The organism is Streptomyces sp. NPDC079141, assembly GCF_040686775.1.
Lineage (GTDB): Bacteria > Actinomycetota > Actinomycetes > Streptomycetales > Streptomycetaceae > Streptomyces.
Window position 1 is genome coordinate 1 of sequence record NZ_JBFBLP010000010.1, and the last position, 57,314, is coordinate 57,314.

The 57,314-nt window shown below is 72.3% G+C and carries 48 protein-coding genes (1 of these 48 running past the window's edge); 23 read left to right on the forward strand and 25 right to left on the reverse strand.

The window, feature by feature from the left end; all coding sequences use genetic code 11:
* Nucleotides 1-218: 218 nt before the first annotated feature.
* The gene (locus tag AB0Q90_RS25395; protein ID WP_363160789.1) at nt 219-1,145 is read right to left on the reverse strand and encodes a LysR family transcriptional regulator; all 927 of its coding nucleotides are present in this window, start codon (nt 1,143-1,145) and stop codon (nt 219-221) included.
* A gap of 70 nt (nt 1,146-1,215) precedes the next feature.
* Between AB0Q90_RS25395 and AB0Q90_RS25400 the strand changes: the two genes are divergently transcribed.
* Nucleotides 1,216-2,361 (forward strand): TDT family transporter, encoded by a 1,146-nt coding sequence (locus tag AB0Q90_RS25400; RefSeq protein ID WP_363160790.1) that lies wholly within the window; start codon nt 1,216-1,218, stop codon nt 2,359-2,361.
* On the opposite strand, the gene AB0Q90_RS25405 is transcribed toward AB0Q90_RS25400, so the two are convergent.
* The 4 genes from AB0Q90_RS25405 to AB0Q90_RS25420 form a co-directional block, all read right to left on the reverse strand.
* Nucleotides 2,273-2,992: a helical backbone metal receptor gene (locus tag AB0Q90_RS25405; RefSeq protein ID WP_363160791.1), complete on the reverse strand. Its 720-nt coding sequence runs from the start codon at nt 2,990-2,992 to the stop codon at nt 2,273-2,275. The two genes, AB0Q90_RS25400 and AB0Q90_RS25405, sit on opposite strands and share 89 nt — an antisense overlap.
* The gene (locus tag AB0Q90_RS25410; RefSeq protein WP_363160792.1) at nt 2,992-3,558 is read right to left on the reverse strand and encodes an XRE family transcriptional regulator; all 567 of its coding nucleotides are present in this window, start codon (nt 3,556-3,558) and stop codon (nt 2,992-2,994) included. Before AB0Q90_RS25410 ends, AB0Q90_RS25405 begins: the two co-directional genes overlap by 1 nt.
* Nucleotides 3,559-3,901: 343 nt before the next feature.
* Entirely contained in the window at nt 3,902-6,514 is a 2,613-nt protein-coding gene (locus AB0Q90_RS25415) for an ABC transporter permease/substrate binding protein (RefSeq protein WP_363160793.1), read from the reverse strand.
* Nucleotides 6,507-7,559, reverse strand: coding sequence for a betaine/proline/choline family ABC transporter ATP-binding protein (locus AB0Q90_RS25420; RefSeq protein WP_363160794.1), 1,053 nt, complete (start codon nt 7,557-7,559; stop codon nt 6,507-6,509). The genes AB0Q90_RS25415 and AB0Q90_RS25420 overlap by 8 nt, the downstream gene beginning before the upstream one ends.
* 190 nt (nt 7,560-7,749) lie before the next feature.
* Here AB0Q90_RS25420 and AB0Q90_RS25425 point away from each other — a divergent pair, with 190 nt between their 5' ends.
* Nucleotides 7,750-8,679, forward strand: a complete 930-nt coding sequence (locus AB0Q90_RS25425) for a 5'-3' exonuclease (RefSeq protein ID WP_363160923.1) — start codon at nt 7,750-7,752, stop codon at nt 8,677-8,679.
* Nucleotides 8,680-8,843: 164 nt separating this feature from the next.
* On the forward strand, nt 8,844-9,686 hold the full coding sequence (locus AB0Q90_RS25430; RefSeq protein ID WP_363160795.1) for a siderophore-interacting protein: 843 nt from the start codon (nt 8,844-8,846) through the stop codon (nt 9,684-9,686).
* 79 nt (nt 9,687-9,765) lie between these two features.
* Here AB0Q90_RS25430 and AB0Q90_RS25435 read toward each other — a convergent pair whose 3' ends face one another.
* From AB0Q90_RS25435 to AB0Q90_RS25445, 3 genes are all read right to left on the reverse strand, one after another.
* On the reverse strand, nt 9,766-10,542 hold the full coding sequence (locus tag AB0Q90_RS25435) for an ABC transporter permease (protein WP_363160796.1): 777 nt from the start codon (nt 10,540-10,542) through the stop codon (nt 9,766-9,768).
* Nucleotides 10,539-11,549 carry an ATP-binding cassette domain-containing protein gene (locus tag AB0Q90_RS25440; protein WP_363160924.1) on the reverse strand — a complete coding sequence of 337 codons (1,011 nt, stop codon included), beginning with the start codon at nt 11,547-11,549 and terminating at the stop codon, nt 10,539-10,541. The genes AB0Q90_RS25435 and AB0Q90_RS25440 overlap by 4 nt, the downstream gene beginning before the upstream one ends.
* A gap of 164 nt (nt 11,550-11,713) precedes the next feature.
* Entirely contained in the window at nt 11,714-12,340 is a 627-nt protein-coding gene (locus tag AB0Q90_RS25445; RefSeq protein WP_363160797.1) for a PadR family transcriptional regulator, read from the reverse strand.
* A gap of 209 nt (nt 12,341-12,549) precedes the next feature.
* On the opposite strand from AB0Q90_RS25445, the gene AB0Q90_RS25450 reads away from it, so the two are divergent.
* Both AB0Q90_RS25450 and AB0Q90_RS25455 read left to right on the forward strand, forming a co-directional pair.
* Nucleotides 12,550-14,103 carry an amino acid permease gene (locus AB0Q90_RS25450; RefSeq protein ID WP_363160798.1) on the forward strand — a complete coding sequence of 518 codons (1,554 nt, stop codon included), beginning with the start codon at nt 12,550-12,552 and terminating at the stop codon, nt 14,101-14,103.
* 58 nt (nt 14,104-14,161) lie between these two features.
* Nucleotides 14,162-15,112 (forward strand): RluA family pseudouridine synthase, encoded by a 951-nt coding sequence (locus AB0Q90_RS25455; RefSeq protein WP_363160799.1) that lies wholly within the window; start codon nt 14,162-14,164, stop codon nt 15,110-15,112.
* Between the two features lie 9 nt (nt 15,113-15,121).
* On the opposite strand, the gene AB0Q90_RS25460 is transcribed toward AB0Q90_RS25455, so the two are convergent.
* From AB0Q90_RS25460 to AB0Q90_RS25485, 6 genes are all read right to left on the reverse strand, one after another.
* Nucleotides 15,122-16,606: a cytochrome P450 gene (locus tag AB0Q90_RS25460; protein WP_363160800.1), complete on the reverse strand. Its 1,485-nt coding sequence runs from the start codon at nt 16,604-16,606 to the stop codon at nt 15,122-15,124.
* Between the two features lie 53 nt (nt 16,607-16,659).
* A complete protein-coding gene (locus AB0Q90_RS25465) occupies nt 16,660-17,280 on the reverse strand; it encodes an ATP/GTP-binding protein (protein WP_363160801.1) in 621 nt (206 codons plus the stop codon).
* A complete protein-coding gene (locus AB0Q90_RS25470; protein ID WP_363160802.1) occupies nt 17,261-17,659 on the reverse strand; it encodes a DUF742 domain-containing protein in 399 nt (132 codons plus the stop codon). The genes AB0Q90_RS25465 and AB0Q90_RS25470 overlap by 20 nt, the downstream gene beginning before the upstream one ends.
* Nucleotides 17,656-18,063 (reverse strand): roadblock/LC7 domain-containing protein, encoded by a 408-nt coding sequence (locus AB0Q90_RS25475; RefSeq protein ID WP_363160803.1) that lies wholly within the window; start codon nt 18,061-18,063, stop codon nt 17,656-17,658. Before AB0Q90_RS25475 ends, AB0Q90_RS25470 begins: the two co-directional genes overlap by 4 nt.
* Nucleotides 18,060-19,676 carry an ATP-binding protein gene (locus tag AB0Q90_RS25480; protein WP_363160804.1) on the reverse strand — a complete coding sequence of 539 codons (1,617 nt, stop codon included), beginning with the start codon at nt 19,674-19,676 and terminating at the stop codon, nt 18,060-18,062. Before AB0Q90_RS25480 ends, AB0Q90_RS25475 begins: the two co-directional genes overlap by 4 nt.
* A 315-nt stretch (nt 19,677-19,991) precedes the next feature.
* Nucleotides 19,992-20,618 carry a helix-turn-helix domain-containing protein gene (locus AB0Q90_RS25485; RefSeq protein WP_363160805.1) on the reverse strand — a complete coding sequence of 209 codons (627 nt, stop codon included), beginning with the start codon at nt 20,616-20,618 and terminating at the stop codon, nt 19,992-19,994.
* Between the two features lie 221 nt (nt 20,619-20,839).
* Between AB0Q90_RS25485 and AB0Q90_RS25490 the strand changes: the two genes are divergently transcribed.
* From AB0Q90_RS25490 to AB0Q90_RS25515, 6 genes are all read left to right on the forward strand, one after another.
* A complete protein-coding gene (locus AB0Q90_RS25490) occupies nt 20,840-21,664 on the forward strand; it encodes an urea amidolyase associated protein UAAP1 (protein ID WP_363160806.1) in 825 nt (274 codons plus the stop codon).
* Nucleotides 21,661-22,260: an urea amidolyase associated protein UAAP2 gene (locus AB0Q90_RS25495; RefSeq protein ID WP_363160807.1), complete on the forward strand. Its 600-nt coding sequence runs from the start codon at nt 21,661-21,663 to the stop codon at nt 22,258-22,260. Before AB0Q90_RS25490 ends, AB0Q90_RS25495 begins: the two co-directional genes overlap by 4 nt.
* Nucleotides 22,257-25,763: a 5-oxoprolinase/urea amidolyase family protein gene (locus AB0Q90_RS25500; protein ID WP_363160808.1), complete on the forward strand. Its 3,507-nt coding sequence runs from the start codon at nt 22,257-22,259 to the stop codon at nt 25,761-25,763. Before AB0Q90_RS25495 ends, AB0Q90_RS25500 begins: the two co-directional genes overlap by 4 nt.
* Before the next feature lie 149 nt (nt 25,764-25,912).
* Nucleotides 25,913-27,595, forward strand: coding sequence for an allophanate hydrolase (gene atzF / locus AB0Q90_RS25505; protein WP_363160925.1), 1,683 nt, complete (start codon nt 25,913-25,915; stop codon nt 27,593-27,595).
* Nucleotides 27,596-27,675: 80 nt separating this feature from the next.
* Nucleotides 27,676-30,015: an MMPL family transporter gene (locus tag AB0Q90_RS25510; protein ID WP_363160809.1), complete on the forward strand. Its 2,340-nt coding sequence runs from the start codon at nt 27,676-27,678 to the stop codon at nt 30,013-30,015.
* 123 nt (nt 30,016-30,138) lie between these two features.
* On the forward strand, nt 30,139-30,747 hold the full coding sequence (locus AB0Q90_RS25515; RefSeq protein ID WP_363160810.1) for a response regulator transcription factor: 609 nt from the start codon (nt 30,139-30,141) through the stop codon (nt 30,745-30,747).
* Between the two features lie 10 nt (nt 30,748-30,757).
* On the opposite strand, the gene AB0Q90_RS25520 is transcribed toward AB0Q90_RS25515, so the two are convergent.
* Nucleotides 30,758-31,912, reverse strand: coding sequence for a histidine kinase (locus AB0Q90_RS25520; protein ID WP_363160811.1), 1,155 nt, complete (start codon nt 31,910-31,912; stop codon nt 30,758-30,760).
* A 197-nt stretch (nt 31,913-32,109) separates the two neighbouring features.
* Between AB0Q90_RS25520 and AB0Q90_RS25525 the strand changes: the two genes are divergently transcribed.
* Nucleotides 32,110-32,913, forward strand: coding sequence for an AfsR/SARP family transcriptional regulator (locus AB0Q90_RS25525; protein ID WP_363160812.1), 804 nt, complete (start codon nt 32,110-32,112; stop codon nt 32,911-32,913).
* Complete coding sequence (locus AB0Q90_RS25530; RefSeq protein ID WP_363160813.1) at nt 32,910-33,650, forward strand: alpha/beta fold hydrolase; 741 nt, start codon at nt 32,910-32,912, stop codon at nt 33,648-33,650. Before AB0Q90_RS25525 ends, AB0Q90_RS25530 begins: the two co-directional genes overlap by 4 nt.
* Before the next feature lie 169 nt (nt 33,651-33,819).
* Here AB0Q90_RS25530 and AB0Q90_RS25535 read toward each other — a convergent pair whose 3' ends face one another.
* Nucleotides 33,820-35,058: an FAD-dependent oxidoreductase gene (locus AB0Q90_RS25535; protein WP_363160814.1), complete on the reverse strand. Its 1,239-nt coding sequence runs from the start codon at nt 35,056-35,058 to the stop codon at nt 33,820-33,822.
* A gap of 117 nt (nt 35,059-35,175) precedes the next feature.
* On the opposite strand from AB0Q90_RS25535, the gene AB0Q90_RS25540 reads away from it, so the two are divergent.
* The 10 genes from AB0Q90_RS25540 to AB0Q90_RS25585 are packed head-to-tail and all read left to right on the forward strand — an operon-like array spanning nt 35,176 to nt 48,588.
* A complete protein-coding gene (locus AB0Q90_RS25540; RefSeq protein WP_363160815.1) occupies nt 35,176-36,990 on the forward strand; it encodes an HAD-IIIC family phosphatase in 1,815 nt (604 codons plus the stop codon).
* A complete protein-coding gene (locus tag AB0Q90_RS25545) occupies nt 36,987-38,732 on the forward strand; it encodes a fatty acyl-AMP ligase (protein ID WP_363160816.1) in 1,746 nt (581 codons plus the stop codon). Before AB0Q90_RS25540 ends, AB0Q90_RS25545 begins: the two co-directional genes overlap by 4 nt.
* Nucleotides 38,729-40,441 carry an acyl-CoA dehydrogenase family protein gene (locus AB0Q90_RS25550; RefSeq protein ID WP_363160817.1) on the forward strand — a complete coding sequence of 571 codons (1,713 nt, stop codon included), beginning with the start codon at nt 38,729-38,731 and terminating at the stop codon, nt 40,439-40,441. Before AB0Q90_RS25545 ends, AB0Q90_RS25550 begins: the two co-directional genes overlap by 4 nt.
* Nucleotides 40,438-42,072 carry an acyl-CoA dehydrogenase gene (locus AB0Q90_RS25555; protein WP_363160818.1) on the forward strand — a complete coding sequence of 545 codons (1,635 nt, stop codon included), beginning with the start codon at nt 40,438-40,440 and terminating at the stop codon, nt 42,070-42,072. Before AB0Q90_RS25550 ends, AB0Q90_RS25555 begins: the two co-directional genes overlap by 4 nt.
* A 17-nt stretch (nt 42,073-42,089) precedes the next feature.
* Nucleotides 42,090-42,356: an acyl carrier protein gene (locus tag AB0Q90_RS25560; RefSeq protein WP_363160819.1), complete on the forward strand. Its 267-nt coding sequence runs from the start codon at nt 42,090-42,092 to the stop codon at nt 42,354-42,356.
* Nucleotides 42,353-45,451, forward strand: coding sequence for a beta-ketoacyl synthase N-terminal-like domain-containing protein (locus AB0Q90_RS25565; RefSeq protein ID WP_363160820.1), 3,099 nt, complete (start codon nt 42,353-42,355; stop codon nt 45,449-45,451). The genes AB0Q90_RS25560 and AB0Q90_RS25565 overlap by 4 nt, the downstream gene beginning before the upstream one ends.
* On the forward strand, nt 45,448-46,473 hold the full coding sequence (locus AB0Q90_RS25570) for a 3-oxoacyl-ACP synthase III family protein (protein WP_363160821.1): 1,026 nt from the start codon (nt 45,448-45,450) through the stop codon (nt 46,471-46,473). The genes AB0Q90_RS25565 and AB0Q90_RS25570 overlap by 4 nt, the downstream gene beginning before the upstream one ends.
* A 20-nt stretch (nt 46,474-46,493) precedes the next feature.
* Nucleotides 46,494-46,739, forward strand: a complete 246-nt coding sequence (locus AB0Q90_RS25575; protein ID WP_363160822.1) for a phosphopantetheine-binding protein — start codon at nt 46,494-46,496, stop codon at nt 46,737-46,739.
* Complete coding sequence (locus AB0Q90_RS25580; RefSeq protein ID WP_363160823.1) at nt 46,736-47,566, forward strand: 2-oxo acid dehydrogenase subunit E2; 831 nt, start codon at nt 46,736-46,738, stop codon at nt 47,564-47,566. Before AB0Q90_RS25575 ends, AB0Q90_RS25580 begins: the two co-directional genes overlap by 4 nt.
* Complete coding sequence (locus tag AB0Q90_RS25585) at nt 47,554-48,588, forward strand: alpha/beta hydrolase (protein WP_363160825.1); 1,035 nt, start codon at nt 47,554-47,556, stop codon at nt 48,586-48,588. The genes AB0Q90_RS25580 and AB0Q90_RS25585 overlap by 13 nt, the downstream gene beginning before the upstream one ends.
* On the opposite strand, the gene AB0Q90_RS25590 is transcribed toward AB0Q90_RS25585, so the two are convergent.
* The 9 genes from AB0Q90_RS25590 to AB0Q90_RS25630 all read right to left on the reverse strand — a co-directional run.
* Complete coding sequence (locus AB0Q90_RS25590) at nt 48,482-49,279, reverse strand: AfsR/SARP family transcriptional regulator (RefSeq protein ID WP_363160826.1); 798 nt, start codon at nt 49,277-49,279, stop codon at nt 48,482-48,484. The two genes, AB0Q90_RS25585 and AB0Q90_RS25590, sit on opposite strands and share 107 nt — an antisense overlap.
* Nucleotides 49,280-49,448: 169 nt before the next feature.
* Complete coding sequence (locus AB0Q90_RS25595) at nt 49,449-52,301, reverse strand: DEAD/DEAH box helicase (protein WP_363160827.1); 2,853 nt, start codon at nt 52,299-52,301, stop codon at nt 49,449-49,451.
* Nucleotides 52,302-52,341: 40 nt separating this feature from the next.
* Nucleotides 52,342-53,232: a diacylglycerol kinase gene (locus tag AB0Q90_RS25600; RefSeq protein ID WP_363160828.1), complete on the reverse strand. Its 891-nt coding sequence runs from the start codon at nt 53,230-53,232 to the stop codon at nt 52,342-52,344.
* A 31-nt stretch (nt 53,233-53,263) separates the two neighbouring features.
* Nucleotides 53,264-54,211 (reverse strand): twin-arginine translocase subunit TatC, encoded by a 948-nt coding sequence (tatC, locus tag AB0Q90_RS25605; protein ID WP_363160829.1) that lies wholly within the window; start codon nt 54,209-54,211, stop codon nt 53,264-53,266.
* Nucleotides 54,212-54,258: 47 nt separating this feature from the next.
* Nucleotides 54,259-54,543, reverse strand: a complete 285-nt coding sequence (gene tatA / locus AB0Q90_RS25610) for a Sec-independent protein translocase subunit TatA (protein ID WP_363160830.1) — start codon at nt 54,541-54,543, stop codon at nt 54,259-54,261.
* A 262-nt stretch (nt 54,544-54,805) separates the two neighbouring features.
* On the reverse strand, nt 54,806-55,000 hold the full coding sequence (locus AB0Q90_RS25615) for a hypothetical protein (protein ID WP_363160831.1): 195 nt from the start codon (nt 54,998-55,000) through the stop codon (nt 54,806-54,808).
* 10 nt (nt 55,001-55,010) lie between these two features.
* A complete protein-coding gene (locus AB0Q90_RS25620) occupies nt 55,011-55,304 on the reverse strand; it encodes a hypothetical protein (RefSeq protein ID WP_363160832.1) in 294 nt (97 codons plus the stop codon).
* Nucleotides 55,305-55,428: 124 nt separating this feature from the next.
* Nucleotides 55,429-56,442 carry a WYL domain-containing protein gene (locus AB0Q90_RS25625; RefSeq protein ID WP_363160833.1) on the reverse strand — a complete coding sequence of 338 codons (1,014 nt, stop codon included), beginning with the start codon at nt 56,440-56,442 and terminating at the stop codon, nt 55,429-55,431.
* A 19-nt stretch (nt 56,443-56,461) separates the two neighbouring features.
* Nucleotides 56,462-57,314: the 3' portion of a WYL domain-containing protein gene (locus AB0Q90_RS25630; RefSeq protein WP_363160834.1), read on the reverse strand. The gene runs 101 nt beyond the window's last position; 853 of the gene's 954 nt are visible here — the last part of the coding sequence; its start codon lies off the right edge, out of view; it ends in the stop codon at nt 56,462-56,464.

Genomic DNA, 57,314 nt, shown 5'->3' on the forward strand with positions numbered 1-57,314 from the left:
AAGGGTTTTCGCCCCCGCCGCCCCTACCCGTCCCGTCCTCCAGGGGGCGCTGCCCCCTGGACCCCCGCTCCTCAAACGCCGGAGGGGCTGGATTTAGCCCGTCCGGCGTTTGAGGACGAGGCCGTTCAGGCCGAAGCGGGGGTCTGGGGGCGGCAGCCCCCAGGGGACGGGAATGGGTAGGGGCGGCGGGGGCGAAAACAACCCCCCGCACCCACCCGCTACTTCGCCCGCGTCAGCGACAGCAGGTCTCTCGCCGGGCCCACCGGGCGATGGCCCGTTGGCCAGACTGCTTTCAGGGCTCGGGCCAGGGAGATGTCTTCCACCGGGATGCTCACCAGGCGGCGCATGGAGAGCTCCTCGCGGACGGCCAGTTCGCTGAGGACCGCCGGGCCCGCGCCGCTCACCGCCGCCGCCTTCACCGCCGTAGTGGAGGAGAGCTCGATCAGGGGGCGGGCCAGTCCGCCCAGGGCCGTGTCCAGGACCTGGCGGGTGCCCGAGCCCTCCTCCCGGAGGATCAGCGGCGTCTCCGCCAGCTCCCGTGCCGCCAGCGGGCGACGACGGCGGGCCCAGGGATGGGCGGGTGCCGTCACCACGATCAGCCGGTCGTGGGCGACGACGACCGAGTCCAGCCCGGTCGGCACGGTCAGCCCCTCCACGAACCCCAGGTCCGCCTCGTCCGCCAGCAGCCGCTCCGCCACCGCGGCCGAGTTCCCCGCGAGCAGCGACACCGCCGTGTCCGGCCGCCCGGCGCGCAGCGCCAGCAGCCACCCGGGCAGCAGGTACTCCGCGATCGTCATGCTCGCCGCCACCCGCAGCCGCGAGTCCCGCCGGTCCCGCAACGCCTGCGCGCCCACGTCGAACGCCTCCGCCGCCTCCACGACCCGCCGCGCCCAGTCCGTCACCAGCGCCCCGGCGTCCGTCAGCCGCGAGCCCCGCGGCGAACGGTCCACGAGCGCCACGCCCAACTGCCGTTCCATCGACCGGATCCGGCTGCTGGCCGCGGGCTGCGTGATGCCCAGCTCACGCGCCGCCCCGCCGAGACTGCCCAGCCGCGCCACCGCCAGCAGCAGCTCCAGCGCGCCCAGGTCCGGCACCCGGTGCGCGAGCGAACCGGTCGGCCCCGCGTGATCCTCCATACTGCTCATAAACCCAGCTTATGTCCTCATAGAGACATGCTCCCTGGTGACGGCCCCGCCCCCGCGCGACCGTGGTCGCATGGTCACCGCCGCCCAGCCCCTCCCCCGTGCCACCGCCGTCCGTCACCTCGGACCGAACTGGTACGCCTCCGTCATGGGAACCGCCGTCGTCGCCACCGCGGGCGCGGCACTTCCCGGCAACCTCCCTCGGGCTCCCCTCGCCGCCGTCTGGGCTCTGTCCCTGACGCTGCTCGTCGTGCTCCTCTGCGCCCGCGCCCTGCACTGGGCCCACCATCGCGACCAGGCCCGCGCCCATCTGCTCGACCCCGCGATGGCTCCGTTCTACGGCTGTCTGTCCATGGCCCTGCTCGCCGTCGGCGGCGGTGCCGTCACCGTCGGACGGGACTGGATCGGCACCGAGGCCGCCGTGGCGCTGGACGTCGTGCTGTTCACCGCCGGTACGGCCGTGGGACTCGCCGCCGCCGTCGCCGTCCCGTATCTGATGGCCGTACGCCACCGGGTGGATCCCGCGCAGGCGACGCCCGTGTGGCTGCTGCCGCTCGTCGCGCCCATGGTGTCCGCCGCCCTCGGGCCGCTGCTCGTGCCGCATCTGCCGGCCGGGCAGGCCCAGGAGACGCTGCTGCTCGCCTGCTTCGCGATGTTCGGGCTGAGTCTGCTGGCGACCCTGCTGATGCTGCCGCTGGTCTTCGCCCGCCTGATCACCGCCGGACCGCTTCCGCTCGCGCTCACCCCGACCCTGTTCCTGGTGCTGGGGCCGCTCGGCCAGTCCACCACCGCCGTCGGCGCGTTCGCCGAGGTGGCCCCGGGTGTCGTACCGGCCCCGTACAGCCAGGGGTTCGACGTGCTGGCCGTGCTGTACGGCGTGCCGGTCATGGGGTTCGCGCTGCTGTGGTTCGGGCTGGCCACCGCCCATGTCGTGCGCGCCCGGCGGCAGGGCATGGGGTTCGCGATGACGTGGTGGGCGTTCACCTTCCCGGTCGGCACCTGTGTCACCGGCGCCGGGCAGCTGGCCCGCCACACCGGCCTCGCCGTCTACGACGGCCTCGCGATCGCCCTGTACGGCGTGCTCGTCGCCGCCTGGGTCACCGCCGCCGTGCACACCGCCCGCGGCGTGCTCAGCGGTGAGCTGCTCGCAGGGCCGCGCCCAGCACCCGTGGTGCCTCGGCCAGTGACGGCCCGTACCAGGTCAGGTGCCGTCCGCTGACCAGTGCGCAGGGCAGGCCGGGGAAGGCCTCGGGGCCGTCGTCGGGCGTGAAGCGGTAGGGCTCGTCCGGGAGGACGACGACGTCCGGGGCGGCTGCCCGCAGATCCTCCAGAGGGATGCGCGGATAGCGGTCCGGGTGCGCGGCGTGGACGTGGTCCACGCCCAGGCGGGCCAGCACGTCACCGGCGAAGGTGTCGCGGCCCAGCACCATCCAGGGGCGGCGCCAGATCGGGACGACGGCCGTCGTACGGCGTTCCGGCGGCGCCAGTGAGGACCAGGTCTCCTCCGCCTCGTCCAGCCAGCGCGGCCGTACCCGGACCCCGCACGCGGCCAGCACCCGCGCCAGCTCACCGAAGGCCTGCGGCACCTCGCGGATCTCCGTCACCAGCACCTCGACGCCGGCCGCCCGCAGCGCCGCGAGGTCGGGCGCGCGGTTCTCCTCCTCGTTGGCGATCACCAGGTCGGGGGCGAGTTCCACGATCCGCTCGACCTTGGGGTTCTTGGTGCCGCCCACCCGGGGCACGTCGAGGTCCGCCGGATGCGTGCACCAGTCCGTGGCGCCGGCCAGGACGCCGGGGGCGGAGACCGCGACGGCCTCCGTCAGGGACGGCACCAGGGAGACGACGCGCATCAGCGCGGCCGGTCCTGGACCGCCTCGATGTGCTCCGCAACGGCGACGACGACCACCCGGGTGTCGGGCACCGTGGCCCGCCAGCGGTGGCGCACCCCGCCGGTGAGGTACAGCGTGTCGCCGCGGCCGAGCCGGTAGGCGCGGCCCTCCGCCTCGATCTCCACGGCGCCGTCGGCGACGTACATCAACTGGTCGTTGCGGTACTGGAATTCACGGCCGGCCTCATGGCCTCCGGTGAACTCCGAGGCGTGCATCTGATGGTGACCGCGCACCAGGGAACGCGCCCGCGGTTCGGGGGTCGGCTCGATGCACTCGGCGCGTACGACATCGACGCTGCACGCCGGGTCGGCGGCGGCGAGCAGTTCGACGGCGGTGGTGCGCAGGGCGTCGGCGAGCTTCTCAAGGGAGCTTCTGCTGGGCCGGGCCCTGTCGTTCTCCACCTGGCTGAGGAAGGGCACCGACAGGCCGCTGCGCTCGGCCACGACGGCGAGGGTGAGCTCCAGTGCGCGGCGTCGCCGCCGCACGGCCGCGCCCACTCGAAGTGGCTGTTCTTTGTGGTCGCCCATCGCTCCGGCTCCCTCCTTCGCTCGTCGCCCGGTGACACATCTCCTGATGAGTTCTCTGCACCCTACGCATGTTCGGCAAACCGTTTCATGCGCCCGTCACATCGACGACACACGGCGGCGGGCAGGACCTCACAGTTCACGCCACCGCTGACCCCGGATCAGCCCGAGTCTGCCGTCCCCGGGTTCAATGCGCAGCCGGTTCCCGGTGTTCCCCGGGTGCCGGAAGCCCTGGTCGGGGCGGTGATGGGCGGCCGGCCACCCAGTTGGCCTGTTTTGTTCGGATACGCAGAAGGCGGGCGTCCGGCACCGTCAGGTGCGCCGGACGCCCGCCGGAACGGGGGTGCTACGCGGCGGGGGTCATCCGGTTCACCATGTCCGGGTGCTCCTCCAGCCAGGCGGCGACGGCCTCCTCCTCGTGCCCCTGGCCACGGTCCTTGATCTCCTGCTCAAGGGTGCCGAGCTCGTCCTCGCTCATTCTGAAGTTCTTGATCCACTTCGTGAGCTGCGGGTACTGCTCGGGGAACTCCTGGTTGGAGATCGTGCGGATGGTATTGCCCTCGCCGAAGAACTTCTGCGGGTCCTTCAGCTTGGTCAGCTCGTACTCGCTGTACGCCCAGTGCGGCGACCACAGCACGACGGCGATGGGCTCCTTCTTGGCGTAGGCCCGCTTGAGCTCGGCGAGCATGGCCGGGGTGGAGCCGTCGACGACCTCGTACTCGTCGTCGAGTCCGTACCCGGGCAGCACCTTGGTCTTGAGCAGGTTCATCTCGCCGGTGCCGGGCTCGATACCGACGATCTTCCCGTCGAAGGTGTCGGCCTTGCCCTTGAGGTCCTCCAGCGAGTCGATTCCCTTCACGTAGGAGGGCACGGCGACCTCCAGTGACGTCGGCTCGTACCAAGTACCCAGATCGTGGAGCTTGTCCTTGCTCTTGTCCCAGTAGTTCTGCTGGGCGTACGGCAGCCAGGCGTCGAAGTTGAGGTCCAGGTCGCCGGAGGCGAGGCCGGTGTAGACCGGGCCGACGTCCATCTGCTTGAGGTTCAGCCGGTAGCCGCGCCGCTCCAGGACGTTCTTCCACAGGTAGGTGACGGCGATGTCCTCGTCCCAGGGGAACCAGGCCACGTCCAGCGGCCGCTCGGCCTCGGCCGGGGTCCCGGTGTTCTGCACCGGGGCCAGCTCGTCGACGACACCGGGGTTGTCCTTCAGCCAGGCGCGCACGGCGTCCTGCTGCTTGCCCTTGCCGGCCTTGTTGATCTCCGACTCCAGGCCGGTGAGCTGCTCCTCGGTCATGGTGAAGTCCTTCAGCCACTGGCCGACGACCGGGTTCTCCTCGGCGAAGCCCTTGCGGGAGACGGTGTGCACCTCGTCGCCCGCGCCCCAGGCGCCCTTGGGGTCCTTGAGCTTCTTCAGCTTGTAGTCGCTGTACGCCCAGTGCGGCGACCAGAGCGTGACGACGATCGGCTCCTGCCGGTCGTAGGCGCGCTTGAGCTCGGCGAGCATGGCCGGGGTCGAGCTGTCGACGACCTTGTACTCCTTGTCCAGGCCGTACTCGCCGAGGACCTTGCTCTTGAGCAGGCTCATCATGCCGGCGCTGGACTCGATGCCGGTGATCTTCCCGTCGAACTGCGCGGCCTTGCCCTTGAGGTCGTCGAGGGAGTCGACGTCCTTCATGTAGGCGGGCACGCTCAGCTCAAGGGAGGTCGGGCCGTACCAGGAGCCCAGGTCGTCGAGGCGGTCCCCGTACTGCTTCCAGTACTGCTCGTGGGTCGTGGGCAGCCAGGCGTCCGTCTGGAAGTCGACGTCGCCCTGCGCGAGGGAGGTGTAGAGGGGGCCCGCGTCGAACTGCTTGGCCTCGACCTCGTAGCCGCGCTGCTCCAGGATCTCCTTCCAGAGGTAGGTGGAGGCGACGCCCTCGTCCCAGGGGATGTAGCCGATGCTGATCTTCTTGCCCTGGCCGACGTTCGTGCCGTCGGCCACCGGCTCGGCCTTGTCGCCGCCGCCGAAGATGCCCATGCCGCCCGCGACGAGCGCGAGGACGACGACGCCGACCACGGCGACGGAGGCCTTGGGGCGGTACGACCAGATGTTCAGGCCCCGGGCGGCGCGCAGCCGGGCGGCGGCGCGGCGGCCGAGCGGCGAGACCTGGGTGCCCAGCGCGCTGGTCATACGGTCCAGGTAGATCGCGAGGATCACGATGGCGATGCCGGCCTCGGCGCCGAGGCCGATGTTGAGCTGGCCGATGGCCTCGTTGACGTCGCCGCCCAGGCCGCCGGTGCCGACCATGCCGGCGATGGCCGCCATGGACAGGCCCAGCATGATGACCTGGTTGACGCCCGCCATGACGGTGGGCAGGGCCAGCGGGAGCTGGACGCGCAGCAGGGTGTCGCGCGGGGTGGTGCCGAAGGCCTCGGCGGCCTCGACCAGTTCCTCGTCGACCTGGCGGATGCCCAGCTCGGTCATGCGGACGCCCGGGGCGAGCGCGAAGACCAGGGTGGCGACGATGCCCGCGGCGGCGCCGCTGCCGAAGAAGAGGATGGCCGGGATGAGGTAGACCATCGCCGGCAGCGTCTGCATGAGGTCCAGGCCGGGCCGCACGATCGCGCTGACCCGGCTGGAGCGCGCCGCCCAGATGCCGACCGGCACCGAGATCACCAGCGCGATGACCGTGGCGACGAGGACCAGCGACAGGGTCACCATCGCGTCCTCCCACAGGTCGAGGGAGATCACGAAGGCGAAGCCCACGAAGGTGAGGGCTCCGGCGAGCGTGCCGCGCAGCCAGCAGGCGATCACGGCGAAGATGCCGGTGAGGAGGAGGGGCTCGGGGGCCTGGAGGACGGCGTCGACACCGTCGTAGGCGCCGCGGAAGACCTGCTCGAAGAAGTCGAACAGCCAGCCCATGTGGGTGGTGAGCCATTCGACCGCGTCGTTGACCCAGGAGCCGAACTCGATCCTAGGCATTGGCCGCCACCTCCCCGTCACCGAGGAAGCCGATCAGGCGCCTGTCGGGGACGACTCCGACGAGTTTGCGCTGGGCGTCGAGCACCGCCACGGGGTGCGTCAACCGGGCGCTGATCGCGCAGAGTTCGGCGAACGTCGTGTCGGGGGTCGCGGTCTCGCAGCCGCTCTCGCATCCGCAGTCGGCCTCGTCCCCGCGCACGTCCCGGTCCATGACGGAGGCCGCGGTCAGCACCCGGGAGCGGTCGACGTCCTGGGTGAAGGAGGCGACGTAGTCGTCGGCGGGGCGGACGAGGATGTCCTCCGCGGTGCCGATCTGGACGATGCGGCCGTCGCGCATGACGGCGATGCGGTCGCCCAGGCGCATGGCCTCGTTGAGGTCGTGGGTGATGAAGACGATCGTCTTCTTCAGCTTGGTCTGGAGTTCGAGGAGCTGGTCCTGCATGTCGCGGCGGATCAGCGGGTCCAGCGCGCTGAAGGACTCGTCCATCAGCAGCAGGTCGGCGTCGGTGGCGAGCGCGCGGGCGAGGCCGACGCGCTGCTGCATACCGCCGGACAGCTCGTCCGGCCAGGACTTCTCCCAGCCCTTGAGGCCGCACAGCTCCAGGGCCGTGGTGGCCCGCTCGATGCGCTCGGCCTTGGCCACGCCCTGCACCTCCAGGCCGTACGCCGCGTTCTCGACGACGCTGCGGTGCGGGAAGAGCGCGAAGTGCTGGAAGACCATGCTGATCTTCCTGGCGCGGACCTCGCGCAGGCCCCGGTCGCTGAGCGCGGTCAGGTCCTGGCCGTCGAAGCGGACCTGTCCGGCGGTGGGCTCCAGGAGCCCGTTGAGCATGCGCAGCAGCGTGGACTTGCCGGAGCCGGACAGGCCCATGACGACGAAGATCTGGCCCGGTTCCACGGTGAAGGAGGCGTCGATCACGGCGGCAGTGGTGCCGTCGGCGCGCAGCTCCTCCCGGTCGGCTCCGCCCCGGAGCCGCTCCACTGCCTCGTCTTCTCGTCTGCCGAACACCTTGTAGAGATGTTCGGCCTCTAGTCTCGCTGACACACGTACCTCTTGTTTCGGGGACAAGGAAAACGGAGCGAGCCGCGCAACAGTTGAATGCGCAAGCGACATCGCTCCGAGGCGCGCCTGCCCTTGTTCCCCGGGCACAAACGGACAAGTGGTCCAGCTCACAGCAAGTGCGCATGACGCAACCTGTTGCGGTGATACGCCCTTGTCAGTGGTGTACGGCATGATGCATGGCGTGACCGGACGACTGATGCTCCTCGACACCGCCTCGCTCTATTTCCGCGCCTATTTCGGCGTGCCGGAGTCCGTGAAGGCCCCCGACGGCACACCGGTGAACGCCGTGCGCGGGCTGCTGGAATTCATCGACCGCCTGGTGAAGGACCACCGCCCGGACGCGCTGGTGGCCTGCATGGACGCCGACTGGCGCCCGCAGTGGCGGGTGGACCTCATCCCCTCCTACAAGGCGCACCGGGTCGCCGAGGAGCACGAGGCCGGGCCGGACGAGGAGGAGGTGCCGGACACGCTCTCCCCGCAGGTGCCCGTCATCGAGGCCGTCCTCGACGCGCTCGGCATCGCACGGGTGGGGGTCGAGGGGTACGAGGCGGACGACGTGATCGGCACGTACACCGCGCGGGCCAAGGGCCCCGTGGACATCGTCACCGGGGACCGCGACCTGTACCAGCTGGTGGACGACGCGCGCGGGATCCGGGTGCTGTACCCGCTCAAGGGCGTGGGCACGCTCCAGCTCACCGACGAGGCGTGGCTGCGCGAGAAGTACGGCGTGGACGGCCGCGGGTACGCGGATCTGGCGCTGCTGCGCGGCGACCCCAGCGACGGCCTGCCGGGCGTGCCGGGCATCGGCGAGAAGACGGCCGCGAAGCTGCTGGCCGAGTTCGGCGACCTGGCGGGGATCATGGCCGCGGTGGACGATCCCAAGTCGAAGCTCACCCCCTCGCAGCGCAAGCGCCTGGACGAGTCGCGGCCCTATGTCGCCGTCGCGCCGACGGTCGTGCGGGTGGCCGCGGACGTCCCGGTCCCGGAGGTGGACACCGCCCTGCCGCGCGCCCCGCGCGATCCGGCGGCGGTGCGGGAGCTGGCGGAGCGCTGGGGTCTGGGCGGTTCGCTTCAGCGCCTGCTCACGACGTTGACCGTGTGAAATACGATTCCCGGTGGGAATGGTGTTCCCCATCGAGTGAATGAGGTTCGGTGGGCAGGGAATTCGTCCCTTAAATTCTCCTTCACGCACTTTGCCGGGGGAGGCAATTGGCAGGGGGAGGTGCTAACTTAGGTAAGCCTAAGCTTGGAGAGAGGGAGGCCGTCATGGCAGAACGCCCTGCCCGCAAGCCGCGGAAGCCGCATTCCGCGCAGGTCGTCCGTACCGAACGGCTGACCCCGCATATGCAGCGCGTGGTGCTCGGCGGTGACGGGCTCGCCGAATTCACGGCGGACACCTGCACCGATCACTATGTGAAGATCCTCTTTCCGGCCGAGGGTGCGACCTATCCCGAGCCCTTCGACATGGAGCGCATCCGCGAGGAGTTCCCGCGCGAGCAGTGGCCGGTGACCCGGACCTACACGGTGCGCGCCTGGGACCCCGAACACCGCGAGCTGACCGTGGACTTCGTGATCCACGGCGACGAGGGCCTGGCCGGCCCCTGGGCGCTGCGCGCCAAACCGGGCGAGACCGTGCGGTTCATGGGCCCCGGCGGCGCCTACGCCCCCGACCAGGCCGCCGACTGGCACCTCCTCGTCGGCGACGAGAGCGCCCTGCCCGCGATCGCCCGCTCCCTGGAGGCGCTGCCCGCCGGGGCCACCGTTCACGCCTTTGTGGAGGTGGCGGGGCCGGAGGAGGAGCAGAAGATCGACTCCGATGTGGACGTGGTCTGGCTGCACCGCGGCGACCGCCCCGTCGGCGAGGCCCTGACCGCCGCAGTCCGGGCGCTGGACTTCCCCGAGGGCCGGCTGCACGCGTTCGTGCACGGCGAGGCGGCCTTCGTGAAGGAGCTGCGCCGGATGCTGCGGGTCGAGCGCCAGATTCCGCGCGAGGACCTGTCGATCTCCGGCTACTGGCGCCTGGGCCACAACGAGGACGGCTGGCAGGCGTCGAAGCGGGAGTGGAACGCGCGCATCGAGGCGGAGCAGGAGGGCACGCCCGCCGCGTGAGGCGTACGGACGCCGAGGGGCCCGCGCTGCTCGGCGCGGGCCTGTCCGCCGTCCACGCGGCGGGCGTGCCCTCCGCCCCCTACACCGACCTCTGGTACGAGCGGAACGTCCGGATCGACAGCCACACCGCCGCCACTGCCAGCGCCAGCAGCCCGCCGCCGCGCAGCAGCACTCCTCCCCAGTCCGGGTCGTCGGAGAGCGCCGAACGGCCCGCGACCATCGCCCAGTCGAGCGGGTTGACGTCGGCGACGTGCCGCATCCAGCCGGGCATCTGCGCGGGCGCCATGAACGCGCTGGACAGGAACGTCAGCGGCAGCAGCAGGAAGGTGTTGATGCCGATGATCGACTCCCGCTCCCGCACTAGCATGCCGAGCGCGTTGGACAGCGCCCCGAAGACCGTGCCGAGCAGGACCGAGGCGACGACGAGGACGGTGACGCCGGCGATGCCGCCCGGGTAGTCGGCGCCGCCCAGCAGACCGAGCAGCACGATGATCACCGACTGGGCGGCGGTGACCAGGCCGTTGTGGACGACGTTGCCGTTCATCAGCGCGGCCCGGCTGACCGGGGTGGTCAGAAAGCGGTCCAGGGTGCCGCGCTGGATCTCGTCGAGGGTGCCCATCCCGGCCCACATGCTGGCGCCCAGCGCGCTCATCACCACCACGCCCGGGACGAGGTAGTCGAGGTAGGACGTCGTGCCGAAGCCGCCGAGCTCGACGACCTCCCGGAAGAGACTGCCGAACAGGAACAGCCAGATCACCGGCTGGATCAGGGTGATGATCGCGTACGCGGGCTGCCGTACGAACACCATGAGTTGACGCTGCGTCATGTACCAGGTCTGGGTGACGGCCGTGCTCATCGCGCACCTCCGGCGGAGACCAGCGTCGCGGCGGCGGTGTCGGCGTCCGTGTAACGGCGGCCCGCGTGGCGCAGATAGACGTCGTCGAGGGACGGGCGGGCGACGGTCGTGCTGGCGACGCCGACGCCGGCGCGGTCGAGCGCGGCCAGCAGGGCCGGGACCGCGGCGGACCCGTCGTCGACGCGGACGCTGATCCGGCGCCCGTCGACCAGCACCTCGTGCAGCCCGGACAGTGCGCCCAGGGAGCTCTGAAGGAGCGTACGGCCACTCTCGCCGACCGGTTCGCGCAGCTCCACGTGGACGGCGTCACCGCGGAGTTCGCCCTTGAGGGCGTCCGGGCTGCCCGCCACGACGACCCGGCCGCGGTCCACGATCGCGATGCGCTCGGCCAGCCGGTCGGCCTCCTCCAGATAGTGCGTGGTGAGCAGGATGGTCAGGCCCTCCTCGCCGGCGAGCCGCGCGATCTCGTCCCACATCGCCGTGCGGGCCTCCGGGTCGAGGCCGGTGGTGGGCTCGTCGAGGAAGAGCACCTCGGGGCGGTGCACCAGACCGAGGGCCACGTCGAGGCGGCGCCGCATGCCTCCGGAGTAGTTCTTGACGGGACGACGGGCGGCGTCGGCGAGCGTGAAGCGCTCCAGCAGCTCGTCCACGCGCCGGTCGAGGGCGGCGCCCTTCATGCCGTAGAGCCTGCCCTGGAGCCGGAGGTTGTCGCGGCCGGTGGCGACGGGGTCGGCGCCGGAGTTCTGGGCGACCACACCGATGGCGCGGCGGACCCGGTCGGGGTGGCGCAGGACGTCGTGGCCGGCGACGGTGGCCGTGCCGGAGTCCGGGCGGGCCAGCGTGGTGAGGATCTTGACGGTGGTGGACTTGCCGGCGCCGTTCGGGCCGAGCAGGCCGAAGACGGTGCCGGGTTCGACGGTGAGGTCCATGCCGCGCAGGGCGGTGACTTCACCGGGATAGGTCTTGGTCAGCTGGAGCGCCTGCACTGCGGGCGCACGGGTGTGCATCACGACTGCTCTCCTCGGTGAGCGGATGACGAAAGATCCGCGTGAGGAGCGCCGGGCTATCCTGGGTGTGCCGCACCTCGATCGCCCGGTCTGCCTCACGGCGGATTCGGTTCGGGGTTCGAGACCCCGGCGGAGCTGCTCCAACAGCCCTGCCGGGGTCTCTCTCATTCGGTGAACTCGGCCGGCAGCTCCCCCGTTTCATGGAAGTGCCGCCAGGTGTCGACACCGGGCAGCGAGCCCTCCCTGATCTCCGCGAGGAAACCCCGGACCCACTGCGCCTGCGCCTCGACCATGTGCAGCTGGTACTCGACCTCGACGAGGAAGAGCCTCGGCAGCGTCTCGTACAGCTTCTGCAGCGCCCCCCGGCCGCTGGCGACCTGGATCTCCAGGGTGCTCAGCCGTGTCTCCAGCAGGCGGGCCACCTCCTCGGGGGGCAGCGCCGCCATCAGCGAGAGCGCCGTCTCGAAGATCGGGTACTCCTTCGCCGGGATGGCGATCAGGTCGGACAGCCACTCGGCCATCTCCTCGCGCCCGGCGTCGGTGAGCCCGTAGACCGTGCGCTCGGGGCGGTTGCCCTGGCGCTCCACTCCGGTCACCTCGACGAAGCCGTGCTTCTCCAGGTTCTGCACGACCGTGTAGAGCGAGCCGTAGTTGGTCTTCGTGCTGGCGTCCTTGCCCTGGCTGCGCAGGGTCTGGGCGATCTCGTACGGATGCATCGGCTTCTGCAGGAGCGTCGTCATCACGGCGAGCGCCAGCGGATTGCTGAGCTTGCGGCGCTTCCTTGCCGCCATCACGACCACCTCGCTTCCGAATATCCGTAGCCGAACATATCGCGAGAGTGCGGGCACGTCAATGGACACGATGTATCGCGATCGACGACCGGCCGGATGGGCGTGAGGGCTTGGGACCACCTCGGACACTCCGCCGTGACGCCGCTGAAACCGGCCGTCCCTAATTTCTGTCGCCCGACAGGAATTCTGCGCCGAAGGCAGGTGCCGCAGTGACCCCGAACGCCCCCTCCGCCGACCGCTCACCGGATCCCGACGACCGCTCCCTCGCCCAGTTCGGCTACCGCCAGGAACTGCACCGCAGCCTGGGCCGGTACGCCTCGTTCGCCGCCGGTTTCTCGTTCATCTCCGTCCTGACGACCGTCTTCCAGTTCTTCGCCATCGGCTACTTCTTCGGCGGCCCCGTCTTCTTCTGGGCCTGGCCGGCGGTGCTGGCCGGCCAGCTCCTGGTGGCCGCCTGCTTCGCCGAACTGGCCGCCCGCTACCCGATCTCCGGCGCCATCTACCAGTGGTCCTCGCGCCTTTCGACCCCGGCCTTCGGCTGGTTCGCCGGATGGATCATGGTGATCGGGCAGATCGTGGTCGTCGCGGCGGCGGCACTGGCCCTGCAGATGGTGCTCCCGGCGATCTGGTCGGGCTTCCAGCTGATCGGCACCGACCCGGCGCCGACCTCGGCCGACGGCGCCGCCAACGCGGCCCTCCTCGGCGTGTTCCTGCTGGTGCTGACCACGCTGGTGAACCTCCTGGACAACCGGGTGATGTCCGTGGTCAACCGGGTCGGCGTCACCGCCGAGATCATCGGCGCGGTCCTCATCGTCGTCCTGCTGCTCACCCACTCCGAGCGCTCCCCCGGCATCACCTTCCACACCGACGGCGCCGCACAGTCCGGGCTGCTGGGCGCGCTGCTGGTGGGCTCGTTCACGGCGGCGTACGTGATGATCGGCTTCGACAGCGCGGGCGAGATGAGCGAGGAGACGCACCATCCGCGGCGCACCGCGCCGCGCACGATCCTCACCGCACTCGCCGCGGCCGGTCTGCTGGGCGGCCTGATCGTCCTCGGCGGACTGCTCGCCGCGCCCAGCCTCACCGACGGCCGGCTCGCCGTCGACGGCCTGAGCTACGTCCTGACCAGCAGCCTCGGCGACGGCGTGGGCCGGCTGCTGCTCGCCGACGTGGTGGTGGCGATCGCAGTGGCCACCCTCGCCATCCAGACGGCGGCCTGCCGGATGCTGTTCTCCATGGCCCGCGACGGACAGCTGCCGTTCGCCAAGAGCCTCGCCCGGGTCAACCCGCGCACCGGCATGCCGAGCACCCCCGCCGTGGTGGTCGGCGCCCTCGCGGCGGCCCTGCTGCTGCTCAACTTCGCCTCCCCCGAGGCGTTCCTGGCCATCGGCACCACCTGCATCGTGATGCTGTACCTCGCCTACGCGATGGTCACCGGCCCCCTGCTGGTGACCCGACTGCGCGGCCGCTTCACCACCGAGGGCACCGACGAGACAGGCGCCCCGCTGTTCTCCCTCGGCCGCTGGGGCGTCCCCGTCAACGCGCTGGCCCTGCTGTACGGCCTGGTCATGACCGTCAACCTGGCCTGGCCGCGGGCGGCGGTGTACGACCCGGCGGGCGGGCACTGGTACTTCCAGTGGTTCACGGTGCTGTTCCTGGCCGTCACGCTCGCGATCGGGCTGGCCTTCCGGGCGTATCGCCGGCGCACGACGGTCCCGGCCGCCGTCGGGGAGGCGGCGGAGGCAGAGCCGGCGACCGTCTGACCGAGCGGCGGTGCGACGGGGCCGGTGACCGTCCGGCGCGGCCGTACCCTTGATCGTGATGAGACGCAGGAACCCGCCACCGCCCGCTCCCCTGCCCCAGCGGCAGGGGGTCGACGCGGTGCGGGTCCGGCTGCCGTTCGAGGGGCCGTGGGCCACGGTGCGCGAGCATCTGGTGGAGCGGCTCTCGGCGGGCGACGGTGTTGTCGACGAGATGTTCGCAGCGGGGCTGTTCGTCGGGGCGGACGGGCGGGCGGTGGCCGCCGACGCGGCGTATGTGCCGGGCATGTTCGTGTGGTTCCACCGGGAGCTGCCGGCCGAGGTGCCGGTGCCGTTCCCGCTGGAGGTCGTGCACCGGGACGCGCACATCGTCGTCGTCGACAAGCCGCACTTCCTGGCCACCATCCCGCGCGGCAGCCATGTCACCGAGACCGCGCTGGCCCGGCTGCGCCGTGAGCTCGACCTGCCGGCGCTCGGCGCCGCCCACCGGCTGGACCGGCTCACCGCAGGTCTTGTGCTGTTCACGGTGCGGCCCGAGGAGCGGGGCGCCTACCAGACGCTGTTCCGCGACAAGCGGGTGCACAAGGAGTACGAGGCGGTCGCGCCGTACGACGCCGCGCTGGCGTTGCCGCGGACCGTGCGCAGCCGGATCGTGAAGGAGCGCGGCGAACTGGCCGCCCGTGAGGTGGCGGGCGAGCCGAACGCGGTCAGCCGGGTGGAGCTCGTCGAGCACCGCGGTGACGGGCTCGGGCGGTACCGGCTGCTGCCCGCCACGGGGCAGACGCATCAGCTGCGGGTCCATATGAACGCGCTCGGCGTGCCGATCCTCGGCGATCCGCTCTATCCGGTGGTGGCCGACCCCGTGCCGGCCGGTGACTTCCGGCGGCCGCTGCAACTGCTGGCGCGGGCGCTGGAGTTCACCGATCCGGTCACGGGGGCGGAGCACCGGTTCCGCAGCGGGCGGGTGCTCGGGGCCTGGGCGTCGTACGACACCTGGGCCGGCCGTCCGTAGCGGCGACCGTCAGTAGCCGCGCCACCAGCGCACGAAGCGACGCCAGGCGCCGAGGCGGGGGGCCGGTTCGGGCTGCGGTGCGGGCACCGGGGCAGCGACCGGCTGGGGTTGGGGCACGCTCTGGGGCTGTACCGGCTCCGGCGGCAGGCTACTGACGCGCCAGGCGGGGCGCTGCGGCGGGACAGGGGCGTGGCTCGGCTTGGCCAGTACGTCCTGCTGGGGCTTGGGCGCGAACCGGACCGGCAGTTCCACCAGGTGCCGTGAGGCGATCGACTGCCGCCAGGCCAACTCTTCCTCGTCGCAGTCGAGTTGGACGTCCGGCAGCCGCATCAGCAGGGCGTCGACCCCGGTGTCGGCGATGCCACGGGCGATGTCCTGGCCGGGGCATTCGTGCGGGCCGCCGCCGAAGGCGAGATGGGAGCGGTTGCCCTGCATGTTGGCGGACAGGTCCGGCCGTACCCGCGGGTCGACATTGCCCGGCGCGATCCCGAACAGCAGTCCGTCGCCCTTGCGGATGCGCTGGCCGCCCAACTCCGTGTCCTGCTTGGCGTAGTAGGCGAAGACCGTGCTGAACGGCGGCTCGTTCCACAGGGACTGCTCGACCGCCTCCGGCACGGTCATCTGGCCGCCCTTGAGCTGGGCGCGGAAGCCCGGTTCGGTGAGGACCATGCGCAGGACGTTGGCGATGAGGTTGGCGGTGGCCTCGTAGGCCGCCATCAGGACGACCCACAGGTGCTTGGTGATCTCGTCGTCGGTGAGCCGGGCCGGGTGGGCCATGAGCTGGCTGGTGAAGTCGTCGGAGGGCTCCGACCGGCGGCGCTCGGTGAGCCGTTGCAGGGCGCTCATCACGTAGGCGTGGCTGGCGATGGCCGTCTCGGTGCCGTGCAGCATGTCCCGGGTGGCCTGCACGATGCGGTCGTTGTACTCCTCGGGCATGCCGAGGATCTCGCACATCACGGCCATCGGCAGATGCTCGGCGAACTGGCTGACCAGGTCGGCCTCGCCCTGTTCGCAGAACTGGTTGACCAGGCGCTGGGTGTAGCGGTTGATGTGCCGCCGGATGTTGCGGTGGTCGATGGTCGACATGGCGCCGGTGACCGCGCCGCGCAGCCGCAGGTGCTCGTCGCCCTCGGCGTAGGAGCAGATGGGTTCCCACGCGATGTGCGGCATCAGCGGGTGGTCGGGTTTGACCATGCCCTCCAGCAGCGGGTTCCAGATGCGGCTGTCCCGGCAGAACTGCGAGGGCGTGCGGAGCATGTGCAGGTTCTCGGTGTGGCCGAGGACCACCCACATCGGCACGTCGTCGTGGAGCAGGACCGGCGCCACCGGGCCGTGCTCGTCGCGCAGTTGCTCGTACAGGTCGCTCAGGTCCTCCGCCTCGGGACCGTAGAGCCGGCGCAGGCCGCCGGGCCCGAGGCCGTGGGCGGGGCAGCCGGGCGGCGGATCGAGCCGCGGGTCGTCCGTGCCGGTCGAGGGGTGGGTTTCAGGCGTCACGTGGTCGCTCCGAAGTGGATCCGGTGTCTTTGGAGTTCGGGTCGGATACTCGGTCAGGTGAGGGCGCCCGTCATGGCGAGCGAGTGCAGGAAGCGCATCAGGGTCATGAGGGTGTCCCGGCTGGAGGCGCGGCGGCGGGCGTCGCAGTCCACGATGGGGATCTCCGGCGGCAGGTCGAGCGCCTGCCGCAGCTCGTCGACGGGGTAACGGGGCGCGTCCGGGAAGGAGTTGACGGCGACCACGAACGGCACGCCGCGTTCCTCCAGGCGCCCTATGACGTCGAAGCTGACCTCCAGCCGTCGGGTGTCGATGAGCACGACGGCGCCGAGCGCGCCCTCGAACAGGCCGTTCCACAGGAACCAGAAGCGTTCCTGGCCGGGGGTGCCGAAGAGGTAGAGGACCAGCTTCTCGGTGATGCTGATGCGGCCGAAGTCCATGGCGACGGTGGTGGCCGTCTTGGTGTCGGAGCCGTAGTTGTCGTCGACGCCGACGCCGGCCTGCGTCATGGTCTCCTCGGTGGTCAGCGGTCTGATCTCGCTGACCGAGCCGACCATGGTGGTCTTGCCGACACCGAAACCGCCGACGATCACGATCTTCACCGCGGCCTGCGCCGTGTGGGGCAGTTGGTCCTCGGTCCGTGGTCCCGGGATGGTGTCAGAGCTTTTGAAGTCCATGCATCACCGCTTCGAGGAGGGAACGGTCGGCGATCGACTGCCGGACGATCGGCTTGCGCGCCGTCACCAGTTCGGCCGCCAGCATCTCGGTGAGCACAACGGTCACCACGCTGAACGGGAGGTTGAGGTAGGCGGACAGCTCGGCCACCGACAGCGGGGCCGTGCAGAGCCGGAGCAGCGCCGCCTGCTCGGGCGTGGCGGAGGGCGGTGAGTCGGCGCCCGCCACGATTAAGGTGACCAGGTCGAGGTCCGCGCGCACCTGTCCGTCGGCTCCGCCGACCACGAACAGCCGCTCGGGGTTCTTTCCCTGTCCCTCCTGGGGGGGCTTCGGGGCCGGGGGTGGCTTGGGATAGCGCCTCTGGCGTTGCGGAGGAGTCATACGGCCTGCCCGTTGCGCCGGGGCGGACTGGTGAGGTGGGGTCCGATCCGGTCCACCAGGTCGCGCATGCGGTTGCTCATCAGGCCGGGCTCGGCGAACGTGTCGGAGAGCACCGCGAGATAGGCATTGGGGCCCGCGGCCATCAGATAGAAGTAGCCGCGGTTGATCTCGATGATGACCAGCTTCATCTTCCCGTCGCTGTCCGGGATTTCGTGGGCGACGGCGCTCGCCAGGCTCTGCAGGCCCGCGCAGGCCGCGGCGACCCGGTCGGCGGCGTCGGGGTCGCCGCCGTGGCGGGCGATGCGCAGGCCGTCGGCGGAGAGCACCACGATCATCTCGATGCCGGGTACGCCGTCGGCGAGATCCCTGAGCATCCAGTCGAAGTTGGCTCGCTGCTGGATCACTTGAGGTCCCCCTCGTCTTCGGCCGGGGCGTGGGCCGGGTCGGTGGTCGGCTGGGTGAATGCGTTGGGGTCGGGGTCGCGCTTGAGGCCCTCCCAGAAGGCCTCCACCCAGAGCCCGGGCGGGGTGTCGTCCTCGTCCTTCTTCGGCTCGGGCACGGCGTCGGGGTCGCCCCACACCGGCTTCTCCCCGCGGGCGATGGCCTCCCGGTCGGCGCGCTCGATGGCGGCCTGTTCGGCGAGCCGCTCGCTGAGCGGGGTCTTGACCCGACTGCGGCGCTGGGGCAGCCCGTTGGCGGTCCACTCGGTGACCACGGGGACGTCGTCCTCCATGGAGACGGAGGCGGGGATGCGCGGGCTGGTGGGGCGGCGGGTCTTGGGCTTGCGCTTGGGGCCTTCGAGCGCGCCGAGGTCCACCTTGGGCTCGGCGGCGGCGCCGATGCCGTGGGCCAGACCGACGCCCGGTTCGGTGGTGATCATCTCGCGCGGCACGATCAGGACGGCGCGGACGCCGCCGTATGCCGAACTGCGCAGCGAGACCTGCATGTTGAAGGCCGTGCACAGGCGGCCCACGACGGCCAGGCCGAGGCGCGGGGAGACGCCGAGCTCCTGGAGGTCGACGCCGGCCTTGGCCTGCTCCAGCATGTTCTCGACCCGGGCGCGGGCCTCCTCGCTGAGGCTGACGCCGGCGTCCTCGATCTCGATGGCGACGCCGGTCTGCACCTCGGTGGCGGTGACGTGCACCTTGGCCTGAGGCGGGGAGTAGCGGGTGGCGTTGTCGAGGAGTTCGGCCGCCGCGTGGATGACCGGCTCGACGGAGATGCCGCGGATGTTGACCTTGCAGATGTTGTCGAGCGAGATGCGCCGGTACTCAAGGATCCGGGACATCGCGCCGCGCAGCACGCTGTACAGGGCCACGGGCTCGGGCCACTGACGGCCGGGGCGGCCGCCGCCGAGGACGGAGATGGAGTCGGCGAGGCGGCCGATCAGCGCGGTGCCGTGGTCGATGCGCAGGAGGTCGTCGAAGACCTCGGGGTTGCGGCCGTGGTCCTCCTCCATCTCCCGCAGTTCGTTGTTCTGCTGGTGGACGATCGCCTGCACCCGGCGGGCGACGTTGACGAAGGAGCGCTGGGCGGAGTCCCGCAGGGCTTCCTCGTGGTCGATGATGTCGAGCACCGTCCGGATGACCGTGAGATGCGCCTTGGGCAGGTCACGGTAGGAGGGGTCGATGTCACCGATGTGGTGAATCACCTCTCTGGGGGAATTCCCGCGCCGCATGTAGTCGATCGCGATCGGCACGATCTCCTTGGCCAGCCGCTGCAGCTCCTGCTCGTGGACGGCGATGCGCCGCTCCAGATACGCGGCGTGACGGGCGTGTTCCTCGCGGGCGTCACGCAGGGCGCGGCCACGGCGTACGGCTTCGGCTGCCGTCGCGATCACCAGCAGCGTGGCAACGGCGCCGCACCAGCCGACGGCCGCCCGGGCCGGCGCCGTGACGACGGCGACGGCGGCTCCGGTCGCCGCGGCCATCACTATGGCGGGCAGCAACAGCACGCGTGCATAAGGGAGTTCGCGGCGTCGGGGCTGAGAGGCGGGAGGGGGTTGAACACTCACCATGTGGGCCCTCTGAAACGAATCGGCTGGGAGTCGGGGGAGCTTGCAGGGGGGTACGTCATGGAACGTTCTGGATCTAAGGGAGTTCTGGGAACAAGCGCACGAATACGCCTCAACTCGGTGCGCTGCGGGCGAGCTTAGTCCCAGCGGATCAACGCCGTGTCATATTCAGCAAGCACCTGAAATGGCCCTCGCGACAGGAGTACGCTCTGCTCCATTTGCACGCTGAGGCCTCATTCGCACACGGTGCGTCACGGCGCACAGACGCACGAAACCCACTCACCGTGACGAGTGAACGGCCGCTTCCGCTACGCCGGCTCAGGCCCCGGCGATGCGCAGCGCCGCGTCGGCCGTGGCCTCGGCGAACACCGCGACGGGCCGCTCGGGATCGGAACGGCGGACCAGGATGACGCCCTCGATCAGCCCGAAGACCAGATCCGTCCGCAGATCGAGCTCACTCTTGGCCAGCGCCCCGCCCGCCGCGGTCGCGGCGATCAACTGCCGGTAGGCGTCCTTGAGTTCGGCCCGCACGGCATGGAACCCGGCGAACCCCTCGGCGCGCACCTCGGGCAGCAGATAGAGCACGCCGAGGTTGTGCTCCCCACCGCAGAGCAGCTCCACGTCCGCCCGGCACAGCTCCCACAGCCGCCTCTCGGCCGACGCCGTGTCATCGGCGAGGAGCTCGCGGGCGTACGCCAGCGAGGGCGTGACGGTGGACTCCAGCAGCTCGGCGAGCAGCTCCTCCTTGCCGGAGACGTAGTGGTACATGGACGCCTGCCGCATGCCGGCCCGCTCGGCCACGGCCCGGGTGGTGGTGGCCGCGTAGCCGCGGGTGGTGAACAACTCGGCGGCGGCGGCCAGGAGTTCGGCGCGGGGCTCCAGGCCGGTGTCCGGCCGCTGCGCGGCACGGGGCCTGCCGACACGCCGCCCACCTGTGGTTCCCATACCGCCGATCCTCGCACACGGCCCCGCCGGGGACGCCGTACGAGCCTGCGGGCGGGTGGGGGTACGCGCAGGCAGCCGCGGGCGGGGGCGCGCGCAGGCAGCCGCCGGCGTGAGGCGTCGGTAACCGCCGGGCAATGCCCGGGCAATCCCCCCGACCCACCCCCCGCCTAATTTCTGTCGGGCGACAGAAATAGCGATCACCCCCACCCGGAGGTCCCGCGATGGCGACAGCCACCACATACGGAGCCCGTGCCCATGCGCGCGCACAGGAGGGCGCACGGGCCGACGCCATGCCCGTCGTACCGGCCGCCGCCTGGCCGGCCCCGCCCTGCGAGGCGGGCCACCTGGTGTGGGCCGAGACCGTTGCGGGCGGCAACTACACGCACCGCGTCCTGGCCCGAGGCACGGAGCTGCGCCTGACCGACCTCCACGGCGACGCCTGCGCGCACCTCCTCCTCCACGCGGACGGCCGCCCCTGGGAGCGGCTGAACGTCGCCGACACAGTGAAGGTCCAGTGGAACGCCTACCTCGGCGAGGGCGTCCTCCTCCTGTCCGACCAGGGCCGCGTCCTCGCCTCCGTCGTCGCCGACACCTCCGGCCGCCACGACGCGCTGTGCGGCACCTCCACCCTCGTACGCAACACGGAGCGCTACGGCGACGGCACCCCCCACTCCCCCTCCCCCGCCGGCCGCGAACTCTTCAAGCTGGCCGCCGCCAAGAACGGCCTCGAACCCCGCGACCTGCCCCCCTCGCTCTCCTTCTTCCAGGGCGTGGAGATCCGCGACGACGGCACCCTCGACTTCACCGGCTCGACCGGCCCCGGCGGCAGCGTCACGCTCCGCGCCGAGCAGGACGTCACCGTCCTCGTCGCCAATGTGCCCCACCCGTCCGACCCCCGCCCCGAGTACGTCAGCACCCCGCTGGAGGTGCTCGCCTGGCGCGCGGAAGCCACCCGGCCGGGCGACCCCCTGTGGGAGGCCACCCCCGAAGGCCGCCGCGCCTTCCTCAACACCGCCGAATTCCTCGCCGCGAGGGGGCCCGTATGAAGACCGTCGTTCCCGCCCGAGCGGCCTGGTCGTCCGTGGTCCGCAAGGGCGAGACGCTCACCGTCACCGACCTGCACGGCAACCAGGCCGTCGACTTCCTCGTCTACGACGCCCACGACACGGCGGTCCGCTACAGCGCGCCCGACACGATCCACGCCCAGGGCGGCATCTTCCTCACCACGGGCAGCGTGCTCCTGTCCAACGAGCACACCCCGCTGATGACCGTCGTCGCCGACGAGGTCGGCCGCCATGACACGGTCGGCGGCGCCTGCTCCAAGGAGTCCAACACCCTGCGCTACGGCCACCACACCTGGTCGCAGCACGCGTGCGTGGACAACTTCCTCGCCGAGGGCGCCAGGTACGGCCTGGGCAAACGCGACCTGGTCTCCAACATCAACTGGTACATGAACGTGCCGGTGGAGAAGGACGGCACCCTCGGCATCGTCGACGGCATCTCCGCCCCGGGCCGCTCGCTGGCCCTGCGTGCCGAGCGCGACGTCCTCGTCCTCGTCTCCAACTGCCCCCAGATCAACAACCCTTGCAACGGCTTCGAGCCGACGGCCGTGCAGATGACGATCACCGGGGCGGGCGCATGAGCTTCGACACCGTGCTCGTCGCCAACCGGGGCGAGATCGCCGTCCGCGTGATCCGCACGGCCCGCGAACTCGGCCTGCGCACGGTCGCCGTGTACTCCGACGCCGACCGCTCCGCCCCGCACGTCCGGCTCGCCGACGAGGCGGTGCGGCTGGGTCCGGCGCCCGCGAAGGAGTCGTATCTGGACGCCGACCTGGTGCTGAAGGCGGCCAAGGACACCGGCGCGGGGGCGATCCACCCCGGCTACGGGTTCCTGTCCGAGGACGCGGCCTTCGCACGGCGGTGCGAGGACGCCGGGATCGTGTTCGTCGGTCCCACGCCCGAGCAGCTGGAGCTGTTCGGCGCCAAGCACACCGCGCGGGCGGCGGCCCGGGCGGCGGGGGTGCAACTCGCCCCCGGGACAGGGCTGCTGGCCTCGCTCACCGAGGCCCTGGAGGCCGCGGACGCCATCGGCTACCCGGTCATGCTCAAGGCGACCGGCGGTGGCGGCGGCATCGGCATGTCGGCCTGCCGGTCCGCCGGGGAACTGACCGAGGCCTGGGAACGGGTGCAGCGGGTGGCCGCCGCCTCCTTCTCCTTGGCCGGGGTGTTCCTTGAGCGGCTCGTCGAGCGCGCCCGCCATGTCGAGGTGCAGGTCTTCGGCGACGGCGAGGGCCGGGTCGTCACCTTCGGCGACCGTGACTGCTCCCTCCAGCGCCGCAACCAGAAGGTACTGGAGGAGGCCCCCGCACCGGACCTCCCCGACCGCGTACGGCAGCAACTTGCCACCAGCGCCCGCGACTTGTGCGCCTCGGTCGGCTACCGCTCCGCCGGAACCGTCGAGTTCGTCTACGACGCCGCCCGCGAGGAGGCCTGCTTCCTGGAGGTCAACACCCGGCTCCAGGTGGAACATCCGGTCACCGAGGAGATCTACGGCGTCGACCTCGTCGCCTGGATGCTGCGGCTGGCCCGGGGCGAGCGGGACGTCGTGCGCGAGCCGGGCGCACCGCGCGGCCACGCCGTGGAGGCACGGCTGTACGCCGAGGACCCCAGCCGCGGACACCGGCCGAGCGCGGGCCTGCTGACCCGGGTCGAGTACCCGCACGGGGTGCGCGTGGACGGCTGGGTGGAGACCGGGACGGAGGTGACGACGTCGTACGACCCGATGCTGGCGAAGGTCATCGCCTACGGCCCCGATCGCGCGCATGCGCTGGAGCGGCTCGGCGAGGCGCTGGAGCGCACCCGCATCGACGGCATCGAGACCAACCTGGGCCTGGTGCGGGCGGCGCTGACCGACTCCCGTGTCCGGTCGGCCACCCACTCGACAGCGACCCTCGCGACCGTCGCCGACCCGACGCCGCGCATCGAGGTCGTCGCCGCCGGCACCCTCACCACCGTGCAGGACTGGCCGGGCCGCACCGGCTACTGGCAGGTCGGCGTGCCCCCGAGCGGCCCCATGGACGACCGGTCCTTCCGGCTCGGCAACCGGGCGCTCGCCAACCCGGAGGGTGCGCCCGGGCTCGAATGCACCCTCCAAGGGCCGACGTTGAGGTTCACGCACGCCACGACCGTCTGTGTGACCGGCGCCGAGGCCCCCGTCACCGTCGACGGCACTCCGGTCGAGCAGTGGGTGCCCGTGACCGTGCCCGCGGGCGCGGTGCTGGAGGTCGGCGCGCCCTCCGAGCACGGGCTGCGGACGTACGTCCTGTTCGCGGGCGGCCTCGACGTGCCGGCCTTCCTCGGCAGCGCGAGCACGTTCACGCTGGGCCGCTTCGGCGGGCACGGAGGACGGGCACTGCGGACGGGCGACGTGCTGCACGGAGGAGGCCGGGTCGACGGAACGCCCGTCGAAAACCGCCCGTCCCACACCTCGGCCTGGCGCATCGGTGCCGTCGAAGGCCCGCACGCCGCCCCGGAGTTCTTCACCGAGGACGACATCCGCGAGTTCTACGCGGCCGAGTGGAAGGTGCACTTCAACTCGGCGCGCACCGGCGTCCGGCTGGTCGGGCCGAAGCCGCGCTGGGCCCGCTCCGACGGCGGGGAGGCGGGCCTGCACCCGTCCAACATCCATGACACCCCGTACTCCGTCGGCGCCGTCGACTACACGGGCGACATGCCGGTGCTGCTCGGCCCGGACGGGCCCTCGCTCGGCGGGTTCGTGTGCCCGGCGACGGTGCTCAGCACCGAGCGCTGGAAGCTGGGGCAGCTGCGGCCCGGGGACACGGTGCGGTTCGTGCCGGTGGACGTGACCGGCCGGGACCGCGAAGTGATCGTCGACGGCGGGGTGCTGGCACGGGACGGCGATGTGACGTTCCGCCGCAGCGGGGACGACAACCTGCTGGTGGAGTTCGGGCCCATGCAGCTCGATCTCGGGCTGCGGATGCGGGTGCACGCCCTGATGGAAGCGGTGGCCGAGGCCTGCCTCGACGGGGTCACCGACCTCACCCCGGGCATCCGCTCGCTCCAGGTCCAGGCCGACCCCCAACGCCTCCCCCAGCACGAACTCCTCGCCGCGGTAAGGGAAATGGTGGCCTCGCTGCCGCCCACCGGCGAGCTGGTCGTCCCGTCCCGGACCGTGCACCTCCCGCTGTCCTGGGACGACCCCGCCACCCGTGAGGCGATCGCCCGGTACATGGCGGGCGTCCGCGACGACGCGCCCTGGTGCCCGTGGAACATCGAGTTCATCCGCCGGGTCAACGGACTCCGGTCGGTGGAAGACGTCTACCGCACGGTCTTCGACGCGGAGTATCTGGTGCTCGGCCTGGGCGATGTGTACCTGGGCGCTCCGGTCGCCACTCCCCTCGACCCGCGCCACCGCCTCGTGACGACCAAGTACAACCCGGCCCGCACCTGGACGGCGGAGAACTCGGTGGGTATCGGCGGCGCGTATCTGTGCGTCTACGGCATGGAGGGGCCCGGCGGCTACCAGTTCGTGGGCCGGACGACCCAGGTGTGGTCGCCCTGGCGACAGCGGGGTGCGTTCGAGCCGGGGTCGCCCTGGCTGCTGCGCTTCTTCGACCGGATCAGGTGGTATCCGGTGGACGCGGACGAACTCACCGAGCTGCGGGCGGACATCATTTCCGGGCGGTTCGTGCCGCGGGTGGAGGAGGGCACCTTCTCGCTCGCCGAGCACGAGGCCTTCCTCGCCGAACACGCCGAGTCCGTCGCGGAGTTCCGGGTCCGGCAGCGGGCCGCCTTCGCGGCGGAGCGGGACGCGTGGGAGGCGGCGGGCGAGTTCGCGCGGGCCGAGGCGGCGACGGCGCCGGCCGCCCCACCTGCCGAGGTGGCCGTACCGCCGGGCGGGCGGCTGGTGGAGGCCGAGTTCGCGGCCTCCGTGTGGCAGGTGAACGTCGAGCCTGGTGACGAGGTGGCGGCGGGGCAGCCGCTGCTCGCCCTGGAGGCGATGAAGATGGAGTCCAGGGTGCACGCGCCGGCCGACGGTGTGGTCGCACGGATCCTGGCCAGGCCCGGCGACCAGGTGGAGGCGGGCACGGCGCTGGTCGTGCTGGCTCCAGCGGCGCGCTGACGCTCCGCCGGGTGGGCCGTGGGGTGCCGTCGGTCGGGTGCGGCTCCGTCGTGACTGGTCGCGCCCCGCGGCGGAGCCGCTGATGAACACAGCCCCGCGCCCCTTTGGGGCGCTGCCCACCCCCACCCCAGCCGACTTCGCCCCGCCTGCTGAGACACCCCGAGGAGCAAACCATGTCCGCTGTGCACCGCGTCCGTGCCGCCTACGCGCGGATCGAGGCCGTCGATCGGCCCGAGATCTGGATCGGTCTGCGTCCGCGCGCCGACGTCGAGGCCGAGGCGGCGGCGGTCGACGCGCGTGTCGCGTCGGGTGCCCGACTCCCGCTGGCCGGGCGCCTGTTGGCGGTCAAGGGCAATATCGACGTCGCCGGGCTGCCCACCACCGCGGGCTGCCCGTCCTACGCCTACGACCCCGCGGCCGACGCCCCGGTGGTGGCGCGGCTGCGTGCGGCCGGTGCGATCGTGCTGGGCACCACCAATCTCGACCAGTTCGCGACCGGCCTGGTCGGCACCCGCTCGCCCTACGGTGCCGTACGCAACGCGCACGATCCGGCCAGGGTCAGCGGCGGCTCCAGCTCCGGGTCGGCCGTCGCGGTGGCCCTGGGCCTTGCCGACCTCGCGCTGGGCACCGACACCGCGGGCTCGGGCCGGGTGCCGGCCGCCTTCAACGGCATCGTCGGCCTCAAGCCCACCCGCGGCCTGGTCCCGACGGCCGGAGTCGTCCCGGCCTGCGCCTCGATCGACTGCGTCACGGTGTTCGCGCGGACGCTCCCAGAGGCCGAGCGGGCGCTGTCCGTCATGGCGTCCCCGCCGGACCGGGAACTGCCGCCGCTGCCCGCACGGGCCCCCGGCCCCTGGCGTATCGCCGTACCCGACCCCGCCCAACTGGGTGAGCTGGACGAGGGCTGGGCCGAGGCGTACGAGGCTGCCGTGCGTCGGCTCGCGGCGGCCGGCGCCGACCTGCGCACCCTCGATCTTGCGCCGTTCACCGAGGCCGCGGCGATGCTCTACGAGGGCGCGTTCGTCGCCGAGCGCTACACGGCCGTGGGCAGCTTTGTCGACAAGGCGATCGCCGACGGGGACGAGGGTCTCGACCCCACCGTCGCCGGCATCATCACCCGCGCCCGGGACCTCCCCGCGCACCGCCTCTTCGCCGACACCGACCGCCTGGCCGGCCTGCGCACCCGCGCGCTCGCCGAACTGGCCGACGCGGACGCCCTGTTGCTGCCCACGGCCCCCGGCCACCCCACCCTCGCCGAGGTGGCCGCCGATCCGCTGGGCGCCAACGCCCGGCTGGGGCGCTTCACCAACTCCACCAACCTCTTCGACCTGGCGGCGGTCGCCGTCCCGGCGGGCGAGGTGAACGGCCTGCCCTTCGGCGTGATGCTGATCGGCCCGGCGTTCACCGACGAACGGCTGGCCCGGATCGCCCGCGAGCTGGCCCCGGACGTGGAGGTGGCCGTGGTGGGCGCCCACCTGACCGGCGAGCCGCTCAATGCCCAACTCCTGGCCCTGGGCGCCCGTTTCGACCGTACGACCACCACGGCCGCCGTCTACCGGCTGCACGCCCTGGCCACACAGCCGCCGAAGCCGGGCCTGGTTCACGTCGGTGCGGGCGGTTCCGCGATCGAGGCCGAGGTGTGGCGCCTGCCGGCCGAGGGGCTCGGACGGCTGCTGGCCGCGCTGCCCCGCCCGATGACGCTGGGCCGCGTCGAGCTGGCGGACGGCACCGGCGTGCCCGGGTTCCTGTGCGAGCCCGCCGCACTGACGGACACGGAGGACATCTCGGCGTACGGGGGCTGGCGGGCGTACCTCAAGGCGCGGCGCCCGTAGGGCCCGTACCGCAACCGGCGCTTAAGCACCGCCCGTCACCATCGGCTTCCCCGTCAGCCGACTCGAAGGAGCAGGTTGCGATGGCAGAGCGGCCCGCAGCGCAAGCGACGACACCGCGAGCGGACGACGGGGGTGGGGGGTGGTGGGGCCGGGCCGTGACGGCCCGGCCCCGGTTGCTGCTGCTCCTCGTCCTGGTGGTGACCGCCGGTGCCGCCCTGCTCGGCGGCGGGGCGGCGGACCGGATGAGCAGCGGTGGCTCGCAGATTCCGGGCGCGGAGTCGACGTACGCCACCCGGGTGCTGGAGGAGCGCTGGCCCGCCTCGCAGCCGAACCTGCTGCTCATGGTCGCCGCGGAAGGGGGCGTCGACCGTCCCGAAGTGGCCGTGCAGGCGAGGGAGTTGGCCGCTCGGCTGGACGCCGAGGAGGCGGTCGGCGGTGTGGTGTCGTACTGGGACGGCAAGGAGCCGGCGCTGCGGGCCGAGGACGGGGGCGAGGCGCTGATCACCGCGCGCATCGCGGGCGACGAGGACGCGGTGGACGCCGTACTGGAGCGCATCGAGCCGTCGTACGCGGGCCGGCACGGGCCGGTGGAGGTGTCGGTCGGCGGTCCCGCGGCCGTGCGGCACGCCTCGCAGGAGGTGATCGAGGAGGATCTGGTGCGGGCGGAGATGATCGCCCTGCCGGTGACCCTCGTGCTGCTGGTGCTCGTCTTCGGCAGCGCGGTCGCCGCGCTGCTGCCGCTGCTGGTCGGCATCCTGGCGATCCTCGGCACCAACGCCGTGCTGCGCGTGCTCACCGAGTTCACCGAGGTGTCGGTCTACGCCCAGAACCTGACCACGGCGCTCGGGCTCGGACTCGCCATCGACTACGCCCTGTTCATCGTCCGGCGCTACCGGGAGGAGCTCGCGGCGGGCGCCGTCCCGCGGGCCGCGGTGGCCGTCTCGCTGCGCACCGCCGGGCGCACCGTGCTGTTCTCGGCGCTGACCGTGGCCGTGTCGCTGGCGTCGATGTTCGCCTTCGAGCAGTACTTCCTGCGGTCGTTCGCGTACGCCGGCATCGCGGTGGTACTGATCGCGGCGGCGGCCTCGCTGATCGCCCTGCCCGCACTGCTGGTGCTGCTCGGCCGCCGGGTCGACGCGCTCGACGTACGGCGGCTGCTGCCGCGGCGGACCGGGGCCCGCAGGCGGGATCCGGGCGCGGGCTGGGCGGCGCTGGCACGGCTGGTGATGCGCCGGGCGCCGGTGTTCGCCGTCGGTGTCACGGCGCTGCTCGTCGCGCTCGGACTGCCGTTCAAGGACGTGCAGTTCGGGACGGCCGACGACCGTCAGCTGCCGTCGTCGACGACCGCGCACGTCGTGCAGCAGCACATCCGCGACGAGTTCCCCGGCAACCCCGGCAGCACGCTCGCGGTCCTCGCGGAGGGCGACGGCGTCTCGGCGGAGACGCTCGCGGACTACAGCCGTACGGTGTCGGCGCTGCCGCATGTCGTACGGGTCGCCGGGCCCGGCGGTCTGTACGTGGACGGCGAGCGGGTGCGGCCGGCGACGCCGGCGGAGCGGGCCCAGGCAGAGGACGGCGCAGGGTACGTCACCGTCCTGCCGGCGGGAGAGGCCACATCCGCAACTTCACTCGAACTGGTGACTGACATTCGGTCAATTCCTGGTGAGAGGTCCGCCCTCTTCGAGGCCTCGGTGACCGGCGCCGCCGCCATCCTCTCCGACACCCAGCACGGCACGGCCGAACGCCTGCCCTGGGCGCTCGGCGTCATCGCGGTGACCACGCTGCTGCTGATCTTCCTGCTGACCGGCAGCCTGCTGCTGCCGCTGCTCGCGGTGGTGGTCAACGCGCTCAGCCTGACCGCCATGTTCGGGGCGGTCGTATGGATCTTCCAGGAGGGCCACCTGTCCGGGCCGCTCGGCTTCACGCCGACCGGCGACATCGAGACCGCACTGCCCGTGCTGATGTTCTGCGTGGCCTTCGGGCTCTCCATGGACTACGGGGTCTTCCTGGTCTCCCGGATCCAGGAGGAGTACGAGCGCGCCGGCGACCATCGCGCCGCCGTGGAGTTCGGCATCCGGCGCACCGGCGGACTGATCACGGCGGCCGCGGTGATCCTCGGGTTCGTGATGGTGGCCATCGGGACCTCCCGGGTGACCAACATCAAGATGCTCGGCCTCGGCGTGGGGCTCGCCGTGCTCATGGACGCGATGGTCGTACGAGGACTGCTCGTGCCCGCGGTGCTGCGGCTGGCCGGGCGGGCCACCTGGTGGGCGCCGGGGCCGCTGCGCCGGCTGCACGCGCGCGTCGGGCTCCCGAAGGAGTGCACACCGGCCACTGCGACACCTGTGACGGCCGAGGTCTTCGAGGAGCGTGCGACCGAGGAGTCGCTCATCGGTTCGCCTCGCGGCGAGGGCACCTAGCGGCTCGTGTGGCTGCTTTGCGGCGCCTGTCACTTGGGGGACTCGAACCGGTCATATGGGATGGATAGACTCGCGATCTCGCGGAGGTGTGCTACTGGCGTCGGGCAGATTCCTGGGGGCACGTTGATACGCATCCTGCTGGCCGAGGACGTGGGCATGGTCCGGGGAGCGCTGGTGGCGCTGCTCAACCTGGAACCCGATCTGGATGTCGTGGCGGAGGTGGAGGCGGGCGACGCCATCCTCGGCGCCGCCCTCGCGGCCCGGCCCGACGTCGCCGTGATCGACATCCATCTGCCCCGCCTGGACGGCATCAGCGCCGCGGCCCTCCTCCAGGAGGCGCTGCCGGAGTGCCGTACGGTGATCATCACCGGCCTCGGCAGGCCGGGCACCCTGCGCCGGGCGCTGACCCAGAAGGTCACCGGGTTCGTCCCCAAGGACGCCCCGGCCGGACGGCTCGCCGAGGCGGTACGCCAAGTCGCGGCCGGACACCGGGTGTTCGACAACGAACTCGCCCTGGCCGCACTGGACTCCGGGGACAGCCCGCTCACCGACCGGGAGACCGAGGTCCTGCGCCGGGCGGCGCGGGGCGCGGAGGCGACGGAGATCGCGGACGGGCTGCATCTGTCGGTGGGGACGGTGCGCAACTACCTGACGTCGGCCGTGACGAAGCTGGGCGCGCGCAACCGGCTGGACGCGGTGCGGATCGCGGAGGAGGCGGGCTGGCTGCTGTGACAGGCCGGCCCTAGGGTTCTCCGTCCGGCACCGGCGCCGACGGCGCCTCGGCCACCACCCGGTACCAGCCCCGCTCGTCCACGCCCACGCTCAGCCGCCCGCCCACGGCCGCCAGCCGCTCCGAGAGGTTGCCGAGACCGCCCCGGCCGCGGCGGCCCGGGCAGGGCGCGGGACGGCCGCCGGTGCCGCGTACGCCGTCGTTGGCCAGGGTGAAGCGGATGAAACCGTCGCCGGGATCGCGCACCTCGATGCGGCACTGCGTGGCCTTGCTGTGCCGGATCACGTTGGTGACGCCCTCGCGCAGCACGGTCGCCAGTACCGTGCTCACCGCGTCGGGCACCGCGCACCGCAGGTCGACACTGGCCCGGATGTCGGCGGCGGCCAGCAGGGAGCGCGCGGACTCCGCCTCGACGGCGAAGGTCAGGTCGCGGAACCCGCGGGCCACGGAACGCACGTCGGCAAGCGCCTGCTGGGCCACGTCCCGGGCGCTGTCGAGCTCCGCCAGGGCCCGGTCCGGGGCCTCGCGGACCAGCCGGTGGGCCAGATCGGTCTTGAGGGCGATGGCCGACAGGCTGTAGCCGAGCAGGTCGTGCAGGTCCCGGGCGAAGCGCCGGCGTTCCTGGGCGACGGCGCTCCAGGCAAGCCGCTCCCGTACGGCGTGGACGCGGTCGACGAGTTCGGCGAGCCGGGTGCTGCCGTACACCGCGAGCGCGACGGCGCCGGTCGCGGTGCCGTCCAGCAGCCAGCCCCGCCAGCCGTGGCCCACCAGGGCCCCGGCCGCGCAGGCCCCGCCGACGACCCCGGCGGCCAGCGCGCGCCCGGCGGGGCCCGCGACCACGAGCGGCACGGACCCGGCGAGGAAGCCGAACATGCCGGGCCAGGTGAGCCCGGAGACGGCCGCAGGGAGGACCGCGAGCACCGCCTGGAGCACGAGCACCGGGATGCCGAACCGATCGCGCAGCCGCCGCGCAGCCGGTGCGGAGCAGACGGCCTGCAGGGCGAAGGCGGCGAACAGCGCCGGCAGCGCGACCGACACGGCACCCGCGTCCCGGCTCCGGGACAGCACGGCCGCGACCCCGAGGAGCACGAAGCCGCCCATGGACAGCACGAGCAACCGCGAGGCCGTGCCCCGCGCGTTCTCCGGCTGGTCAGCCGCAACCGCCATCGGCCCACCCCCAGTTGGGGATGCTAGGCGCCACCGGGGCCGTGTGCGGTGAGCCTCCGAACAACCGCACACTGTGATGGATTCATGGAGCAGTCGTGTCAGGAACACTTCTCTCCGCTCCACCCGGCCTGGCAGGGTCGATGCAGCGGGACATAAGCGGAACATAAGCGGCACTCAAGTCCTTGGGGGGACGCAAGATGGAGATCGCCGTACTCGGCCCGCTCACGGCACGGCTGGGGCAGACCTCAGTGGTGCCGAGCGCGGCCAAGCCACGGCAGGTCCTCGCGCTGCTGGCGCTCAACTCCGGCCGGAAGGTGAGTGTTCCGGCCCTGACGGACGAACTGTGGGGGGATCGTCCACCACGCAGCTCCGCGGCGACACTGCACACCTACGTCAAGCAACTGCGCGGGCTCATCGCCGTCGCGCTCGGCCCCGCTCCGGCACGCGGCCCCCGGGAGATCCTCAAGCGGCAGTACAACGGCTACGTCCTGGACGCACCGGCGGACGGTCCGGACTCCGTGCGGTTCGAACGGCTGGCCCGGCAGGGACGGTCGGTGCTGGAGGGGGGTGACGCCGCCACGGCCTCGGCCCTGCTGGAGCAGGCGCTGGGGCTGTGGCGGGGTCCGGCACTCGCCGACGTCACACCCGGCAGCCTCCTTCAGGCCGAGGTGCTCCGGCTGGAGGAGCTGCGGCGCACCGCCCTGGAGGACCGGATAGCGGCCGATCTGCGGCTCGGCCGGCACGACATGCTGCTGGGCGAACTCACCGGCCTCACCGCCCGGTTCCCCCTGCACGAGCGCCTGCACGGCCACCTGATGGTCGCCCTGTACCGCAGCGGCCGCACCTGGCAGGCCCTGGAGGTCTACGGTCGGCTGCGCGCCGCGTGCGTGGAGCACCTGGGCCTTGAGCCCGGCCCCGAACTCCAGCGGCTGCACCGGGCGTTGCTCACCGGCGATCCGGCCCTGGACTCGGCACCTCTGGCCCCGGGATCGGTGGCATGACCGCCCCCTGCCGCCTGCTCTGCCTCCCCTACGCCGGCACCGGGGGTTCGGTGTACGCACGCTGGCAGCGCGCCCTCGCGGACCGGGGCTGCCCGGTGGAGGTGCTCCCCGTACGGCTGCCCGGCCGGGAGAGCCGGGCGAGCGAACCACGGTTCACCGAACTCGCCCCGCTCACCGAGGCGTTGGACACCGAACTGGGCCCGCTCCTGGACCGCCCGTACCTGGTGTACGGGCACAGCATGGGCGCCCTCGTCGGCTACGCACTCACCCTGCGCCGCCAGGCCCGCGGCGCGACACTCCCCCGGGCCCTCCTGCTCGGCGCCCACCGCGCCCCGCACCTGCCGGCCCCGCACATCGCCGCCGCCGACGCCCCGGACACCGAGCTGGCGGCCGCACTCGCCCGGCTCGGTGGACTCCCCCCGCTGCTGCTCGACCATCCGCAGTGGCTGCGCGCCCTCCTCCCGGTGGTCCGCGACGACCTGCGGATCTGCGCGGACGCCGCCTCCATGGCCTCGGCGGAGCTACGGGTACCCCTGCACCTGTTCGCCGGCGAGGAGGACCCCCTGGTCCGGATCCCCGAGGTACTCGCCTGGCGCCGCTTCGCGGGCCGGGGCTGCGAACTGCGCACGGTACCCGGCGGCCACTTCTTCCTGCGCTCGCACGAGAACGCGCTGCTGGACGAAGTCGCCTCCCTGGTACGCCGGTTCACGCCTTCCGGCGCATACGAAGCAGCCTGAGCGTCGTCGCACCGCTGAGGACACCGAGCATGGCGACACTGCCGCAGGAGGCGGCGACGAGCGCTTGACCGAGCCCAAGGGCACTGGCAAGAAGCGCGGATGGAGCGCCCCTCAAGGGGTGCACGGGGCTGTGACATGTGGGCGCGACAAGCCCCCACCGACCCGCAGCTCAGTCACCGACCCGTACCTCCGCCACCCTGTCACCAGGCCGCTGCACCTGAAAATAGGCCCCGGCAAGCACCCTCCGGGTAAGCCGAGGGCTACTGCTCACCACCCGATACAGCCCGCGGCGCCACGCCGCCCCCACCACCCCGCCCAGCGTGAACAACCGCTCCTGCCGCAGCTGAAGGGCCCGCGACCGGGCAACGGACGACTCCCGCTCCCGCTGAAACGCCTCCGTCGCCGCAAGCAGCCCCGCCGTGGTCCCGCCTTTCCCGAACGCCGCCTCAAGCAGCGGAGCCAGCGTCACGGCGTCGATGATCGCGTGGTTGACCCCCTGCCCGAGTATCGGCGTGAGCGTATGTGCCGCGTCGCCGATCAGCGTCAGCCCCGGCTGGGACCACCGCGGCACCACCGTCGTGAAGATGTCCAGCATCGACGTGTCCGACCAGCTGCGCACCTGCTCCCGCACGGCCTTCGACAACTCGGGCGCCAGCAGGTCGAGCCGGTCGTACAGCGCCGGCAGCCCCTGCCCCCGCATCTCCCTCAGGCCGCCCTTGGGGATGTTGAAGCCGACGCGGACACTGTCCGGCCGCGTCGGGATGAACAGCCCGTGCTGGTCGCCCCGGATGCGGATGCGATACGTACGGTCGTCCCAGGCGTCGTAGGGGAAGGGCAGCTTGAGCCAGATGACGTCGCGTTCCAGCGGGACCTTGCGGTAGGCGAGCCCCGCCATTTCGCGCACCTTGCTGAACCGCCCGTCGGCGGCGACGGTCAGCCGGGCGTGGATCTCCGTCTCGCCCTCGGGGGTGCGGGCCCGTACGCCGGCGACGGCGCCCTCGGCGTCGTAGAGCAGGCCGGTCGCGGTGGTGCCCTGGAGGAGGCGGAAGCCGGGGTGGCCGGCTCCGGTCTCGGCGAGTGCCGTGAGCAGGGCGGGCTGCGGCAGCTCGACGGGGAAGGGGTGCGGGTAGCGGAAGTCGGCGAACTCGGCGCGGAACACGGTGTGTCCGCTGTCGTCGATCTCCATCCGGTGCATCTGGACGTAGGAGCCGTCGAGGCGGTCGAGCAGGCCGAGCCGGTCGAGCAGCCAGACGGAGTCCGGGGAGACGGACTCGCCGCGGAAGCTGCGGTTGAAGTGCGCGCTCGCCTCCAGGACGACGACGGGTATGTTGCGCCGGGCCAGTTCCACTCCCAGGGTGAGTCCGGCGGGCCCGCCGCCGACCACGCACACGGACGTCTGCATCGTCATGGCACTCCTCGGGTTCCCGGCGTACCTGCGTGCGCCGCGCCGCCCGATCCTCGGCGCCCCGTCTTAAGTCCCCCTTGCACAAGACGGACTTAAGCCGCGCTCCGCAGGCTCCCGGCCATGACGAACGACGCCCTCGACCGTCTGCGCTCCCTGCACCGGCACGGCCCCGAGGTTCCCGCGCTGCTCGCGGAACTCGCCGCCGGGCCCGACCCGTTCGGCGCGCTGCAGTCGGCCGGACGGATTCTCGCCCGGCTGGAACCCGTCCCGGATCCGGTGCGGGTCACCGTCACCGGCAGCGGCACCCTCGACGGCCTGGCCGCCTCCCTCACCGCCGAGTTCGCCCGGCACGGACTCGGACTCCACGCCGACATGGGCGACTTCGGCGCGTGGGAACGCGAACTCCTGGACCCGGCGGACCCGGCCGCTCTCCGCCTCTGCGTGCTCGACGCGTCCACCGTCCTCGACGCGCTGCCCGCGCCCTGGACGGTCGCCGATGTCGCCGACGCGACGGCGGACCTGCTGGCCCGCCTCGACGACCACGCCGCCCGGTACGCGGAGCGCGCGAGCGGCATGCTCGTGCTCAACACCCTCCCGCTGCTGCACACCCACACCCATCAGCTGCTCGATCTGCGCGCCCGGGCCGAACTCGGGGCGATCTGGAACGAGTTCAACGCGGGCGTGCTGCGCCTCGGTCTGCGCCGTCCGCGCGTCCAGGTGGTCGATCTCGGCCCCCTGGTGTCCGCGGGCGGCCCGGTGAACGACCCGCGCCTCGCCGCGTACGCCAAGGCGCATCTGGGCCCCGAGCTGCTGGCCCGCTATGCCCGCGAGGTCGGCCATCTGGCCCGCGCGCTGAGCGGCCGGACCCGCAAGGTGCTGGTCCTCGATGCCGACCAGACGCTGTGGGACGGGGTGCTGGGCGATGCGGGGCCCGAGGGGATCGCGGCGGCCGAGACGCTGCGCGGGGAGGCGTTCGGGCGGTTCCAGCGGGTCGTCAGGCAGCTTGCCGCACAGGGGGTGCTGCTCGCCGTGTGCTCCAAGAACGACCCGGAGCCGCTGCTGGCAGTGTTGCGCGAGCACCCCGACATGCTGCTGCGGGAGCGGGACTTCGTCGCCGTGCACGCCGGCTGGGGCCCGAAGGACGCGGGCCTGCGCGCCATCGCGGCACGGCTGAACCTGGGCGTCGACAGCTTCGTCCTCGCCGACGACTCGCCCTTCGAGCGCGGCCAGGTCGCGGGCGCCCTGCCCGCCGTGGAACTGGTGCCGCTGGACGACGAGCCGGCGCTGCACGGGGAACGGCTGCTGGCGGACGGCTGGTTCGACGTGCCGGAGCTCACCGACGCCGATCTGCGGCGGGCCGAGCGGTACCGCAGTGAGTCGGACCGGGTGCGGCTGCGGGAGGGCGCGCAGTCGTACGAGGAGTATCTGGCGCAGCTCGGGGTGGTCGTCGAGCTGGCGGCGCTGCGGCCGCACGAGGTGGCCCGGGTGGCCCAACTGACGCAGCGCACCAACCAGTTCAACCTCACCAACCGGCGGATGTCGGGTCCGCAGGTGCAGGCGTACGCCGAGGCGCCGGGCGGTCTTGTGCTGACGGTCGCGGCACGGGACAAGTTCGGCGACAGCGGACTGGTGGGCGCGGTGTTCGTGCGGCGCGTGCCGGACTCCGGCTGGCACATCGACAACGCCCTGCTCAGCTGCCGGGTCTTCGGCCGGGGCATCGAGCAGGCCGCGTTCGCCGCGCTGCTGGCCGAGGCCCGGAGGTCCGGCGCCCCGGCCGTGCACGGCCGGTACCTGCCCACCGCCAGGAACCACCGGGTGCGGGACCTGTACCCCTCGCTCGGTTTCCGGCCGGGAGCGGACGACACCTTCCGTCACCCGCTCCGTCAACTGCCCGAAGTCCCACGCCACATCTCACTCAGGGGGACGATCCGGTGACTTTCACTGCCGTGGTCCTGGAGAACACCGCCGCCCATGCGGCCAAGGACGCGCTGATCCATCTCCACGACGACTCCGCGGAACACGTCACGTACGCCGCGCTCGACACCCGCGCCCGCCGGATCGCCGTCTGGCTGCGCACGCGCGGCGCCGCCGACCGGCAGGTACTGCTGCTGTATCCGCCGGGCACCGGCTTCGTCGCGGCGTTCCTCGGCTGCCTCTACGCCGGTGCCGTCGCCGTGCCCGCGCCGCTGCCCACCGACCAGGGCCGCCAACTGGCCCGGGTCTCCGGCATCCTGCGCGACGCGGAGGCGGCGGCCGTCCTGACGTCACCCGAACTCGCCCAGGCGCTGGAGGCATGGCTGGCGTCCGAGGCGATGCCGCACGTGCCGTGCCTGGGCACCGACGGCGAGGGCGACTTCGCCGACCCGGCCGACTGGCGCGCCCCGAACGCCCGCCCCGAGGACCTGGCGTTCCTCCAGTACACCTCGGGCTCGACCGGCGACCCCAAGGGCGTGATGGTCACGCACGCCAATCTGCTCGCCAACGAGGCGGCGATCCAGGCATGGACCGGCACCGGCCCGGACACGGTCGCGGGCGGCTGGCTGCCGCACTACCACGACCTCGGGCTGATCGGGCACATCCTCCAGCCGCTGTACGCGGCCGGCACGGCGGTGCTGATGTCGCCGACGTCGTTCCTCAAGCGGCCCTACCGCTGGCTGCGGATGATCGACGACCACCGGCTGAGCGGCAGCGGCGGCCCCAACTTCGCCTTCGACCTGTGCGTGCGCCGGATCACCGACGAGCAGGTGGCGAGCCTGGACCTGTCCGGCTGGCGGGTCGCCCCGAACGGCGCCGAGCCGATCCGCGCGGACACGCTGCACGCCTTCGCCGAGCGTTTCGCGCCCGCCGGTTTCCGGCCCGAGACGTTCTTCCCCTGCTACGGCATGGCGGAGACGACGCTGCTGGTCACGGGCGCCCGGCCGGAGTCCCCGCCGGTGGTGCGGACCGTGGACGCCGCTGCCTTGGAGCGCGGCGAACTGGAGGAGCCGCAGGGGAACGGCCGCGTACGCACCCTCGCCGGCAGCGGCACCGTCCGCGACGGCGAGATCCGCGTCTGCGATCCCGCCACCGGCGCCGAGCGGCCGCCGGGCACGGTCGGTGAGATCTGGGTGCGCGGCCCGAGCGTGAGCCCGGGCTACTACCGCAACGCCGAGGCGACCGAGCGCTCCCGCACCCCCGACGGCTGGCTGCGCACCGGCGACCTCGGGGCCCTGGACGGCGACGGCGAGCTGTTCGTCACCGGCCGGCTGAAGGAGATCATCATCCTCGCCGGGCGCAATCTGTATCCGCACGACGTGGAGCGTTGCGTACAGTCCGCCGACCGGTCGCTGGCGGCCGGGGCGGGTGCCGCGTTCGCCGTGCACAGCGACGCGGGCGAGCACCTGGTGGTCGTCCAGGAGGTACGGGCCGCCGCGGCACCGGACGGCGATCTGCGGGCGGTCGCGACCGCCGCCCAGCTGCTGATAGGGCGTCAGTTCCAGGTGGCGGCGGGCAATGTGGTGCTGGTCCGGCCCGGCACGGTCCGTCGCACCACCAGCGGCAAGGTCCAACGCGCCCTGATGCGGCGGCTGTTCCTCGACGGCGCGCTGGTACCGCTGTACGAGGTGCTCCAGCCGCCGGTGCGGGAACTGGTCAGCGACGCGGCGGACCGGGCGCTGGAACGGGTGGGCCCCGCATGACGATCGAGCACTCGCCCTACCGCCTCGCCGAGGAACTGGAGCTGTACCTCGGCGACCCGGCGGACCGGCGCGGCCCCTTCTCGTACGCCGCCTGCGCCCGCCTGGACGCCCGGGAGGAGTTCCCGTCCGAGATCTGCCGTCTCCTGGACGACTGGGGGTTGCCCGACTACTACGTGCCCACCCCGGCGGGCGGCCGGCTGCGCGACTACGAGCACGCGCTGCAGCTGATGCGCACGGTGGCCCGCAGGGATCTGACGGTGGCCGTCGCCCACGGCAAGACCTACCTGGGCGCGGTCTGCGTGTGGATCGCGGGCAGCGAGGAGCAGGCGGCCCGGCTCGGCGCGGACATCCGGGCCGGGGTGCCGGTGGCCCTCGGCCTGACCGAGCGTGCGCACGGCAGCGATCTGCTGGCCGGTGAGGTGGAGGCGGTGCCGGACGACACCGGGGCCTGGCGGGTGAGCGGCGAGAAGTGGCTGATCAACAATGCCACCCGGGGCAGTGTGCTGACCCTGCTCGCGCGCACCGGCGAGGACGGCGGACCGCGCGGCTTCAGCGTGCTGCTCGCCGACAAGCGCGAGCTGGCGCCCGGCAGTTACCGCCATCTGCCGAAGGTGCCCACCCACGGCATCCGCGGCGCCGACATCTCCGGCATCGCCCTGGACCGGGCCGTCCTGCCCCGCTCCACCGTTGTCGGCGGCGAGGGCGGCGGCATCGAGACCGTACTGAAGGCGCTGCAACTGACCCGCACCATGTGCGCCTCGCTGTCCCTCGGCGCCGCCGACCACGGCCTCGCCCTGGCCCTGGACTTCGCCGCCGAGCGCAAGCTGTACGGCCGCCCGCTCGCCGCGCTCCCGCAGGCCCGGCACGTACTCGCCTCGGCGGCGGCCGACGCCCTCGTCCACGAGGCGGTGGCCCTGGTGGCCTCCCGTCTGGTGCACACCGCGACCGGCGAGCTGAGCGTGGTGTCGGCGGTGACCAAGTACCTGGTGCCGACCGGCACGGAGGAACTCCTGCGCGAGCTGGCCGCGCTCCTCGGGGCCCGGGCCTTCCTGACGAGTGTGCAGCGCTACGGCATGTTCGAGAAGATCGAGCGCGACCACCGCATCGTCTCCCTCTTCGACGGCAACACGCTGGTCAACCTCAACTCGCTGGTGAACCAGTTCCGTTCACTGGTCCGGAACCGGGGTCACGCCCGTCAGGATCCGGCCCCGGCCTGCGATCTGTCGGTGCCGCTGCCCGAGTTCGACCCGGCACGGCTGTCCCTGGTCTCCCGGCACGGCAGTTCGCTCCTCGGCGCGCTTCCCGCCTGGGTGGACGCCCTGGAAGCCACCGGCGATCCGGCCCTCGCCGCGGCCCGTCGCCTCCTGACGGTCACCGAACGCGTCGTCGAGGAGATGGCGGCACCGACGGACCTCGTCGCGGGGGTCCCGTACGAGGCCTTCGACACGGCCCGTCGCCTCTGCCTGTGCTGGGCGGGCGCCGCCTGTCTCGGACTGTGGCTGCACAACCGGCTGGTCGCCACCGAGGGCGTGTGGCGGGACGGCATCTGGCTGCGCACGGCACTCGACCGCCTCCTGGTCCGCCTCGGCGAGCACCAGGGCGCCGACCCGGAGGCCTACGACCGTCTCCTGGACGAGGCGTACGCGGCACGGTCGGCCGGCCGGCTGTTCTCGCTGCTGCGGCTCCAACTGGCGAGGGAGGCGGCATGAGCCGGGCCCTGGAGCTGCGCCGGCGGTTCGGCGATCCGGACGATCCCGCAAACCCCGTCGGCCGGGCCGCGCTCCTCGCCGCCGACGAGCGCGGTGAACTCAGTGCGGCGGGCGAGGAGTTGCTCGACGGTTTCGGGTTCGGCGCGGAGTTCGTGCCGGAGGAGCTGGGCGGACGGCTGACCGGCCTGGACGAACTGGTGCGCGTGTCCCGGGAGGTGTTCCGGCACGATGTCGGGCTCGGCCTCGGCTACGGCGTGACCTCGTTCATGGCGGCCGTCAACGTGTGGACCGCGGGCACGCCCGAGCAGCGCAAGCATCTGGCGGGCCTGCTCCTCGACGACCGCAAGGTGTCGGTGGCGTACCACGAACTGGCCCACGGCAACGACTTCCTGCGCAACGAGTTCACCGCCCGCCGCACCCCCGGCGGCTACGCCCTCACCGGCACCAAGCAGGTCATCAACAACGCCGACCGGGCCGCGGCCTGGGTGCTCTTCGCCCGCACCGACCCGGCACCCGGCGCCCGCAGCCACTCGGTGCTGCTGACGGGCCCCGAGGACTGCGCTCCCGCCGTCCTGCCCCGCTACCGCACCACCGGCGTCCGCGGCTGCCGGCTGACCGGCCTGGACTTCCGCGACTGCGAGATCCCGGCCGGCGCCCTGGTCGGCGCCGAGGGAGAGGGCGCCGAACTGGCCCTGCGCTCCTTCCAGATCACCCGCAGCGCCCTGCCCGGGATGGCGGTCGGCACCGTGGACACCTGCCTGCGCACGGTCCTGCGGTTCGCGCTCGGCCGACGCCTGTACCGGCGCCGGCTGCTGGACCTGCCGCACGCCGCGACCGTCCTCACCGACGCCTTCACCGACCTGCTGCTCTGCGACAGCCTGGCGCTCGCCGCCGCACGCGCCGTACACCTGCTGCCGTCCCAGGCGGCGGTGACGGGCGCCGCCGTCAAGTACCTCGTCCCGAAACTGCTCGGCCGCACCGCCAACGACCTGTCGGTGATCCTCGGCGCCCGCTTCTACGTCCGTGAGGGCGAGCACGCCGTCTTCGGCAAGCACCTGCGCGACCTGCCCGTCCTCAGCCTCGGCCACGCCGGCCCGACGGCCTGCCTCGCCACTCTGATCCCCCAACTCCCGCGCCTGGCAAGGGACCCCGCCCCGCCCGCACCGACCGCCCTCTTCACACCGGACACCCCGCTCACCCCCGGCATCCCCTACGACCGCCTGACGCTGACGGCCGACGGGGACGCACTGGCCGCCGTACTGGACGACGCCGACGACATCGATCTCGTACGGAAGTTGAGGCGGGAACTGGACGACGTACGCCGCGCGGCGACGGCCCTGCCGCCCGCCGAGCGCACCCCGCTGGCCGGTCCCGCGGCCTTCCGACTCGCCGACCGGTACGCCCAGTTGCTCGGGGCGGCGGCCGCCGTCGGCGTCCGGCGGAGCGCCTGCGACGGCTTCCTCGCCGAGCCCGCCTGGCTGGAGGCCGCCCTGCACCGCACCGCGACCCGCCTCGGCCTGCGCCCGCCCCCACCGGACCGGGCCACGACGGCCGAACTGCACGCCGAACTCCTGCGCCGCCACACCGAGAACCGGACCTTCGACCTGTACGACCTTCCCCTGCACGGCTGACACCGATGGAGCACCCCATGACCGCGCCGAGCGCCCACACCGAGCGGACCCTGACCGACTGGCTGGTCCACCGCGTCGCCGAGTACCTGCGCACCCCGCCGTCCGAGATCGACCCCGGCGTGCCGCTGGCCCAGTACGGCCTGGACTCGGTGGCCGCGCTCAGCCTGTGCGGCGACGTCGAGGACACCTTCGGGGTTCCCGTGGACCCGACGGCGGCCTGGGACTACCCGACCGTGCGGGCCCTGGCCGGGCACCTCATGGGCCGCCTGGAGGCGACGCCGTGACGGCGGGCGCCATCGCCGTCACCGGCATCGACTGCCGCTTCCCGCTCGCCGAAGGGCCGGGCGGCTACTGGAAGTTGCTGATGCGGGCGGGCGACGGGATCGGCCCGGTGCCGCCGGACCGATGGCCGGACCCGGACCACTCCACCGAGGGCGGCTTCCTCGCCGACCCGGACGTCTTCGACCACGAGTTCTTCGCGCTGTCCCCGCGCGAGGCGGGCTCCATGGACCCGCAGCAGCGGCTCGTGCTGCACTGCGCCTGGCGGGCGATCGAGGACGCGGGCATCGCCCCGCACCGCCTCGCCGGAACGCAGACCGGAGTCTTCGTAGGCGTGATGGGCAGCGAGTGGGCCCAGCTGACCTTGACCGACCTCCCCGGCATCACCGCCCAGATCGGCTCCGGCAACGGCTACTGCATGATCGCCAACCGCGTGTCGTACCACCTCGACCTCAGGGGCCCGTCCCTCGCGGTGGACACGGCCTGCTCGTCGTCGCTGGTGGCCGTGCACCTGGCGGCGAACTCGCTCCTCGCCGGCGAATGCGACTGGGCGATAGCGGCGGGAGTGAACCTGGCCCTGACCCCCGCCCTGAGCCTCTTCTACTCCCGAGCGGGCCTGGCCGCACCCGACGGCCGCTGCAAACCGTTCAGCGCGGACGCGGACGGCATCGGACGCGGCGAGGGCGTCGGCGCGGTCGTCCTGCGCCGGTACGCGGACGCCGCCGCCGACGGCCGGCCGGTCTACGCCGTCCTCCGCGGCACCGCCGTCAACCAGGACGGCCGCAGCAACGGCATCACCGCGCCCAGCCGCTGGAGCCAGGAGTCCGTGATCGCGACCGCCTACCGCAGGGCGGGCGTGGACCCGGCGGACATCACCTTCACGGAGGCCCACGGCACCGGCACGGCACTCGGCGACATGATCGAGACCCGAGCCCTGGGCGCCCTCCACTCCGGCCGCACCCACCCCATGCCCCTCGGCTCGGTCAAGGGCAACCTCGGCCACACGGAGGGCGCCGCCGGCATAGCGGGCCTGATCAAGGTCGCCCTGGCCCTCCACCACCGCACAGCCCCCACCAGCCGCTACGCCACCCACGAAAACCCGTCCCTGTCCCTGCCGGACCAAGGCCTACGGCTGCTGAAGGCCCCCCTGCGCCTGCCCCCGGGCCCGGTACTGGCGGGCCTGAGCAGCTTCGGCCTGGGCGGCACAAACGCACATGCGGTACTGGAGTCGGCGCCGGCCCGCCCAACTGCGGGCAGTCGTGCCGCTGAACCAGGCGCAGCTGCGGGCAGCGGCGCCACTCAACCAGGCGCAACTGCGGGCAGTCGTGCCGCTTGGGGCGGCACGGGTGGGCGCAGCGGCACCCCGCAAGCGCGGGCGAGCGCACCCACCCCCACGGCAACCCCGACGGACGGCACCGCACACGCACCGTCAACCGCACCCACCGCGACCCCGCCAAAGCCGCCAACCGCACCCCCACCCCCCACCGACCTGGGCGCCGCCATCTTCACCGTCACCGCCCCCACCGAGCCCGCCCTACGCCGCAACCTCCTCACCCAGGCCGAGGCAATAGCCCGACGCCACTCCCCCCTCGGCCCCCTCTGCTGGACCTCGCACCACGTCAAGGACGGCCACCCACACCGCCACGCAATCGCCGCCACCGACCCCACCGACCTGGCCACCCGCCTGCGCACCGCAGCCAAGGCCCCCACCCTCCCCCCACCCCCCACGCAACCCCCGCACACCGCCTGGCTGTTCACCGGCCAGGGCGCCCAGTACCCCGGCATGGCCGCCCGCCTCCACCAACAGTCCCCCCTCTTCCGCCACCACCTCGACACCGCGGACGCGGCCCTGCGCCCGCACACCGGCGACTCCATCCGCTCCCTGCTCCTCGGCGCCGACCCCGCCATCCACCGCACCGCCTTCGCCCAACCCGCCCTCTTCGCCGTTGGCTACGCACTCGGCGCCACCCTCACCGCCCTCGGCGTCCACCCCCACGCACTCCTGGGCCACAGCGTGGGCGAGTTCGCGGCAGCCGTACTCGCCGGCGCCCTCCCCCTAAAAGCGGCGGCACAACTGGTCGCGGCCCGCGGAGCGCTCATGCAGCAACTCCCCGAGGGCGGCGGCATGATCGCCGTACGCGCCCCGGCGGAACCGCTGCGCTCCCACGTCGACGCGGAGCCCCGGGTCGGCTACGCCGCACTCAACGGCCCCCGTTCAACAGTCCTCTCGGGCGACCTCACCGCCCTGCACCGCATAGCCGAGGCCCTCGAAAGCGAGCACATACAGGTACGCCGACTGGAGGTCTCGCACGCCTTCCACTCCCCCCTCATGGAACCGGTCCTGGACCCGTTCCGAAGGCTCGCGGAGGAACTCGGCGTCGGCGCCGCCCCAGCCGTACCCCTCTACTCCACCCTCCGCGGCAAACTCCTCGACAACGAGCCGATGGACGCCGCCTACTGGACGGAACACATCAGCGCCCCAGTCCTGTTCGCGGACGCGGCCGCCCAGCTCCTGGACGAGCGCCCCACCCACCTCCTGGAGATCGGCCCGAAGCCCGTACTGACCACGCTGGCAGCCGAGTTGACCGAGCAGGCGCCCGCCCCCGCACCGGTCCACCCCCTCCCGGGCGAGCGAGCGGGCGCCCGGGACCTCGCCGAGGCACTCGCCCTGCTGCACCGCGCGGGCCTCGACCCGAACTGGGAGGCCGCCCACCCACCGCGGGACCGCGTCCTGACCCGCCTCGCGCCCTACGCCTTCGCCACCCACCACCGCTTCCCCCGCCCCGGCCGGCCGGCTCCCCCGCCCCGACAGCAGCCCGCCCCGGAACCCCGGCAGGAACCCGCCACAACAACCGCCACAACAACCGCCACCGCCGTACGCGACGCCATCGCCGGCGTCGGCGGCTACCGCAGCGAGGACCTGTCCGACGCCTCCCGCCTCTACGAGGACCTCGGCCTCGACTCGGTCGCCGTGGTCGAACTCAAGACCCGGATCGAGGAGCGGCTCCCCACCCTCGGCGAACTCCCCGTACAGGAGCTGCTGTTGCGCCTGTCCACGGTCGGCGACCTCATCACGTACGTACAGGAGCACACCCCATGACGACGACCCCCGTCCCCCATCTGACCGCCGTGGGCACCGCACTGCCCGGCGACCCGGTCGACAACACCGCGCTGTCCGCCGCCCTCGGCGTGAGCGCGGAGTGGATCGAGCTGTTCATCGGCACGAGGACCCGGCACTTCGCCCGCGACCTGGTCACCGGCGAGGTCCGCCACTCGCTCGCCGACCTGTGCGCACGCGCCGCCGGGGAGGCGATGGACCGCTGCGGCGCCGAACCCGCCGACATCGAGTTCCTGGTGCTGGGCACCGCCACCCCGGACCATCTGATGCCGACCACCGCCGCCGAGGTCGCCGACCTCCTCGGCCTCGACCAACTCCCCGTCCACCAGCTCCAGTCGGGCTGCGCGGGCGCCGTCCAGGCACTCGACCTCGCCCGGCTCCTCATCGGCAGCGGCCAGTACCGCACCGGCCTCGTCATCGGCGGCGACGTCTGCACCAAACACCTCGACCTGCACCGGGACATGTCCGAGGCCGCGCCGAGCGACCTCGTCAACTGCGTGCTGTTCGGCGACGGCGCGGGCGCCGCCGTGCTCACCGCCGAGCCCTACGGGGAGGCGGTGGCGCTGCTGCGCACCCTCAACCGGTGCACCGGCCTGGGCCGTGAACCCGGCCAGGTCATCGACTGGTTCGGGCTGGCCGACCGCCACTGCGACCGCCAGGCTCTCACCGAGGACTACAAGGCGATCGAGGAGTCCGTGCCGGTGCTGGCCGTGGAGATCCTCTGGGAGCTCCTGGACGACCTGGGCTGGGCTCCGCAGTCGCTGGACTTCCTGCTCCCGCCGCAGCTCTCCGGCCGGATGACCCGCGTGATCGGCGAACGGCTCGGCATCCCGTCCGCGCACGAGATCTCCTGCGTGGACCGGACCGGCAACAACGGCAACGCCCTGCCGTTCCTCCAACTCGACGAGCTGCTGCCGAAGATGGGCGCCGGACAGCGGGCGCTGGCCGTGGCAGTCGAGTCGAGCAAGTGGATCAAGTCCGGGTTCGCCCTGGAGAAGCGCTGACTCAAGCAGAAAGAGGCCTCATGCCCTCCGTGCGCTCCACCCTGCCACTCGCCGACTTCCACCACCTGATCCGCACTGACCTCCAGCTCCCCCTTGCCGACGACCAGTTCACCTCGGACTTCGACGAACTCCCCGACTGGGACTCCCTGCTCCTGCTCAAACTGGTCGTCCTCCTGGAACGCGCCACCGGCCGTCCCGTCCCCGTCTCCCGCCTCTTCGAGACCCGCAGCCTCCAGGAGATCTACGACGTGGTGGCGGCCTCATGACCCACAGCAGCCATCCGGTCCGCGACCGCCGCCACACCCTCCACTTCCTGGAGTACGCGGCCTCCCAGCGCCCGGTGCACCTCGACACCGACATCGACATGAGCCACGTACAGGCCCACCGCGACGCCGCCGAACGCCACTACTCGACCGTCACCTACGTCCTGCACGCGGCGGGCCGCGCCCTGGCCGCCCACCCCGAGGCCAACGCGATCCTCGCCCCGGGCCTGCGGCGCCGGGTGGTCCGCTTCGAGGGCGTCACCGGAAAGCTCGCCCTGGACGCCCGGGTTCCCGGCGGCGACCGCATCGTGCTGTCCGCCCTGCTCCCCGCCCTGGAGACGGCGACGCTCGACGACATCCAGGACCGCGTCGACCACTACCGTCGGGCGCCGGACCCGACCGCGCTCCCAGAGTTCCGCGGCGCCCGCACCCTGGCCAGGCTGCCCGCCTGGCTGGGCCGCATGGCCTTCGCCGCCGCCCTGCGCAACACCCGCCGCCGCCCGTCCGTGCTCGGCACGGTCTCGGTCAGCTCCCTCGGCCACCGCCCGGTCGACGGCTTCCACTCCACGGGCGGTACGGCGGTGACGCTGACCTGCGGCCGCACGGCACCGCGCCCGGTCGTGCGGGACGGCGGCCGGATCGAGCCCGCCCCGATGATGCGGCTGGGGCTCACCTTCGACCACCGGGTCCTGGACGGCGCGGCGGCCGCCGACGTCCTGGCCGACCTCAAGGCGTCCCTGGAGGCCGACTGGCAGGCCGGCGCCCACTCGCGCCGACTCCACGCCGCCAGGCCCACGACGGAGCAGGAGCCGAACTCATGGACCGCCTGAGCGAGTTGAAGGAATACGCCCTGCTGCACGCCCGCAACCAGGGCATGACCGCACGGCACGCGGCCCGCATCCTGGCCCGGATCCACAACGACGACCCCGGCGACCAGGCCTCCTGGGCCCGCGTCTGGTCCGCCGAGGCCGACGCGCTGGCCGCCCGCGGACGCCTCCTCGACGCCTGCCGCTGCTACGCCCTGGCCCGCTTCCCCTACCCCGGGGACGACCCTCGCATCCGCGCCCAGCACGCGGGCGTGACCGCCTTCGACACCTGGCGGCGTGCCCGCCGCCGGGGCATCGAACGACTCGAACTCGCCCACCCTCAAGGCCGCTTGGCCTGCTGGACGACGGGCCTGCGCCCCGGCGGCCGGCGGCCCCTGCTGGTCATGACCGGCGGCATCGTGAGCGTGAAGGAGCAGTGGGCTCCGCTGCTGCCGAAGCTGAGCCGCCTGGGCTACGCGGCGGTGGTCACGGAGATGCCCGGCGTCGGCGAGAACACCCTCCCCTATACGGCGGACTCCTGGCGCCTGCTCCCCTGGCTGCTGGACGAGCTGTCCGACCGGGCCCGCACCACCGACGCCACCCTGCTGTGCCTGAGTTTCAGCGGCCACATGGCCCTGCGTACGGCCGTCGAGGACCGCCGGGTCGGCCGGGTCCTGACCGTCGGCGCCCCGGTCGCGCACTTCTTCACCGACGACGACTGGTGGGACCGCGTCCCCGGCATCACCGTCACGACCCTGTGCCGGCTGACGGGGGCCGCGGATCCGGCCGAACTGCGCTCCCTGCTGAAGGAGTTCCCGCTGGAGGCGGAGCAACTGGGCGGCGTGCGGGCGGCGGTGCGCTATGTGGCCAGCGCCCGGGACGAGATCATCCCGCCCCGGGAACAGGCCCTGCTGCAGGCCGCGTTGCCGGACATCCGCGTCAAGACGTTCGACGATGTGCACGGCTCACCGGACCATGCCGGCGCACTGCGGCGCTGGCTGGTGCTGAACCTGCTGCGCTCAGCACGTGGTCGTGCAGCCGGGTGAGGGCGGGGCTCGGACTGATGCCGAGTTCGTCGTGCAGGGAACGCCGTACGGTCCGGTAGGCGCGCAGGGCGTCGGACGGCCGCCCGGAACGGTGCAGCGCGACGATGAGCTGGCAGTGCAGCCGCTCGCGCAGCGGATGAGCCACGGCCAGCTCCATCAGTTCGCCGGTGACCTCCCGGTGCCGCCCGAGCTTGAGATCGGCGGCGATCCGCAACTCCAGCACGCTCAGCCGCTGCTCCTCCAGCCGGGTGGCAGCGGAGCGCAGCACCACGCCCTGCGGCACGCCCGACAGGGCCGGCCCGGCCCACAGCGCGAGGGCCTGCCCCAGCGTCCGTGAGGCACCCGCGTGGTCCTCACCCCGCAGCTCGGCCCGCCCCCGCTCGCTCAGCTCCTCGAAGCGGTGCAGGTCCAGCTCGTGCGGGTCGATGTCCAGCTGATAGCCGGGCGCCCTGCTGACCAGCGGCCGCCCGGCACCGCCCTCGGCGAGGGCCTTGCGCACATGGCAGACGTACACATGCAGCGTGCCGGCGGCGGTGCGCGGCGGATCGTCGGGCCACAGCTCGTCGATCAGGGCCTCACGGGAGACCACCGACCCGGCCCGCACCAGCAACGTGGCAAGAACGGCCCGCGGCTTGGCCGCGGCAGGCGTACGGGGCTGAAGGCGAACCGGCCCCAGAACTCGAAATCGCACGGGTCAGCTCCTCTCAGGAAACTGCCCCAGACCCTTCCGAACCCACCTGAAGAACCGAAGGAGCCCGAGAGGAGAGCGCCCCTTCAGGGGCGCGGGGCTGTGTCGATATGCGGCTCCGCCGCGCGGGCGCGAGCAACCACACACAACCCCGCACCCGCGACCCGAAGGGTCACCCCACCGACGAGTAGGCCACAACCCCCCGCAGCAACTGATCAACCGCCTTACGCGCAGCCTTCGCCACCGTCGAGCCCTCCACAGGCGACGCCGCCGAGATCTGCCCCAGCACATCGATCACCTGCTTGCACCACCGCACGAAGTCCCCCGCGGGCATCTCCGCCTCCCGCAGCACCTCGTCCAGCCCCTTGCCGCTGGCCCACATGTACGCGGCCCAGGCGAACCCGAGATCGGGCTCACGCTGCCCGACCCCCTCGGTCTGGCTGATCCGGAAGTCCTCCTCCAGAGCGTCCAGCCGGCCCCAGATCCGCACCATCTCACCGAGCGCGGCCTTGGCCTTGCCCGAGGGCAGCTTCGGCGCCATCGCATCGTCGCTGAGCCGGGCCTCGTACACCAACGCGGAAACGCACGCGGCCAGTTCGGCAGGGGCGAGCCCCTCCCAGACCCCGGCGCGCAGGCACTCGCTGGCCAGCAGGTCGAGTTCGCCGTAGAGCCGGGCGAGTCGCCGCCCGTGCTCGGTGACCTCGTCGCCGCGCAGATAGTCCAGCTCGGTCAGCAGGGCCACGATCCGGTCGAAGGTCCGCGCGATCGTGTTGGTGCGGCCCTCGATCCGCCGCTCCAACTGCGAGGTGTCCCGCAGCAGCCGGTGGTACCGCTCGGCCCAACGCGCGTGGTCCTCACGCTCGTTGCACCCATGGCAGGGATGCGCCCGAATGGCCGTCCGCAGCCGGGCGATCTCCCGGTCGTCGGCGGCCTGCGACCGCTTCTTGCGCGCCCGCTCGGGCGGAATGTGACCGGCCTTGGTGCGCAGCGCGCTGGCAAGGTCCCGACGGGACTGCGGTGAGCGCGGGTTGAAGGTCTTGGGGATCCGCATCCGCTCCAACGGCTCGACGGGGACGGGGAAGTCCAGCGAGGCGAGCCGCTTGACCTGCCGTTCGGCGGTGAGCACCAAGGGGCGGGGGCCGTCGTGGTGCTCGAAGCCCCGGTGGCCGTTGGACCGGCCGGCGGGGAGCCCCGGATCCAGTACCAGGGCCAGCCCCGCGTACTTGCCCGTCGGCACATGGATGACATCGCCCGGCTTGAGCTTCTCCAGGGCGACGGCGGCCTCGGCGCGCCGCTGGTCGGCGCCCTGCCGGGCCAGTTCGGTCTCGCGGTCCTTCAGTTCCCGGCGCAGTCGCGCGTACTCGTCGAAGTCGCCGAGGTGGCAGGTCATGGAGGCCTTGTAGCCCTCCAGGCCCTCTTCGTTGCGCTGCACCTGCCGGGAGATCCCGACGACCGACTTGTCGGCCTGGAACTGCGCGAACGACGTCTCCAGCAGCTCCCGCGAGCGGTGCCGCCCGAACTGCTCGACCAGGTTGACCGCCATGTTGTACGACGGCTTGAAGCTGGAGCGCAGCGGATAGGTGCGCGTGCCGGCCAGCCCGGCGAGGTGCTCGGGGCTCATGCCCCGCTGCCACAGCACCACGGCGTGGCCCTCGACGTCGATGCCGCGCCGCCCGGCGCGCCCGGTCAGCTGCGTGTACTCGCCCGGGGTGATGTCGGCGTGCTGCTCGCCGTTCCACTTGACGAGCTTCTCCAACACCACGGACCTGGCGGGCATGTTGATGCCCAGCGCCAGCGTCTCCGTCGCGAAGACGGCCTTGACCAGCCCGCGGACGAACAGCTCCTCGACGACCTCCTTGAAGGTCGGCAGCATGCCCGCGTGGTGGGCGGCGATGCCGCGCTCCAGGCCTTCCAGCCACTCGTAGTAGCCGAGTACGTGGAGGTCCTCGGTCGGAATGGAGGCGGTGCGCTCCTCCACGAGGGCCCGCACCCGCTCGCGCGCCTCCTCGTCGTTGAGCCGGAGCCCCGCGTACAGGCACTGCTGGACGGCGGCCTCGCAGGCGGCGCGGCTGAAGATGAAGGTGATGGCGGGCAGCAGGCCTTCGGCGTCGAGCCGTTCGATGACCTCGGGCCGGCCCGGGGTCCACACCCGCGACCGCTGCCGGCGCTCGCGCTCCCGGTCGGCCTCGCGCATGGCGCGCCCGCGTCTGCGGTCCTGGAACGAGGGGCGGGTCGCCTCCATGCGCGCGAGCCGTGCGAGGTCGGGGTTGACGGCCTTCTTGTGGCCTTCGCCCTCCTCGAACAGGTCGTACATCCGGCGCCCGGCGAGCACGTGCTGGAACAGCGGCACGGGCCGGTGCTCGGAGACGATCACCTCGGTGTCGCCGCGGACGGTGTCGAGCCAGTCGCCGAACTCCTCGGCGTTGGACACGGTGGCCGACAGGGACACCAGGGTCACCGACTCGGGCAGGTGGATGATCACCTCTTCCCATACGGCGCCGCGGAACCGGTCGGAGAGGTAGTGCACCTCGTCCATCACCACGTAGCCGAGCCCGAGCAGGGTCTGGGAGCCCGCGTACAGCATGTTCCGCAGCACCTCGGTGGTCATCACGACCACCGGGGCTTCGGAGTTGACGCTGTTGTCGCCGGTGAGCAGGCCGACCTTGTCGGTGCCGTAACGGCGGCACAGGTCGGCGTACTTCTGGTTCGACAGCGCCTTGATGGGCGTGGTGTAGAAGCACTTCTTGCCCTGCTGGAGGGCGAGGTGGACGGCGAACTCGCCCACGATCGTCTTGCCGGAGCCGGTGGGCGCGGCCACCAGCACGCCCTTCCCCGCTTCGAGTGCCTGGCAGGCCTCGATCTGGAAGGGGTCGAGGCCGAAGTCGTACATCTCGCGGAAGGAGGCGAGCGCGGTGGCCTGCTCGGCAGCCCGCCTGCGGGCAGCCGCGTACCGCTCGGCCGGTGAGAGGTCCTCTGTCATCGTGCTTTCGAGCGTACCGGGCCCCACTGACAACAGGACGATCATTATCCGGATCCGGGTGCGGTAAACCCCGGATCCGCGCAGCTCACGGCCCTACGACCCGTACCGCACCGGGTACGCAGCGTGCGGTCAGCGGCAGCGGCCCGAGCGGCTCCCCGTCGGCGTACCCGGTGATGTTCTCGGCGGCGATCTCGACCTTCGCGGCCCGCACCACGGTGACCTTGGGGTGGTCGACGTGCCGGCCCCGGTAGACGCTCGGGAACACCCTGAGCAGGGTGGCGCGGGAGCAGTCCCCCACGATCGTGATGTCGAAGAGCCCGTCGGTGAGGTCGGCGCCGGGGCAGATCCGCATGCCGCCGCCGTACGAGGAGCCGTTCCCGACGGCGACCAGGGTGGCCTCGATCTCGCGCACCTCGCCGTCGTCGAGCGTGATCCGGTAGGGGAAGGGCCGGAAGGCGGCGAGTTCGGCGAGCATGGCGACGTCGTACTTGAGGCGTCCCGCGGGCCATCGCATGCGGTTGCCCCGGTCGTTGACGCGGGAGTCGAAGCCGGAGGCGAGGACCGTGCCGAACCAGCGGCCGCCCGCCTGTCCGAGGTCGATGTCGCGCAGCCGGGCGCCCTTGAGCGCCTCGGCGATCAGGCGGCCGGCGGCGGCCGGGTCGCGCACCGGCAGGCCGAGGGCGCGGGCGAAGTCGTTGCCGGTGCCGACGGCGACCAGGCCCAGCGGGGTGCGGGTGCCGGCCACGGCCTGGAGCGCGAGGTTCGCCATGCCGTCGCCGCCGACGGCGATCAGTGCGCCGGTGCCGTCCTCGACGGCGGCACGCGCGCGCGTGAGGGCGTCCTCGGCGTTCTCCCCGAGGACCGTGCGTACGGTGAATCCTGCCGCCCGCAAAGCGGAAGCGGCCGGCTGCGCCGCACGGGCGCCCCGGCCGCGACCCGCGGTGGGGTTGACGAAGAGGGTGAGCTCGCTGGTCACGGAACCGACCCTACGAGCTGCCTGCCGATCTTCAGGTCACGTCGTCATAACCGTTGACCCGGTCCGGTCCGGCCTGCTCGGGCAGTGCGCGGCTGGCGGAGACGGTCTCGACCTCGCCGATCGTCTCGGGGGTGAGATCGAGCGCGGAGGCCTCGTCGTCGGCGGGGCCCATGGCGTCGCGGCGGCGCCTGCGGCGGTCGTTGAGCAGCGAGACGACGACGGCGGCGAAGTACAGGATCCAGATGGGTCCGGCCAGCGCCAGCATGGTCAGCGGGTCGGTGCTCGGGGTCGCGATGGCCGCGAACACGGTGATGCCCATGATCATGCCGCGCCACCAGCCGAGCATGCGCTTGCCGGTGATGGCACCGCTGAAGTTGAGCATGACCAGCAGCAGGGGCAGCTCGAAGGAGAGACCGAAGACGACCACCATGCGTGTGACGAGGTCGAGCAGGTCGTCCAGCGGCAGCAGGTTGTCGACGCCGAACGGCGTGAACTCGATCAGCACCTTCGCGGTGGTGGGCAGCACCTTGTACGCGAAGAAGGCGCCCATGAGGAAGAGCGGGAAGCCCGTGGCGACGAACGCGTACGCGTACTTCCGCTCGTGCTTGTGCAGGCCCGGGGCGACGAAGGCCCAGAGCTGGTAGAGCCAGATCGGCGAGGCCAGGACGACACCGGCCATCAGCGACACCTTCAGCGCCAGCGTGAAGGGGGTGAGCAGACCGTTGATCGTGATCTGCGCACACTGCTCTTCGCTGGTGGACTTCGCGAGTTCCTCAAAGCTCTTCGCGCAGCCGACCGACTCAAGGATCGGCTCGGTGAAGAAGCTGATGATGTCCATGTAGAAGAAGGCGGCGACGATCGTCACGGCGACGATGGCCAGCAGCGCCTTCGCGAGCCGGTTGCGGAGCTCGCGAAGGTGCTCCGCGAGGGGCATCCGCCCCTCGGGATCCTTCTCCTTGTTGCGGGCAGGCTTCAGCAACCCACGTTCCCATCTCGTGCGGCGGGCCGGAAATCACCGGCCCTGCGTCAGCGCTTGGTCGTGTCCGTCGGCTCGGAGACCGGGCGCGAGCTGGTCACGTCGCCGGGGGCGGCCTGGATGATGCGCTGAGCGGGGGGCTGCTCGTCGTTGTTCGGCGGGTCGGCGGGGGCGGCGGGCTTGCCGTCCTCCTTCATCGCCTTGGCCTCGCTCTTGAGGATGCGGGCGGACTTGCCGAGCGACCGAGCCATGTCCGGAAGCTTCTTCGCGCCGAACAGCAGGATGATGACGACGAGGATGAGAATGATCTCGGGAGCTCCGAGCCTTCCGAACATAAGTCTTTACCTTCTCACCGAGGCTGCTTGGGTTGGGGTGCTGTCCGACCGGTCGGACAGGTGTCCGAACGATCGTGTTGTCAGCGATCGTAACGCTCAGGGGTGAACGTGAGGCAATCCCCGTGCGTACTCCCGGTCCGCGGTCCGGGCCTCGTTCTCCGGGCCGCGACCAGCAGCGTACCTGGCGGGGGCACCAAGTTGACAGGGCGAAGTGGCCCAAACCGCATGCGGCGCAGGACTCACACCCAACTCTCAGCCGGACTCACAGGGAGTCCACAGCGCGGGCCGTGCTCACGGCCGCCCGCTCCAGGTCCTCCGCCGCCCTGTTGATGCGCCGCGCGGAGTCCGAGACCTGCCTGCCCAGGCGCTGCGCCTCCACAAAGACCCGCACCGCGAGCACGCCGAGAACGACGAGACCCAGGAAACCCACAGCTACCGCGAACATCGGCCAGAACATGACGCCGAGCCTAGAGGGTCGAGTGCAGCCGCAGGGTTCTGACCCCGCCCCCGGTCAGCAGCTCCACGATCCGCTCCCCGGCCGGCTTGCGGACGGCGGCGCCGCAGTCGGGGCAGGTGAAGGAGTAGAAGGTGGTGCGGCTGCTGGCGCCGATGGCCAGGCGCAGGGCTCCGGCGGCGAGCTCGAAGCTGCCCCGGCAGTCCGGGCAGCCCGCCCTGAACACCACGGGGTTCACGCTTCTCATCCCCGCGAACGCGGACGCCACCGACACTCCCGGCCCACCAGACGTCGCCGACTCGCTCAAAGCCCCTGCGCTCCTCTCCATTGGTCGATCGCCTCCGGGGCGCTCCCGACCGGTGCCTGCGGTAGGACCGTGCTCAGCCTTACGGGCCCCGGCGCCACCTCGGCACCGGTGCGCCCCCTGCGGCTCACTCCCGCTTGTCGCCCTGCGTCCGCACCTCGACCCCGTCGTAGGCCGCCAGCGCCTCACGGGCCGCCTGCCGGGCGCTGTCGGCCAGCTCGGGCGGGGAGACGATCCGGCCGTCCCGCCCGAGCCGCAGCGCCAGCCGCCGCAGCGACGCCGGGTCGGGGGTGCGCAGAGTGATACGCAGTCCGCCGTCGGGAAGCTCATCCGCACTGTCGTGCGGGTAGTACTCGGCGACCCAGCGCCCGCCGGGGCCGACCTCGACGACGACCTCGGGGTCCTCGGCCGCGGGCTGCACCAGCCCCTCGGACAGGTCGCGCAGCTCGACCTCGGGCGGCGCGGACGGCTCGTCGAGGATCCTGATCTCGGCGACCCGGTCGAGCCGGAAGGTGCGGCGCGCCTCGGAGCGGCGGCACCAGGCCTCCACATACGTGTGCCCGACGCTGACCAGGCGGATCGGGTCGATCTCGCGCTCGCTGAGCTCGTCGCGGGCCGGCGAGTAGTACCGGATCCACAGCCGGCGCCGCTCGGAGATGGCCCGGTCGACGTCGGCGAAGACACCGCCCTCGGACTCGAAGGTCACCGACAGCCGGGCGCTGGCCCCGGCGGCCTCCCCGGCCGCGGCCTCCACCTTGGCGGTGGCCCGCAGCAGCGCCTGCCGGTCGCCCTCGCGCAGCCCGGGCAGCGTGGCCACCGCGCGGGCGGCCACCAGCAGGGCGGTGGCCTCGTCGGAGGCCAGCCGCAGCGGCTCGGCCGTCTCCTCGCCGACGGCGGCGGGGTTGTGCCACCAGATGCGCTCGCCGTCGGTGTCGATGTCGAGCAGGTCGCCACCGCGGAAGCTGGTGCCGCACATGGGCAGCACATCGAGGTCCGAGACCAGCTCGTCCTCGGTGATGCCGAAGGCGCGGGCGACGTCCTCGACACGGGCGCCGGGGCGCTCCTTGAGATACGTCACCAGGGAGAGCATCCGCCTGGTCTGGTCGATGGCGTTCACGGGCCTGACCGGTTTGCCTGCCACTGTCTTCGTCCGCTCCCCCTCAGCCCTTGGCCACGGCACGCAGCCGGTCCATCACATCGGCCCGCAGCTCGGCGGGCTCCAGCACCACCACGTCCGGTCCGAACTCCACCAGCCAGGCATCCAGCCCGTGCCCGTACGGAATCTCCAACTCGTCCCAGCCGTCGCCGAGTTCCCGCACCCAGGTGGCCTTCGCCCGAAGGGGGTACCCGGCGCCGGTGCGCAGCCGGATCAGCGCGGAGCGGTCGGCGGTCTCCCCCGCCCAGCCCGCGACGGTCTCGCGCACGGTGACGACATCGGGCACCGGCGCGGTGAACTTCCCCGAGCGCGAGCGCACCTTGCCGGTGATCCGCGACAGCCGGAACACCCGCTCGGCGCCCCGGTCGCGGTCCCAGCCCGCCAGATACCAGTGGCCGCGCCAGCACTCCAGCGCCCACGGCTCGACATGCCGGGGCTCGGGGCGGGCGGCGGTGGCCTTGCGGTAGTCGAAGACGACGGGACGGCGGTCGCGGCAGGCCAGCATCAGCGGCTCGAAGGCGACCTCGTGCACGGGGATACGGGGCTCCAGGGCGCCATGGGCCTCGTAGGGGTCGACGTCCTCGGGCAGACCCGCCGCGCGCAGCTTCTGCAGGGCGCCGCTGGCGGCTCCGGCGAGCCGGGCCTGCTGCCACACCTTGGCGGCAAGCCCCAGGGCGGCGGCCTCCTCGGCGTCGAGGGTGATGGGCGGCAGGCGGTTGCTGTCCCGGCGGGCCATGTAGCCGACCTCGCCGTCGAGGTTCTCAACGGTCTCGATGACCAGGCCGAGCTCCCGCAGATCGTCCTTGTCCCGCTCGAACATCCGGTTGAAGGAGTCGTCGCTGCCCGCTTCGAGATAG

Coding starts and splice junctions, on each gene's coding strand:
- AB0Q90_RS25400 (WP_363160790.1), top strand. CDS start 1,216: ATGGTCACCGCCGCCCAGCCCCTCCCCCGTGCCACCGCCGTCCGTCAC.
- AB0Q90_RS25395 (WP_363160789.1), bottom strand. CDS start 1,145: ATGAGCAGTATGGAGGATCACGCGGGGCCGACCGGTTCGCTCGCGCAC.
- AB0Q90_RS25520 (WP_363160811.1), bottom strand. CDS start 31,912: ATGGCGGTTGCGGCTGACCAGCCGGAGAACGCGCGGGGCACGGCCTCG.
- AB0Q90_RS25530 (WP_363160813.1), top strand. CDS start 32,910: ATGACCGCCCCCTGCCGCCTGCTCTGCCTCCCCTACGCCGGCACCGGG.
- AB0Q90_RS25535 (WP_363160814.1), bottom strand. CDS start 35,058: ATGACGATGCAGACGTCCGTGTGCGTGGTCGGCGGCGGGCCCGCCGGA.
- tatA (WP_363160830.1), bottom strand. CDS start 54,543: ATGTTCGGAAGGCTCGGAGCTCCCGAGATCATTCTCATCCTCGTCGTC.
- AB0Q90_RS25485 (WP_363160805.1), bottom strand. CDS start 20,618: ATGGGAACCACAGGTGGGCGGCGTGTCGGCAGGCCCCGTGCCGCGCAG.
- AB0Q90_RS25495 (WP_363160807.1), top strand. CDS start 21,661: ATGAAGACCGTCGTTCCCGCCCGAGCGGCCTGGTCGTCCGTGGTCCGC.
- AB0Q90_RS25595 (WP_363160827.1), bottom strand. CDS start 52,301: ATGATCGTCCTGTTGTCAGTGGGGCCCGGTACGCTCGAAAGCACGATG.
- AB0Q90_RS25555 (WP_363160818.1), top strand. CDS start 40,438: ATGAGCCGGGCCCTGGAGCTGCGCCGGCGGTTCGGCGATCCGGACGAT.
- AB0Q90_RS25585 (WP_363160825.1), top strand. CDS start 47,554: ATGGACCGCCTGAGCGAGTTGAAGGAATACGCCCTGCTGCACGCCCGC.
- AB0Q90_RS25415 (WP_363160793.1), bottom strand. CDS start 6,514: ATGCCTAGGATCGAGTTCGGCTCCTGGGTCAACGACGCGGTCGAATGG.
- AB0Q90_RS25500 (WP_363160808.1), top strand. CDS start 22,257: ATGAGCTTCGACACCGTGCTCGTCGCCAACCGGGGCGAGATCGCCGTC.
- AB0Q90_RS25490 (WP_363160806.1), top strand. CDS start 20,840: ATGGCGACAGCCACCACATACGGAGCCCGTGCCCATGCGCGCGCACAG.
- AB0Q90_RS25465 (WP_363160801.1), bottom strand. CDS start 17,280: ATGGACTTCAAAAGCTCTGACACCATCCCGGGACCACGGACCGAGGAC.
- AB0Q90_RS25430 (WP_363160795.1), top strand. CDS start 8,844: ATGGCAGAACGCCCTGCCCGCAAGCCGCGGAAGCCGCATTCCGCGCAG.
- AB0Q90_RS25570 (WP_363160821.1), top strand. CDS start 45,448: ATGACGACGACCCCCGTCCCCCATCTGACCGCCGTGGGCACCGCACTG.
- AB0Q90_RS25550 (WP_363160817.1), top strand. CDS start 38,729: ATGACGATCGAGCACTCGCCCTACCGCCTCGCCGAGGAACTGGAGCTG.
- AB0Q90_RS25580 (WP_363160823.1), top strand. CDS start 46,736: ATGACCCACAGCAGCCATCCGGTCCGCGACCGCCGCCACACCCTCCAC.
- AB0Q90_RS25480 (WP_363160804.1), bottom strand. CDS start 19,676: ATGGTGAGTGTTCAACCCCCTCCCGCCTCTCAGCCCCGACGCCGCGAA.
- AB0Q90_RS25410 (WP_363160792.1), bottom strand. CDS start 3,558: ATGGGCGACCACAAAGAACAGCCACTTCGAGTGGGCGCGGCCGTGCGG.
- AB0Q90_RS25470 (WP_363160802.1), bottom strand. CDS start 17,659: ATGACTCCTCCGCAACGCCAGAGGCGCTATCCCAAGCCACCCCCGGCC.
- AB0Q90_RS25435 (WP_363160796.1), bottom strand. CDS start 10,542: ATGAGCACGGCCGTCACCCAGACCTGGTACATGACGCAGCGTCAACTC.
- AB0Q90_RS25575 (WP_363160822.1), top strand. CDS start 46,494: ATGCCCTCCGTGCGCTCCACCCTGCCACTCGCCGACTTCCACCACCTG.
- AB0Q90_RS25445 (WP_363160797.1), bottom strand. CDS start 12,340: ATGGCGGCAAGGAAGCGCCGCAAGCTCAGCAATCCGCTGGCGCTCGCC.
- AB0Q90_RS25440 (WP_363160924.1), bottom strand. CDS start 11,549: ATGCACACCCGTGCGCCCGCAGTGCAGGCGCTCCAGCTGACCAAGACC.
- AB0Q90_RS25425 (WP_363160923.1), top strand. CDS start 7,750: ATGCATGGCGTGACCGGACGACTGATGCTCCTCGACACCGCCTCGCTC.
- AB0Q90_RS25525 (WP_363160812.1), top strand. CDS start 32,110: ATGGAGATCGCCGTACTCGGCCCGCTCACGGCACGGCTGGGGCAGACC.
- AB0Q90_RS25510 (WP_363160809.1), top strand. CDS start 27,676: ATGGCAGAGCGGCCCGCAGCGCAAGCGACGACACCGCGAGCGGACGAC.
- AB0Q90_RS25560 (WP_363160819.1), top strand. CDS start 42,090: ATGACCGCGCCGAGCGCCCACACCGAGCGGACCCTGACCGACTGGCTG.
- AB0Q90_RS25540 (WP_363160815.1), top strand. CDS start 35,176: ATGACGAACGACGCCCTCGACCGTCTGCGCTCCCTGCACCGGCACGGC.
- AB0Q90_RS25405 (WP_363160791.1), bottom strand. CDS start 2,992: ATGCGCGTCGTCTCCCTGGTGCCGTCCCTGACGGAGGCCGTCGCGGTC.
- AB0Q90_RS25615 (WP_363160831.1), bottom strand. CDS start 55,000: ATGTTCTGGCCGATGTTCGCGGTAGCTGTGGGTTTCCTGGGTCTCGTC.
- AB0Q90_RS25455 (WP_363160799.1), top strand. CDS start 14,162: ATGAGACGCAGGAACCCGCCACCGCCCGCTCCCCTGCCCCAGCGGCAG.